The sequence below is a fragment of the Aeromonas sp. S12(2024) genome, from assembly GCF_041402305.1.
In the GTDB taxonomy this organism is placed as follows: domain Bacteria; phylum Pseudomonadota; class Gammaproteobacteria; order Enterobacterales; family Aeromonadaceae; genus Aeromonas; species Aeromonas veronii.
Genome location: NZ_JBGLRB010000010.1, coordinates 113,326 through 154,950, shown reverse-complemented (window position 1 = coordinate 154,950; position 41,625 = coordinate 113,326). Strand labels below are relative to the sequence as shown.

The window sequence follows — 41,625 nt, the reverse complement described above, 5'->3', positions numbered from 1 at the left end:
AACCACCACCCGGTTGCACGGTGGCGGTCAGGGTCTGCGGGTTGCCATTGGCATCGGTCACCACCAGGGTAACGGTACTGCCCGCCGGGGCATCCGTCGTACCGGTAATGGTCGGGGTGGTGTCGTTGGTGTTATCCGGCGCATCGACAGTGATGGTCGGGGCGGTCACATCCACACTGCCATCGTCGGTCGCGGTGCCGGTGTTGCCGGCCGGATCGGTGACGCTGGCCGTTACTTGATAGCTGCCTTCCGCCAGCGGGGTAGTGACATCCACGCTGTAACCACCACCCGGTTGCACGGTGGCGGTCAGGGTCTGCGGGTTGCCATTGGCATCGGTCACCACCAGGGTAACGGTACTGCCCGCCGGGGCATCCGTCGTACCGGTAATGGCCGGGGTGGTGTCGTTGGTGTTATCCGGCGCATCGACAGTGATGGTCGGGGCGGTCACATCCACACTGCCATCGTCGGTCGCGGTGCCGGAATTACCCGCAGGATCGGTCACTGTGGCAGTGACGGTATAAGAGCCTTCAGCCAAAGGGATCACCACATCCACGGTGAAGGTACCGCTGGGTGCGACGATAGCGGTCAGAGTTTGTTGATTACCGTTTGCATCGGTGACCAGCAGGGTGACGGTGCTGCCAGCAGGAGCATCCGTGGTCCCGGTCAGGGTCGGAGTAGTGTCATTGGTGTTATCTGGCGCAACCACGGAAATGGTGGGCGGCGTCAGGTCGAATACTTCATCTTCGCCAGCAGCACCCAGCGGTGGCTCGCCATTGGTGTTGTAGGTGGTATCGAAAGTGGCTTCAGCAATGGTTGCGGAACCGGTACGGTCGATGGTGACAAAACCGCCGTTGCCACTGGCACCGGCGACGCCCCCAATACCGCCACCACCGGCGGCTGGTGCACCGCCTGCTGCAGAGGCTTCAAAGGCCTGAGTCGGGTCAGCCCCACCCAAGATCGCCTGTTGCAAGGCATTGATATCATCAGGAGTGCCAGCGGCACCATTTTGTGCCAGCTGGGGAGCATCTCCCTCTTCGGCAGGCTCACTCTGCTCGCTGGCTGGTTGCACATTGAATGACTGTCCGCCGCCCATGAAACTGGCGCCATCCGGCGACACGATCACCGCCCCTTTAGGCAGCACATCACCTTCAGCCAACAGCTTCCGGCTGCCATCAGCGGCAACCAGATAAATTTGTCCTTTAAGTTGGGTTACGGTTACGCCCTGTTCCAAGGTAACGGCATTGGTGATCATGTTCTCTCCTGAATCCTGATTTGAATGCAATAAGCCACAGCCTACTTTGCAGACTGAGGGGAAAAATAACCAGCTCGAAAATTCGAAAGGATAGACCGATTTGAGGCTGAACTGTTCAGCCAGATAGAAGTGTGTAAAACGAGGTTGTGAGAATGGCAAAAACCAAAATTATCAATAGATTACAGAATGATGACAGGAGCATGACAAGGCATGCTCCCGTCAGGATGAACCCTAGGCTCCCGCCCAGAGGATGATAGCCAGCAGCTGTGGCGAGATGATCCGCAGAAACATCACCAGCGGGTAGACAGTGGCGTATGAGAGCGCACTGGCGCCACTGGTCGGGTGCATTGCGTTGGCAAAGGCCAGCGCGGGAGGATCTGTCATGGAGCCGGCCAGCAAGCCGCACAGGGTCAGATAATTCATCTTGCCGTAGAGGCGCGCCAGCAAACCGACTACCAGCAGCGGGATCAGGGTGATCGCCATACCGTAGAGCATCCAGGCCGGGCCATCGCCGTTGATCAGGGTATCGACGAAGCCGGCACCGGACTTGAATCCAACCACCGCCAGAAACAGCACGATCCCGATCTCCCGCAGCGCCAGGTTGGCGCTGGGTGGCATGAACCAGTAGAGCTTGCCGATGCTGCCGATCCGCGACAGGATCAGCGCCACCACCAGCGGCCCCCCCGCCAGACCCAGCTTGAGGGCGGCCGGGAAACCGGGCAGATAGAAGGGGATGGAGCCGAGCAATACGCCAAGGCCAATCCCGATAAATACCGGCAACATCTGCACCTGTTGCAGTTTTTGCTGCACGTTGCCGACCACATTGGTCACCGCTTCGATGGCGTCGAGACGGCCAACCAGGTTGAGGATGTCACCAAACTGCAGGCTGGTCTGACTGGTCGGCACCAGTTCGATACCGGCACGGTTGAGACGGGAGATCACCACGTCATAGCGCTGTTTGATGTCCAGATCGCGGATCTTCTTGCCAAGAACCTGCTCGTTGGTCACCACTACTCGCTCGACGCGCAGATCGGTGCCGCGGGTCGAGAGCGAGGTCTCCACCTCCTCCCCCAACACCAGCAACACCTTGTGCAGCGCGTGACGCTCACCGACTAGGTGCAGCAAGTCACCCAGTTGGATACGGGATTCCGGCCGTGGCACCATCAGCTCGTCGCCCCGCTTGAGCCGTGAACAGATGACATCCGACTCGTCGAGACTCGGGATCTCGCTCAGCATCAGGCCGTGCATATTGGGGTTGCGCACCGCGATGTTGATAGTCTGCAAGCTCTCTTTGGTTTTACCGGTTTGTAGCTCGAACTGGGCGGCTTCATCGTCGATCTTGATGCGAAAGAAGACCCTAACCAACCACATGGTGAGCAAAATACCGCAGATGCCGAATGGATAGGCCACTGCGTATCCCATCCCCATCAGGCCGGTAGAACCGGGCGCGGCGCCCAGCTCGGCCAGGATCTGCTGGCCCGCACCGAGGGATGGCGTATTGGTCACTGCACCGGAGAAGACCCCCAGAATGACCGGCAACGGCACATCGAAAAATTGATGCAAGCCAGCGGCCACCACGCAGCCAAGGATGACCAGCAAGGCGGCAAAGGCGTTGAGTTTGAGACCCGAACTGCGCAATGACGAGAAGAAACCCGGCCCGACCTGGATGCCGATGGTATAGACAAACAGGATCAGGCCAAATTCTTGAATAAAGTGAAGCGTTTGTGCATCCAGCGCGAGATCGGAGGCGCCTGCAAAGTGACCGACTATGATGCCGCCGAACAGCACCCCCCCTATTCCCAAGCCAACGCCATAGACTCGCCAGTTTCCCAGCCAGAGTCCTAGCACTGCCACCAGCGACAACATGCTGATGGAAAGCGCGATTTCACTCATTTCGTGCATCCTTTGCGAATTGAACTGGCCCTAGCTTGTCAGCAAACGCTGATGCCAACTGTGTGATACCGCACGAATTTATCCTTTTAGGCGCCAAAAATACCAATTAAGGGCTAGTTGCAAGACGTTAGGCGACGTAGCCGTAAATGGCCACAAAGTGACAAACGCTGCCACCCAGCACAAAGAGATGCCAGATGGCGTGGTTATAGGGGATCTGCTTGGCCACATAGAAGATGACCCCGAGGCTGTAGATAAGGCCACCAAGCCCGAGCAACAGCAGCCCCTCACCGGCCAGATGGATATAGAGCTGATAGATGACCACCAGCGACAGCCAGCCCAGCATCAGGTAGGTAAAGAGCGACAACTTCTTGAAGCGGTTGATAAACACCAGCTTGAACACCACACCAGCCAGCGCCAGGGCCCAAATCACCACCATCAAGCCCTTCGCCAGCGGCGTATCGAGCGCCACCAGCAGGAAGGGGGTATAGGTGCCGGCAATCAGCAGATAGATGGCGCAGTGATCAAACACCTTGCACCAGCGTCTGGCCCGCCCTTCCGCCATGCTGTGATAGAGGGTCGAGGCGAGATAGAGCAGCACCAGACTTCCACCATAAAGGCTGTAGCTCACCAGCGCCTGCGTACCCTGCCCCCATCCCTTGATGAGCAACAGCACCAGCCCGATAATCCCCAGCAACAATCCCGCACCATGACTCAGCCTGTTTGCCAGCTCCTCCCGGGGGGAGTAATCCATCACACCACTCATAACATCGACTCCACAATAACTGTGGCTCACTCTACCCAGCGCCATTTCGGAGTACAAGTGTTCGCTTAAAAAATGGAGTGGCTGTCACCTGCCAACCTTTGGTGTATGCTCTGCCGCCGATGCCCGAGACAAGCGGCATAGACACCTACCCCGGTGACCTGGTCTGGAGAACCTGATGAAGTTGACTGAGCTGTTTGCACAAGCGGATCCCGCCTTTGGCGAGGCGATGAACACCTTGCTGGAGAGCTTCCACCACTCCGACGACAGTCAGGCCCCCTATCAGCGCGACCTGTTCACCCACCAGCTCGATCAATCCCGCATGCCTGCAGTCGGCCAACCTATCGAGGAGTATCTGGCGCGGCTGGCTACTCTGGTGCCCGGTGCCTCGCATCTCACCTCGCCACGCTACATGGGCCACATGACGGCACCACTGCCGGCCTATACTGCCGAGCTGTCGCGCCTGCTGGTGATGCTGAACCAGAATCCGATGAAGATGGAGTCCTCCCGTCTGCTCAGCTTTCTCGAGCGGGAGGTGCTGGCCAAGCTGCACCGCCTCATCTATGGCAGGGATGATGCCTTCTACGGCGAGCAGATGCATGCCAAGGATGCCGCCCTCGGCGTCATGACCAGCGGCGGCACCATCGCCAACGTCACGGCACTGTGGTTGGCCCGCAACCGCGCCTGTGGCGACAACCTATTCGCCCTCTATGAACAGGGCTATCGGGGCGCCGTCATTCTGGGCTCCCGCCTGATGCACTACTCCTTCGACAAGGGGATGGATCTGGTGGGGCTGGGCGCCCGCAGCGTTTGGCGCCTTGAGACTGACGAACAAAACCGGCTCAGTCTGGCTGCGCTGGAGCAGGCACTGATCCAGTGCAAAGAACAGAAATTGAAGGTGCTGGCATTGGTCGGCGTGGCTGGCAGTACCGACTTTGGCTCCATCGACCCTCTGCCTGAGCTGGCGGTCATCGCCGAGCGCGAGCAGATCCACTTCCACGTGGATGCCGCCTGGGGTGGCCCGACCCTCTTCTCCCCCCGCTATCAAAACCTGCTGGCCGGGATCGAGCGCGCAGATACCGTCACCCTGGATGGCCACAAGCAACTGCTGGTGCCGCTCGGTACTGGCATGCTGCTCTGCCGCCAGCCCGACCTGATGATGGCGGTCAAGCGAGAGGCGCCCTACGCCATCCGTGCCACCTCGTTCGATCAGGGCCGCTTTACCCTGGAGGGCACCCGCCCGGCCAATGCCCTCTATCTGGATGCCGCCTTCCAGCTGTTTGGCCAGCAAGGCTATGCCGATCTCATCGAGGCCAACTACGACCGTGCCCGGCTGATGGCCGAGCTCATCACCAGCAATCCCGCCTTCGAGCTGATGTCGGCACCGGTGATGAATCTGCTCTCCTACCGCTGCATTCCGCCCCACCTGCAGGGCAAGGTGCTGGACGAAGCGGCCAACACGCTAATCAACGACTTCAACGTGGCACTGCAAAAAGCCCAGCGGGCCGAGGGGCACAGCTTTGTCTCCCGCACCCAACGAGCGGTGGTACGCTACGGTGCCCAACCGCTCACCCTGCTGCGGGCCGTGTTGCTCAACCCTCTGATTGAAGAGCGCCATATCCGCGACCTGCTGGCCGACCAGCAGCGACTGGGGATCTCCATTGCACGCCAACTGTTTGGCGACAGCGCGGAACCGGCGTAAACAATGAGCGGTCTTATTCATTTGCCGTTGTCTGCTGTACAGGTAGACTGGGCGAAATTTGCAGGCCATTTTTGAGGACTAGGCGCCAACAATGAAGCAATTTATTGAATTTATTCCACTTATCGTTTTCTTCGCGGTCTACAAGTTCTACGACATCTACATGGCTACCGGCGCACTGGTGGTGGTCACCGGTCTGCAGCTCGCCTATAGCTGGATCCGCTATCGCAAGGTCGAGAAGATGCAGCTCTTTACCTTCCTGCTGGTCGGCTTCTTCGGCGGCCTCACCGTCTTCTTCCACGATGACACCTTCATCAAGTGGAAAGTGACTGTCATCAACGTGCTGTTCGCACTGGGCCTGCTCATCAGCCGCTACGGCTTTGGCAAGAATCTGATCAAACAGATGCTGGCCAAGGAGCTGCAAGCACCCGATGCGGTCTGGGACAAGGTCAATCTCGGCTGGGTCGGCTTCTTTACCGTCTGCGGCCTGCTCAACCTCTACGTGGCGTTTAACCTGCCGCAGGAGATGTGGGTCAACTTCAAGGTGTTCGGTCTGCTGGGGATGACGCTGGTCTTTACCCTGCTGAGCGGCGTCTATCTCTACCGCCACATCCCTGCCGAGCAGTTGTCCCAGCAAAAAGACGAACCCAAAAAGTAACCCTCATCAGAAAAGGATTGTCTCATGTGGTATCTCATCTACTCCGAAGATGTCCCCGATAGCCTGCCACTGCGCAAGCAGGTTCGTCCTGCCCACTTGGCCCGGCTGCAAGCGCTGCAGGATGAAGGTCGCCTGCTGACCGCTGGCCCCAACCCGGCTATCGATGCTGAGGATCCGGCCGATGCGGGCTTTACCGGCAGCACCGTCATCGCCGAGTTTGCCTCGCAAGCTGACGCCAAATCCTGGGCTGATGCCGACCCTTATGTGACCGCCGGTGTTTACGCCAAGGTGACCATCAAGCCGTTCAAAAAGGTCTTCTGACCCGAAGCGAATAGCGAAATAAAAAAGGCCGGACTGGAAGTTCACTCCAGTCCGGCCTTTTTGCATCCCGATATCAGGCTTACGCCCTGGCGACAAACCAGGGATTGAGGATATCGGGCTTGTTGTAGGCAAGGGATGAGCCATCGAGCTGGGTGACGCTGCCCCCCGCCCCCTCCAGCACAGCCTGTGCAGCACCGGTATCCCACTCGCAGGTAGGTGCGAGGCGCGGATAGAGCTCGGCGCCCCCCTCGGCAATGATGCAGAACTTGAGGGAGCTACCCATGGAGACCAGCTCGATCTCGCCAAAAGGAGCCAAGAAATCGAGGGTCTCCTGCGACAGGTGGTTGCGACTGCCCACCACTCGCCACGCCTCGCCTTCACGATGAGGCCGGGTCTGGATGGACTCTCGCTTGCCATCGGCAATGCGCCAGGCCCCGAGCCCCTTGCCGCCATACCAGAGCTGGTCCAGCACCGGCGCATAGACCAGTCCCCAACGCGGTGCCCCCTCTTCAATCAGCGCGATATTGACGGTGAACTCGCCGTTGCGGGAGACAAACTCCTTGGTGCCATCGAGTGGGTCCACCAGCCAGTAGCGTGACCAGCCGTGACGGGCCGCCATCACCTCGGACCCTGACTCCTCCGACAGCACAGGGATATCAGGAGTCAGCCGTGCCAACGCCTGCACTATCACCTCATGAGCCCCCTTGTCGGCCGCCGTGAGCGGGCTCTCGTCGCTCTTGTACTCCACCGCGAAGGGCTGGCTATAGATGGCCATGATGGCCGCTCCCGCCGCGCGGGCGACAGGTTCAAGTTCGGTGATATCGGGGTGGTACAAGGGATGATCCATAACATTCTCGTCCAGCTCACAGGGTCAACCAGTGTAACCCTTTTGACATCAAATGCTTATAGCCGATTGTACTGGGTTATTACTGCGCGGGTGCCGCCAACTCATTAGCCCCGCATTAATTGACATAAAAACAACAAAGGACGCCGTGGCGTCCCTTGTTATTTTTGGCTGCCGGTCTCAGGCCGCCGGTCTGGTGAGTCAGATCCCCTGACGGGCTTCCTGCATCAGCAGGCGCATGTCGCTCACGGCTTTGGCCAGACCATCGAAGGCGGCGCGGCCGATGATGGCGTGGCCAATATTGAGCTCATAGAGCTCGGGGATGGCGGCGATGGCTTTGACGTTGTGGTAGTGCAAGCCGTGGCCAGCATTGACCTTCAAGCCCTTGCCAGCGGCATAGGAGGCGCCGGCGGCGATACGCTTGAACTCGGCGTTGCGCTCAGCATCGGTAGTTGCATCGGCGTAACGGCCGGTATGGATCTCGATAAAGGGGGCGCCACTCTCGGCAGCCGCATCGATCTGGATGGGATCGGCATCGATAAAGAGGGATACCTGGGCACCCACAGCAGAGAGGCGGGCAACGGCGTCAGTCACCTTGGCCAGCTGACCGGCCACGTCCAGACCGCCCTCGGTGGTCACTTCGGTGCGCTTCTCCGGCACCAGACAGACGAAGTGGGGCTTGATGCGGCAGGCGATGCCGATCATCTCTTCGGTCACTGCCATCTCCAGGTTCATTCTGGTCTGGATAGTCTGGCGCAGGATCTCCACATCGCGGTCGGTGATGTGGCGGCGATCTTCACGCAGATGCACGGTAATGCCATCGGCCCCGGCCTGTTCGGCCACGAACGCGGCCTGTACCGGATCCGGATACTGGGTGCCACGGGCGTTGCGCAGGGTGGCGATATGGTCGATGTTCACACCCAGATAGATTTCACTCATTGAGAACTCCTTGAAAGGCTTCATCTGTTGACTGCGCGGTCAGCGAATCACACCGCGCCAATATCCGTATGTCTGTAATCTGTGTCAGCCTTGCGTACTGGCTTTGCGTTTTAAAAACAGCTCCCGACTCTTTAGCTGACGCTTGCCCAGATAGGGTTGCAGTGCCAGTCGGCTGAAACGTTTGGCCGCCTGCAGCAAGGGAGGGGTATCGAAACGTCCCTCGGCAAAGGCGAGCAGGTGGGCACCGAGAAACAGGGTACGGGGATCCGGCGCCCGCTCGCAAGCAACAAAGCCCAATTCACGCTCGAAGCCATAGAGCAGGGTCGGCTCGATGGGCGACTCGTCGTCCGCCGTGTATTCGAAATCCACCGCATAGCCGAGCGCCTGCAACAGCAGGAACTCGAAGCGGCGCAGCGGCAGCTCCGGCGTCTCGCCATCGGCCAGCGCCATGATGGCACGGGCATAGGCATCGAATACTTCGGGGAACGGGGTGTGCGCTTCCAGCAGGTAGTAGACCAGCTCGTTGAGATAGAGGCCGTAGAAGAGGCGATCGCCACCAAGACGCAGGGAGTGGTCGGGGCATTCGACCTGGGTGAGGTTCTTGAGATCGCCCTTGCCGCGCCAGGCGATGGTGAGCAGGGTAAAGGGTTGCAGCAGCCCCTTGAGAGGGGAGCGTGGCCCGCGAGAACCGCGAGCCACCAGAGTAAATCGGCCACTATCCTGGGTGAAGACCTCGACCAGCTGGCTGGTCTCCCGATAGGGCCGACTGTGGATGACGAAAGCCGGGGTCAGCAATCAGTCGTCGCCATACCCGAGGCTGCGCAGGGCGCGCTCATCATCAGCCCAGCCCGACTTGACCTTGACCCACAGCTCCAGGTGCACCTTGTTCTGGAACAGACGTTCCATATCGAGGCGTGCTTCGGTGCCGATGGTCTTGATCTTCTCGCCCTTGTTGCCGATGACCATCTTCTTCTGGCCATCGCGCTCGACCAGGATCAGGCCGTGGATGTGGTAGAGGCCGTTCTCTTCCACCTTGAAGCGCTCGATCTCCACCGTCACCGAGTAGGGCAGCTCCTCACCGGTGAAGCGCATCAGCTTCTCGCGGATGATTTCGGAGGCCATAAAGCGGGAGGAGCGGTCAGTCACGTAATCTTCCGGGAAGAAGTGGACGTTTTCCGGCAGCAGATCCTTGGCCCACTCGCGGATCTTCTCCACGTTGGTGCCCTTTTCGGCACTGATGGGCAGAATATGGGCGAAGTTCATCTGTTGGCCCAGCCACTCGAGGTGGGGCAGCAGATCTTCTTTCTCTTTGACGTTGTCGATCTTGTTGACCGCCAGCACCACAGGGCACTTGAGATTGCGCAGCTTGCCCAGCACCATCTCGTCGTCTTTGGTCCAGTGGGTACCGTCGACCATGAACACCACCATGGCCACATCCCCCAGCGAACTGGTGGCGGCACGGTTCATCAGGCGGTTGATGGCCCGTTTCTCTTCAATGTGCAGACCCGGGGTATCCACATAGATGGTCTGGTAGTTATCCTCGGTATCGATCCCCAAAATCCGGTGACGGGTGGTCTGGGGCTTCTTCGAGGTGATGCTGACCTTCTGGCCAAGCAGCTTGTTGAGCAGGGTGGACTTGCCCACGTTGGGGCGGCCCACGATGGCGACAAAGCCGCAGTAGGTGGTATCTGTCATGACAGTTTTTCCAATGCTTGCTGCGCCGCGGCCTGTTCGGCCTTGCGACGGCTGGTGCCGACCCCGACGAGGGGACCATCCAGACCTTCCACGTCACACTGGACGGTGAACTCCTGGTTGTGGGCCTCGCCCTTGACGTTGGTCACGGTGTAGGTCGGCAGGGATTTGCGGCTTCCCTGCAAAATTTCTTGCAGACGGGTCTTGGGATCTTTCTGCTCGATGCCCGGCTTGATCTCTTCCAAGCGGCTGGCATACCAGCTCAGCAGCAGTGTCCGCACCGTCTCAAGATTGGTATCCAGATAGACGGCACCGATCACCGCCTCGACCGTGTCGGCCAGAATGGATTCGCGGCGAAAACCGCCGCTCTTGAGTTCGCCGGGGCCGAGGATCAGGTGATCCCCGAGATCAAACTCCCGGCCCAGTTCGGCCAGGGTCTTCTCGCGCACCAAGGTGGCGCGCATCCGGCTGAGATCCCCTTCCGCCGCTTGCGGGAAACGGTGGAACAGATCGTCGGCAATCACCAGACTCAAAATCGAGTCACCCAGAAATTCCAGTCGTTCATTGTGACGGGAACCGGCGCTGCGGTGAGTCAGCGCCCGGGTCAGCAGTTCCAGATCCGCAAAAACATGCCCGAGACGGGACTGCAGTCTGTTCATCTTGATATTCATTTACTTGATTCCGCCAATGCGGTTGAAGCGCACACCTGTCGGTACCCAACTTGGCAGCAGGGAGCCTTCTTCGCGCTCGAATTCAAAACTTATCCAGATAGCGACCGCCTTGCCGACCAGATTCTGTTCGGGCACAAAGCCCCAGAAGCGGCTGTCGGTGCTGTTGTCGCGGTTGTCGCCCATCACAAAATACTGGCCTTCCGGTACCACCCACTCGTCGGGGTAGGTGCCGGGCTGGCGATAGTAACGGCCAACCATATCGGGCATCAGCGGATTGCGCAGGGTCTCGTGGGAGACATCACCCAACTTCTCGGTATAGCGGTCAAGGGGGATCCCCATCTGGGTAAATTCGCCTCTTTGTTCAAACTTGACGTCGAGCTTCTTGAAGCCCGGGCACGTTTTCCCTTCCTGCTCCTCGCACTTGGGCCGGATCATCAGCTCCTTGTTGCGATAGATGACCCGATCACCCGGCATGCCGACCACCCGCTTGATGTAGTCAACGCGCGGTTCAAGGGGATACTTGAACACCACCACGTCGCCACGTTTGGGCTCGCCAGTCTCGAGGAACTTGGTGTTGGTCACCGGGTCCCGCAAACCATAGGCAAATTTTTCCACCAGGATGAAGTCGCCCACCAGCAGGGTGGGCATCATGGAACCTGACGGGATCTGGAACGGTTCAAAAATGAACGAACGCAGGATCAGCACAAAGGTGATGACCGGGAAGACCCCGGCGGTCTGTTCAATCCAGACCGGCACGGGGGCGACCTTGGCCAGGGTCTTCTCATCCAGGTGGGCACCGCCATGGGCACGAGCCACGGCAATCTTGGCGGCGCGCTGCTTGGACCAAATCATCTTGTCCAGACACCAGATAACACCGGTGATCGCGCAGACCACCACCAGGATCAGGGAAAACGTGCTTGCCATCTATTAATCCTTTCCGACGTGGAGAATCGCGAGGAAGGCTTCCTGCGGCACGTCGACACGGCCGAGGGACTTCATCCGCTTCTTACCTTCTTTCTGCTTGTTCAGCAGTTTCTTCTTACGACTCACGTCACCACCATAACACTTGGCGGTTACGTCTTTACGCAGAGCCTTGACGGTGCTGCGAGCGATGATCTGGTTGCCGATGGCCGCCTGAATGGCGATATCGAACATCTGGCGCGGGATCAGCTCGCGCATCTTCTCCACCACCTGACGACCGCGATACTGGGCGTTGTCCTTGTGGGTGATGATAGCCAGGGCATCGACGCGCTCACCGTTGATCATGATGTCCAGACGGACCATGTCGGAGGTTTCGAAACGCTTGAAGCCGTAGTCCAGCGAGGCGTAACCGCGACTGGTGGATTTCAGACGGTCGAAGAAGTCGAGCACCACTTCTGCCATCGGGATTTCATAGGTCAGCGCCACCTGCTTGCCGTGGTAGACCATGTTGGTCTGCACGCCACGCTTCTCGATACAGAGGGTGATCACGTTGCCCATGTACTCCTGCGGCAGCAGGATATGACACTCGGCGATCGGCTCGCGCATCTCCTTGATGCTGGTGATGGCGGGCATCTGGGCCGGGCTGTCGATATGGATGGTGGAGCCGTCGGTCAGCTCGATCTCGTAGACTACGGTCGGCGCCGTGGTGATCAGATCCAGATCGTATTCACGCTCCAGACGCTCCTGAATGATCTCCATGTGCAGCATGCCGAGGAAGCCGCAACGGAAGCCGAAGCCCAGCGCAGTGGAGCTCTCCGGTTCGAAGAACAGGGAGGCATCGTTCAGGGAGAGCTTGTCGAGGGCGTCACGGAACGACTCGTAGTCATCGCTGGAGATGGGGAACAGACCCGCATAAACCTGCGGCTTCACCTTCTTGAAGCCAGCCAGCGCCTTGTCGGCACCGTTCTTGGCCTGAGTCAGGGTATCGCCCACCGGCGCGCCGTGGATGTCCTTGATACCGCAGACAACCCAACCTACCTCGCCGCAACCCAGACCCTGGGTATCCACCTGCTTGGGTGTGAAGATACCGATACGATCGACCCCCCACACCTGACCGGTGCTCATCACCTTGATCTTGTCGTTCTTCTTCAGGGAACCGTTCTTGATCCGCACCAAAGAGACAACACCCAGATAGGAGTCGAACCAGGAGTCGATGATCAGCGCCTGCAGCGGGGCATCCGGGTCACCTTCCGGTGCCGGGATCTTGGCAACGATCTCTTCCAGCACCAGATCAACACCCAGACCGGTCTTGGCGGAGCAGCGCACCGCATCGACCGCATCGATACCGACGATGTCTTCGATCTCCTCGGCAACCCGCTCCGGCTCTGCAGCCGGCAGGTCAATCTTGTTCAGCACCGGCACCACTTCCAGATCCATTTCCATGGCGGTATAGCAGTTGGCCAGAGTCTGTGCCTCAACCCCCTGGCCGGCATCCACCACCAGCAGCGCCCCTTCACAGGCCGCCAAAGAGCGGGAGACCTCGTAGGAGAAATCCACGTGGCCCGGGGTGTCGATAAAGTTCAGCTGGTAGGTGTTACCGTCTTGTGCCTGGTAGTTCAGGGTCACACTCTGTGCTTTGATGGTAATGCCGCGCTCGCGCTCCAGATCCATGGAGTCAAGCACCTGAGCCTGCATCTCGCGGTCGGACAAGCCACCGCAAGTCTGGATCAGACGGTCCGACAAGGTCGATTTACCGTGGTCGATGTGCGCAATAATCGAAAAGTTACGAATGTGTTTCATCGAGCAAGAGTCACTCAAAATTAGTTAAGGTCAGTTATGGAGGCGCGATTTTACTGGATAACCCGGCTGACGGCCATTCTTTAGTCGCCAGCGCCAGTGAAATAGCGCCTGTTCAGTCAGGGGAGGATGCGGACAGGGACGACAACGCCGAGCATCTGCGGGCCGTAACGCCCCTGATCCAGGCGGTTGGAAAAGTAACGAACCAGTAAAAAGCCCAGCACGCCCCCCAGCAGGCAGCAGAGAATGGTAATCCCCTCCCCGCCCGAGAGCAGCGGTGCCAGCCAGAGCTGCCCCAGCAAGGCGCCGGCCAACAGGCAGAAAAGCGGCAGCACATAGACCAGCGCCGCCCCGCGCAGCAGACTCTCCTGCGGGATACCGAGCCTCACTTGCTGGCCAACCCGCACCTCGGCGGTCAGCCTGACCCGCAAGCGGGGAGCTTTCAGGGGAAATGCCTTGGCCACGGTGCCGGTACCGCAGTTGGACTGCTGCTGACAACCACTACAGGCGGAGCGACGCTCGCACTCCACCCAGGCATGGTCACCCTCAATGGCCACCACGGTCGCCAGCTCTTCACTCATCTCATTCACGGCAACACCTCGGGTTCACACAATCAGGGGATCTGACCACGACTCGCCACGCTCGGCAAGCGGGGAACAACCCCGCATCCCCCGTTACTGCACCGCTTCGTTGCGGGCCAGCGGCTGGACCGATTCGGCGATGCGCTTGGCGGTTTCGGCAGGCACCTCGCCGACCACGGTGATCTCGACCCCCACCTCGTTGACATAGCTCACCAGCGAGGTCGCCCCCTGGCGGATCAGCTGCTGGCGCACCGCCTGCTTGGGATCCACCCGGGAGACATAGACCGAGAGATCCACCAGCCCGTCGGAGAGCATCATGTAATCCACCGGCATACTGGTGGTCACCAGCTGGTGCCGGTCTTGCGACAGCACCTTGAAGCCATCGGGCAACCAGGTGATCTGCCAGTTCAACTGCTGTTGCGGCGCTGGATAGGCATCCTCCAGCGCCAGCGCCGGAGGCTGCTTGCTGTTGGCCAGCTTCACCAGCCAGGGGGCCGGTTTGCTCTGCAGATCCAGTTCGACACCAAGTACCTGCTCCACCAGATTGCCTTCCCGCTCGACCATGTCGATCCGCAACAGCAAGTGGCTCTGCTCGTCAATCCAGAGCACGAAACCATATTTATCGGCCTCTTTAGGCACCAGCCTCACCACCTGTGCCACCACACCGGCGACCCGGCTGCGGCCGGCCAGCACAGGATCATAGCTCTCCAGCACCTGCGCCAGCGGCATCTTCACCAGGGTCGACCAGATGCCGGGGAAGCGGGCATCCTTCAGGGTGTAGGGATCGTGGCTGTTTTCAAAGAAGGTGTATTCGTTCTGGCGCTGGAGATACTCGATCGCCTTGCCGTCGAGGTAACTGAGGTGGGCAACTTCCTTGCCGTTGATGACGGCATGGCTGATCCGGATCGGTTCAAGACGCCCCTGACGGGCCTTGACCATGGACAACTCGAAATTCTGTTGCTGCACGGCACTCTGCATCTGCTGCAACAAGGCCTCGGCCGACTTATCGTCGGCCGAGGCCTTGGCACTGATCAGCAGGAGAGAGGCCAGCAAAATACGGCTGGACTGGCGCACGTTTGTATCCCTGACAATTCGTTATTGTTGGATCTGTCTGTCTTGCAACAGGCGCTGCTGCAACTGGTGGTCACGCAGGAAGGCATTGATCCGCTCCCGCTGCTCCTGCATCTGCTGTTCGGTCAGCCCCTGCTGACGGGCGCGGGCACCATCCTGTTGCGGATAATGAACACTCACCGGTGCCGCACTGCCACCGATTGGAATGGTATTGAGCACCGGATTGGCCGGAACGCCATCATGTCCCTGATACTGCTGCACCCCGAAGATAACGGCAGCGGCCACGGATGCCGCAATGGCATATTGACCCAGTTGCTGACCGACCCGGCGGAACAACGGAACCACATTGGCATCTGTCTTGACCGGTGCAACGACAGGTTGCAGCACAGGCAGAACCTCAACCGGCTTGGGTGCCAGTATGGTGGGCTCATCCTCCAGCGCAGCCATGATGCTGTCACTGAGATCCAGTTGCAGATTGACCGGCAGGTCACCCCGCATGGCATCGCCGATCAGGTGGTAACGACCCCAGGTATCTTGCAAGTCGGAGTCCATCTCCAGCTCGTTCAGTACCTCTGCGTCACTCAGGTCACCATCCATCAGGGCAGAGATTTGCTCTTTATTTGCCATAAGTTAACCCGTCTTTCCCCAGTTAATTCTCGATCAGAGGTTGCAGCTTTTTATCGATTGCTTCCCTCGCCCGGAAGATACGGGATCTGACCGTACCCACTGGGCAATCCATGATTTCGGCAATCTCTTCGTAGCTCAGCCCTTCCAGTTCGCGAAGGGTGATAGCTGTCCTCAGGTCTTCCGGCAATGCCTCTATGGCTGAAAACACGGTGCGTTTGATCTCGTCAGTCAGCGCCAGGTTTTCGGGGGTTGAGACCTCTTGCAAGGCTTCACCACCACCATAAGACTCCGCTTCGTCAGCCTCCACATCACTGCTGGGCGGCCTGCGCCCTTGGGAGGTGAGATAATTCTTCGCCGTGTTCACGGCAATTCGGTACAACCAGGTGTAAAAAGCACTTTCGCCACGGAATGTCGGCAATGCACGGTAGGCTTTTATAAAGGCCTCTTGCGCCACATCGGGCACATCACCGGGATTGTTGACATACCTGGCAACCAGGTTGACCACCTTATGCTGGTATTTTTTTACCAACAGGTTGAAAGCTGCTTTATCGCCGCGCTGGACCCGTTCAACCAGCTGTTCGTCCAGTAGATTCTGGTCGCTCATCAGAGCCGTAAAACCCCCATCAGGTTATCGTTTTTCTTTTCCGGCCCTTCCTAAGCGCACAAGTTCAGACAGGGAGAATCAGAGAAAGTTCGCTTCAATTGAAAAAAATGTGATGCAGGCTGCATCCTCGCCCTCGCTTGGGCTACCATGGTGCCAGTTCTTAATCCAGGCCAATGATACTTATGAAAGCAAGTGTTGAATACCTTTGCGATGTACTGATCATTGGCAGCGGTGCCGCTGGTTTGTCCCTCGCGTTGCGATTGGCAGACCACGCCAAAGTCCTGGTTCTGAGCAAGGGGCCCATCAGTGAAGGGGCCACTTTCTATGCGCAAGGAGGCATCGCTGCCGTTTTCGACGAAACCGACAGCATTGAATCCCACGTGAGCGACACGCTCAACGCGGGCGCCGGGTTGTGTGACCCGGCAGTGGTCGAGTTCACCGCTCGCCACGCCCGCGAGTCCATCCAGTGGCTCATTCAGCAAGGGGTCCCCTTCGATCAGGAGGAGAACGCCGACGGTGAATCCCAGTACCACCTCACCCGCGAAGGGGGCCACAGCCATCGCCGCATCTTCCACGCGGCGGATGCCACCGGCAAGGCGGTGCAACTAACCCTGATCGATCAGGTGCGCGCCCACCCCAATATCCAGCTGATGGAGCGCTTCAACGCGGTCGATCTCATCACCACCCGCAAGCTCAACCTGCCGGGCAACAAGGTACTGGGCGCCTACGTCTGGAACCGCAACGCCGAGCAGGTCGAGGTGATCCGTGCCCGTTTCGTGGCACTGGCCACCGGCGGAGCCTCCAAGGTCTACCAGTACACCTCCAACCCGGATGTGAGCTCTGGCGATGGCATCGCCATGGCATGGCGGGCCGGTTGCCGGGTGGCGAACCTGGAGTTCAACCAGTTCCACCCCACCAGCCTGTTCCACCCGGACGACCCCAACTTCCTGCTGACCGAAGCGCTGCGTGGCGAGGGGGCCTATCTGCGCCGCCCGGACGGCAGCCGCTTTATGCCGGAGTTCGACGAGCGGGCCGAGCTGGCACCGCGCGATATTGTCGCCCGCGCCATCGACCACGAGATGAAGCGGCTCGGGGCGGATTGCATGTATCTGGACATCAGTCACAAACCGGCCGATTTCATCATCAAGCACTTCCCGACCATTTATGAGCGCTGCCTTGCGGTCGGTATCGACATCACCAAGGAGGCGATGCCCATCGTCCCTGCCGCCCACTACACCTGCGGCGGCGTGATGATCGACAACAACGGCCAGACCGATATTCCCGGCCTCTACGCCATCGGTGAAGTGACCTACACCGGTCTGCACGGCGCCAACCGCATGGCCTCCAACTCCCTGCTGGAATGCGTGGTTTATGCCCATCAGGCGGGGGCCGACATTCTGGCCAAGCTGCCGATGAGCGTGGAGCCGCCGCGCCTGCCGGTGTGGGACGAGAGCAAGGTGGAAGATTCCGACGAACTGGTGGTGATCCAGCACAACTGGCACGAGCTGCGGTTGATGATGTGGGACTACGTGGGGATAGTGCGTACCAACAAACGCCTGGCCCGCGCCAAGCGCCGCATCGACCTGCTCAAGCAGGAGGTGCAGGAGTACTACGCCAACTTCCGCGTCTCCAACAACCTGCTGGAGCTGCGCAACCTGCTGCAGGTGGCCGAACTTATCGTCAACTGCGCCCTGCAGCGCAAGGAGTCTCGCGGCTTGCACTACAACCTGGATTATCCGGATATGCTACCGGACTCCAAACCGACCGTGCTGACCCCGGAGCGGGATTAATCCCCCTTCCCGCAAAACGTTACAGCAATCAGTGACCCCGCCCCGGCGGGGTCACTTGTTTTCAACCGCTTTTCAGCCACAAAAAGAGTGTCGCCAGCCACATGGCAACAGCTTATCGCGATAAATCAGCGCATGGTCATCACGGAAAGCAGGCGTCAGCGCCGGGACGGCAGAAAGTGGATGGCTCGCGCCAGCAGGCGGTAATGTTCGGGGGGAAGGGCATCGGAGAAGAGCCACAGTTGCCGTGGCGACACGGCTCCACTCTCTTGCGGATCGGGACAAAGCGCCAGCCTGAGCACACCGGGCAGAATGCGGCTTTTCTTGTCTAGCTGATAGCGACGACCTTGCCACTGTAGCCACTGGCCATCCCAGACGAGCTCGAACGGGGGCGCGGCGAGCGCACGCCAGCTCAGCCAGAGCGACACCAACCAGACGGGCAGCAACAGTGCCCACTGCCAACCGGCAATCAGGCCAGCCACCGGCCAGAGCAGCAACAAAAAGAGGGCCACCAGCAAACATTGCTGATGGCGGGAGGGGTGAACCGTCATGATCACCCGCTCCACGGTATTACCCCTGGCGGTCGTGGCGCGCCTGATTGCGCTCCAGGATCATCGGGATCATGGCGGCAAATGCGGGATCGGCAGGGACACCATGACCCATGCACCATTTGAACAGATCCGGATCGTCGCTCGCCAGCAGGCGGATAAAGGTCTGCTGATCGGCTTCGCTCAGGGAGTCGAACTCGTGTTCGAAAAAGGGCATAAAGATCACATCCAGCTCGAGCATACCGCGACGGCAGGCCCACTTCAGGCGGGATTTTTCAACTGGGCTCAACATGGCACTCTCCTTACAAAGACCGGGGGATGGTACCAGCTGGATTTTCCGGCTGACAAACATTAGTTACGTCTTTACCATGCAGCTCACATACTTTCTCTCTGGAATACCATCGTGAGCCTGCAACCACCTGTTTTTCCTGCCGAGCCGACCCGCTTCTCCCTGACCAAGCTGGCCATCACCCGTATCAGCGGCCAGGATCGCGTCAAATATCTGCAAGGTCAGGTCACCTGTGATGTCAACGCCCTGCAACCGGGGCAACAGACCCCGGGCGGCCACTGTGATCCCAAGGGCAAGCTGTGGAGCAATTTCCGCCTGCTCTGCCTCGACGACAGCCTGCTGCTGCTGACCAGCCCTTCAGTGTTGGAACGTCAGCTGCCGGAGCTGAAGAAATTTGCCGTCTTCTCCAAGGTCGAGATCGCCGCAGACGAACGCCACGCCACCGGGATCGCCGGTACGGGCAGCGATGGCTGGATCACTGCCCAGTTCGGCCTTGAGCAGAGCGGTCTTATCGACGGCGGCATGGCGGTGAAGATTGAGCAGGATCGCTGGCTGCTGGTGAGCAATCAGCAAGCCGACGCCCTGCCGCAAGGTGACGAGTCACTCTGGTGGGGGCTCGAGATCAAGGCGGGCCTGCCACACATGGAAGCGGTGCATCAGGGGGAGTTCATCCCGCAGATGCTCAACCTGCAGGCACTGGACGGCATCAGCTTCAACAAGGGCTGCTACATGGGGCAGGAGACGGTAGCCCGCGCCAAGTATCGCGGCGCCAACAACCGCGCCCTGTTCCTGCTGGCGGGGACTACCGGCGAGCCGGTCGCCAGCGGCGATACCCTGGAGCTGCAACTGGGTGACAACTGGCGCCGCAGCGGCATGGTGCTCAACGCCTGGCAACAGGCCGGGCAGGTGTGGCTCACCGCCGTACTGCCGAAAGATACCGAGGCTGACGCCCTATTCCGCCTCAAGCAGGACGAATGCTCCCGCCTCACCCTGCAACCCCTGCCTTACGCCCTGACCGAGTAAGGTCGGCTAGCGAGGCACGCGCGCCAGCAGTGCCTCCTTCAGCCAGCGCCCCGCCTGCCCCAGCGGGCGGGCGCGATGCCACTGCAGTTCCAGCGCCAGCGCGTGGCTGGCGATAAAGTCCGGCTCCAACACAACAACTTCACCCCGCTTCAGCGGCTGATGCAGCAGAAATTCCGGAATGGCGGACCAGCCAAGGCCCCGCTTGACCAGCTCCAGCACCCCGAGATCCCCCTCGACCCACCACACCTGAGCCGAAATGCGAAACCGCTGACGCTCGCTCCCTTCCCGTCGGCCGGTGACCATCAGCTGACGTGCCCCCTGCAGATCGACCTCCCGCAGCGGCTGCTTGCGGGCCAGCGGATGATCCGGTGACACCACCAGCGGCATGGTCACCTCCCCCAGCGAACGGGCGACGATCTCCCGCTGGGGATGCACCTTCTGATAACTGATGCCAAGCTGGGCCCGCCCAGTCACCAGCATCTCGGTCACATCTTCCATCAGCGGGAAGAGCAGCTCCAGCTCCACGGTCGGGTAGCGAGTGGCGAACTCCTCCAGCAGGGTGCCGAGCCAGGGGAGGTGGGAGTCATCATCGATGGCCAGAGTGAGGCGCGTCTCCACCCCGGCCGCCAGCTCCCCTGCAATGGATTGCAATCGTTCACTCTGCGCCAGCAGGATCCCCGCCTCCTGCACCATGCGGGCCCCCGCCTCTGTCAGCTGCGGATAGCGGCCGCTGCGGTCAAACAGGGTGAGCGCCAGATCGATCTCCAGATTGGCGATAGCGCTGCTCACTACCGACTGCGCCTTGCCCAGCTTGCGGGCGGCAGCGGAAAACGAGCCGGTTTCGGCGGCCGCCAGCAAGATCCTCAGTTGTTCCAGTGATGGCGTCATCTTATGGCCCTCCGGCAAGCCCTCTCATCCATCTATTTTAGCGATGGATACCAACATTAATCTATCGCTAAAGATCTATAGATTAACCAGCAATTCGTGAATGAACCTGATTGAGAGAGTGACTTATGCGTACCCGTAACGATCGCCTGCGCCATGCCATTGGCTTTGAATTCATTGGCCTGCTGATTGCCGCCCCGCTGGCCAGCTGGGTTACCGGGGTCGGGCTCAACCATATGGGCCCGCTGGCACTGTTCTTCTCGGTGCTGGCCACCGTCTGGAACTACATCTACAACATCGGGGTCGACAAGCTGCTGCTGCGCTATCAGGGCCATACCCACAAGACCCTGTGGCAACGGGTGCTGCATACTTTCGGCTTTGAGGGCGGTCTGCTGATCGTCGCGCTGCCGGTCATGTCCTGGTGGCTGAGCGTCAGCCTGCTGGAGGCGCTGGTGCTGGATCTGGGCTTCGTCGTCTTCTATCTGATCTATGCCTTCGTCTACAACTGGGGCTATGACAAGGTGTTCCCCATCCCCCGCGAAGTGCCGCACGGCATGCCACAAGAGGCGCGCTAAGGCACGAATCAGTTGGATTGAAACCGAGAAGTGAAGGTCAACAAGGGAAGGCAGCAGAAGAAACGACACGGCCCCACCATGGCAGACATGATGGGGCCGCAAGAGGGATCAGCGCTGGCAGGCCGGCTGATTCAGAGGTAAGGATTCAGACCTGCCCGTCGCTCAAGCCTGGGCCTTGAGTTCTTCGCCGCTCTCGTCGGCAGCGGCAGCCTCTTCAGGCTGGGCCTGAGCTACCTGCAGCGCTTCCAGCTCGCTCTGATAATCGCTCAGGATCTGCTGGGCAACCGCCATATCTCCCTTGTGTTTGCGCTCGAACAGATGGTGCTGCACCACACCGTTGAGATACTCCACCGTGATGGGCTGCTCCAGGGTGGCCATCAGCTCCTCTTTCTCCAGCTCGGCATTGATTTCATCGGCGGTCGTGCGCAGCAGCCCGGCCAATTGAACCAACATGCGGCGCTCACCTTCGCGCAGCAGGCTCAACATGCGGTTTCTCTGCTGCTCATTCTGTTGGGTCATACATTTCCTTACGTCAATTGGGAACAAGCTCGCTCATTCTGCCCTGTCCCCATGACAGCGTCTATCTCATGCCCCCCACAAATTTTTGGCGCTAGCTCACAAATGGCTACAGATGCTATTTGAAGCGGCTCTGGGGTATAGTAGCCGCTGATTTTCAGGCGCTTTTTTCACCTTCATCCGCAGAAAGGGATGAGACGGCAAGGGCGCCTGCCCGGTTTACCCCAACGAGGTGAAGATCCGCTTTATGACCGACGCCATTGTGGTGCTCTGCACCTGCCCAGATCAAACCAGTGCCGACCTTCTCTGCGAGCAGCTGCTAAACCAGCGGCTGGCCGCCTGCATCAATCAACTACCGGGCATGACCTCCGTCTATCGTTGGCAAGGCAAGGTGGAGCGCGCCACCGAGATCCAGCTCATCATCAAATCCCGCCAGTCGCGCTTTGCCGAGCTGCAGGCGTGCATTCTGGCCCATCACCCCTATGAGGTGCCCGAGCTGCTGGCCCTGCCGGTGAGCGCCGGCCTGCCCGCCTACCTCGACTGGCTCAATGGGGAGACCTCATGACATTCAACCGCTTGCTCTCTCCCCTGCTGCTGCTCTGTGCCCTGTTGACGACAGCGGTGGGCAGCTCCCCAGCCCACGCCAGCGGCGCCGATCTGCTCAGCTCGCTGGGCATTGAGGCCAACGCCAAACCCAAATTTTTGCAGGTCGATGAGGCCTTTCAGATCGATAGCGAACAGCGTGGCGATCAGCTGCTGCTGACCCTCCATATAGCCGACGATTACTACCTCTATCGCCACAGCCTGCGCTTCAAGGGGAACAACCTCACCTTCAGCGAGCCGACCCTGCCAGAAGGCACCGAGCACGAGGATGACTTCTTCGGCAAGACCCGGGTCTACTACCAGCAGGTGAGCATCGCGGTGCCGCTAAAGGAGGTGGGGGAAAATGCCGCCCTGCGGGTGCGCTATCAGGGCTGTACCGACGGCCTCTGCTATCCACCGACCGACAAGCTGATCGATGTGGCCCCGCTGGTCACGGCAACCACAGCGTCCACTGCTGAAACGGCACAAAGCGTCGCACCGGTTAGCCAGCAGGACCAGCTGGCCGCCGCCCTCGGACATCAGGGGTTCTGGCTCAGCATCGTCGCCTTCTTCGCGCTGGGGCTGGGGCTCGCCTTCACCCCCTGCGTCTTCCCCATGTATCCCATTCTGACCGGCATCATCGCCGGTGCCGGCCATCGCCTCTCTACCGGTCGCGCCTTCCTGCTCTCTCTGGTCTATGTGCAGGGGATGGCGGTCACCTACACCCTGCTGGGGCTGGTAGTGGCCTCGGCAGGGCTGAAATTCCAGGCGGCGCTGCAACACCCCTATGTGCTGATCGGCCTCTCGGTGATGTTCGTGCTGCTGGCCCTCTCCATGTTCGGCCTCTACACCCTGCAACTGCCGAGCAGTTTGCAGACCCGGCTCTCCGGCCTCTCCAACCGCCAGCAGGGTGGTTCTGTGGTCGGGGTCGCCATCATGGGGATGATCTCCGGGCTGGTCTGCTCCCCCTGCACTACGGCGCCGCTCTCGGGGGCGCTGATCTACGTGGCCCAGAGCGGCGATCTCTGGCTCGGCGGGGCGGCACTCTATACGCTGTCACTGGGGATGGGGCTACCGCTGCTGCTGCTAGGCACCTCGGGTGGCAAGCTACTGCCCAAAGCGGGCGCCTGGATGGATGTGATCAAGCAGCTGTTTGGTTTTGCCCTGCTGGCAGTGCCGATCCTGCTGCTGTCACGGCTCTGGAGCGATCAGATTGCCACTCTCGCCTGGCTCGGCTGGGGGCTGCTGTTGTGCGGCTACCTCTATCACCACAACCAGCACCAACCCCACTCGGTGGCCAAAAGCGTGCGCGGCTTCGTGCTGTTGTTGGCGATGATCAGCGCCGTGGTAGTGGGCAAGGATCTGCTGCAACCGGCCCCCCCTGCTGCCGTCACGGCGGATGCCAGTCAAACGGCGCCGCAGTTTATCCGCATCAAGACGCTGGATGATCTCAAGATGCAGCTGGCCGCCGCCCGCGGCAAACCGGTGCTGCTCGACCTCTACGCCGACTGGTGCGTCGCCTGCAAGGAGTTCGAGCACAAGACCTTCAGCGATCCCGCGGTGCGGGAGCACTTCGGCCAGATGATGCTGCTGCAGGCGGATGTTACCGCCAACGACGATGCCGATATCGAGCTGCTCAACGGCCTCAATGTGCTGGGGCTGCCGACCCTCATCTTCTTCGACCGCGAGGGCAAGGAGCTGACAGGGCAGCGGGTCACCGGTTTTATGGGGCCTATCCCCTTTGCCAAACATCTCGAGATGGTAAGTGATGCACACTGAGTTGCGTCGGCTGCAGACAAGCGATGCACCTGCCTTGCAGAGGCTGTTCGAGCAGGCCCCCTCCTATCAGGCGGCGGTTAGCAATGATCCTCTCTCTGCACAGGCAGGAGAAGAGGAACTTGTCGCCTGCCCATCCGGCCTGCCTCTCTCCGACAAACATCTCATCGGCCGCTGGGAGCAGGGAGAACTCACCGCTGTCATTGATCTGCTGCGCGGCTACCCCAATCCAGACACCGCCTATCTGGGTCTGTTACTGGTGGGGGAACCCTGGCAAGGGAGTGGCCGTGGTCAGTCGCTCTATCTTCACGCCTGCACGCTGGCAAGCTCATGGGGGGCTACCCGGCTTCGCCTGTCAGTGATTGCCAGCAATGAGAGTGCTCTATCCTTCTGGCTGCGCAGAGGCTTCACCGAGTGCTATCGCCGCGAGCTGGCTGGTTATCGGGCCGAGGCCATCGTGCTGGAACGTTCACTGGAACCGTGAGCCGAGGTTTGCCGCCGCGCATTCGCGTGGCACAATCGCCCCTCTCGTTTTGCACTTGTCCGGAGTTTTGATGAAAAAGTGGTTCATCCCCCTGCTAGCCCTCTGGCTTTATGGCTGCAGTGCAGGGCCCGGTGAAGAGGATATCCGCCAGCAGGTCACCGCCAAGCTGCTGGCCGAGACAGACGCCAACCTGTTCGATATCAGCGACTTCACCATCCTCGGCAAGGAGGAGCGGATGGAGGGGGTCTATCTGGTCAAGGTGAGTTACCAGCTCCACTTCAAGCAGGGGCTCGATCAGTTGCAGGTGTTGCACGACGAGGACCTGGTCTACGACCGGGTTGGCCCCTTCCAGCAGGAGATGGGTCTGATGGATCTCGAGCGCAAATATGGCGAGTTCGAGGCGGGCCAGGTGCTGCCGCAAGAGGCAGAGGTGTGGATGATGAAGGACGAACAGGGGTGGCGGCTGGCTGAACCGGCCCAATAAAGGGCTTTCCGCCCCTTATGCTCTGCAACGACTCTCCTGCCGTTGCCAACCAGCTCAAACCTGGGTATCGACCCGATACCCTTTTCGCTCGGCAGGTTCGTTCGGCAGCTTGCTGGCCAATCCTGACAGCACCTCCTTGAGGGTGACCCCGCTCTCTGCCGCACCACTGCTCTCCAGCAGCTTGGTCAGCTGGCTCTGCAAGGGGTTCACCGCCTCAGCTTCGACTTCCTGCTCGCTCTCTTGTCCCTGCTTGCCCTGTTGATCCAGCGTCTCCAGCAGGCGATCCAGATCCCGCCTGAGCGGGTTCTCGCTGCTGTCGGCGATGGCGAGTTTGCGCTGTTCCTGCTCTTGTCGCTGTTGTTGCTGCAATGCCAACTGTTGCTCCTGCTGCTGTTGCAGGGAGCCCATCATGGTGTTGATGAACGCTTCCAGCGAGTCCCTGATTGAAACAGTGCCACCGCCACTGCTCTCCCCTTGCGGTGACAGCCCCAGCTCATCCAGCACTGCGCCAAGGTCGCGCACCAGGCTGTCACTGCCCGTTGATGGTGAAGTTGCAGCCCGCTCCTGTGCCTGCACAGCGGGAGAACCCTGCCGTTGCGCCAGCGGGCTGAGCCCGCCTGACGCGACCACATTTATCTCCATCTTGGCCCTCCTCCCCCCGTCTTCGGCTCTTTCTCGGCAACTATTCCGGCAATCTGACAAACCCTTGTCCCTTGGCAGATAACCGCTCTCACACCTAAAAGATAGCGCCAACCGGACGAAATTGGCGCGAACGCATCTTTTGGTCTATCAGGCGGAACGATAGTGCCAACCCGCTATAAACAAGGGCTGGCAAGGGGGCTTAGTTCAGCCATCACTGCACAGGCTGACAATGGGGGTCAGAAGATATCCTTCATCCGGTGCCACAGCATACCCAGTGCCAACAGCGGAGAGCGCAGCGCTGGGCCACCTGGGAAAGTGATGTGAGGCACACTGGCGAAGAGATCGAAACCCCTGCTCTCGCCGCGGATCGCCTCGGCCACCAGCTTGCCCGCCATATGGGTGGCATTGAGGCCGTGACCCGAATAGGCCTGGGCGTAGAGCACGTTGGGGTGTTCCTTGAGACGGCCAATCTGCGGCAGCCGGTTGGCGCCGATCCCGATCATGCCTCCCCACTGAAACTCGATGGCAGTGCCAGCGAGCTCGGGGAAGACCCGCAGCAGCTTAGGCAACATAAAGGCCTTGATATCGCGAGGATCCCGGCCGGAGTAGTTGCAGGCGCCGCCAAACAGCAGGCGGCCGTCGGCGGAAAGGCGGTAATAGTCGAGCGCCACATTCTGATCGCACACCGCCATGTTTTGCGGCAGCAATCGCTGGCGCAAACGGCGATCCAGCACTTCGGTGGCGAGGATGTAGGAGCCCGCGGGCAGCACCCGCCCGCCCAGCTCCGGATTGAGGTCGTTGAGATAGGCGTTGCAGCCGATCACAAGATAATCGGCAGTGACCCGGCCGTGGGCGGTGGTCACCTCCACCTGCTTGCCGTACTCGATATGGGTCACTCTGGAGTGTTCAAACAGGGAAACCCCGAGGCTGGCGGCGGCGCGCGCCTCGCCGAGCGCAAGATTGAGAGGATGCAGGTGGCCGGAGCCCATGTCGATGAGGCCGCCGATATAGCGATCCGATCCCACCACGCTATGGATATCTTCACGCGGGACCAACTTTAGCTCGTGCTCATAGCCGAGGCTCGCCAGATGGTCGAGCTCCTCCTCGAAGCCGATCAGATGGCGTTGACGGGTGGCCAGGTCACAGTAACCCCAGGTGAGATCGCAGTCGATATTGAAACGCTCGACCCGCTCGCGCACCAGCTGCACCGCCTCCAGCCCCATCAAATCGAGCTCGCGCACTCCTTGCTCGCCAATCCAGCGGGCAAACTGGCTGGTATCGTGGCCGATACCGCGAATAAGCTGACCGCCGTTGCGCCCGGAGGCGCCCCAGCCGATACGGTTGGCCTCCAGCAAGGCGACCTTGTAACCGGCATCAGCCAGATTGATAGCGGTATTGAGACCGGTAAAGCCGCCGCCGATGATGCAGACGTCAGCCTTGTGCTCCCCCTCCAGCTCGGGCCACTGTTCCGAGTCGTTGCGGGTGGCCGCGTAGTAGGAGGCGACGTGCTCCTGATATCCGTTGTGCTTTCCTGCCTGCATACTCAGCATCCTGCCTTGGTTGCAAATTGTTTAATAAAATAAGCAAAGTTGTTTCGATAATACCCAGTTCCTCCTCCACTCACCAACCGGTGCGGATCACAGAAATGCAAAAGGCGCCCCGAAGGGCGCCTTTTCATGCAATCAAGGTGCTGTAACGAATTACAGTACGTCGATGGCGTTCAGGTCGGAGAATGCTTTCTCCAGACGAGCGATCATGGAAGTCTGACCTTCACGCAGCCATACGCGCGGATCGTAGTACTTCTTGTTCGGCTTGTCGGCACCTTCCGGGTTGCCCAGCTGGCCTTGCAGGTAAGCTTCGTTCTTCTTGTAGAAGTTCAGCAGACCTTCCCAAGTTGCCCACTGGGTGTCGGTGTCGATGTTCATCTTCACTACGCCGTAGGAGATGGACTCGCGGATCTCTTCCAGAGTGGAACCTGAACCACCGTGGAATACGAAGTCCAGAGACTTGGCTGGAATACCGAACTTCTCGGAAACGTACTTCTGGGAAGCGTCCAGGATGGACGGGGTCAGCTTGACGTTACCCGGCTTGTATACACCGTGTACGTTGCCGAAGGAGGCAGCGATGGTGAAACGCGGGCTGATCTTGGACAGACGCTCGTAAGCGTAAGCAACATCTTCCGGCTGGGTGTACAGAGCGGACTGATCCATGTGGCTGTTGTCAACGCCGTCTTCTTCGCCACCGGTGCAACCCAGTTCCAGCTCCAGAGTCATGTTCATCTTGGCCATGCGGGTCAGGTACTCGCAGCAGATGTCGATGTTCTCTTCCAGAGACTCTTCAGACAGATCCAGCATGTGGGAGGAGAACAGCGGCTTGCCGGTTTCAGCAAAGTGCTTCTCGCCCGCTTCCAGCAGACCGTCGATCCACGGCAGCAGCTTCTTGGCAGCGTGGTCGGTGTGCAGGATTACCGGCACGCCGTAGGCTTCGGCAACAGCGTGAACGTGCTTGGCACCAGAGATGGCACCCAGGATGGCAGCTTTCTGACCTTCCAGCTTCAGACCCTTACCGGCGGTGAACACGGCACCACCGTTGGAGAACTGAACGATAACCGGCGCTTTAACCTTGGCGGCAGCTTCCAGTACGGCGTTAACGGAGTCGGTACCAACGCAGTTTACGGCCGGCAGAGCAAAGCCGTTCTCTTTAGCGATGGCGAACACTTTCTGAACGTCATCACCAGTGATCACGCCGGGTTTTACGAAGTCGAAAATTTTCTTAGACATGTTTAATCGTCCTGTCTCGTATGCCGTTAATAAAAAATGGGGGGTTCATCATGAACCGGCACAGCGGGCACATGATAAACGAAACGGGAGGCTTTTGCCCCCCGTTCCGGGTCAATTAGGCTTTGGCGCGCTGTTCCAGAATCGCAACAGCCGGCAGTACCTTGCCTTCTACGAACTCCAGGAAGGCGCCGCCGCCAGTGGAGATGTAGGAGACTTTGTCAGCGATGCCGAACTTGTCGATGGCTGCCAGGGTATCGCCACCGCCAGCGATGGAGAAGGCCGGAGAAGCAGCGATGGCTTCAGCGATAACCTTGGTGCCTTCGGCGAACTGGTCGAACTCGAACACACCGACCGGGCCGTTCCACAGGATGGTCTTGGCGTTCATGATGATGTCAGCCAGGGCCTTGGCAGAATCCGGGCCGATGTCGAAGATCATGTCGCCGTCGGTCACGTCAGATACGGACTTGATGGTCGCCGGAGTGGACTCGGAGAACTCGGCACCGACAACCACGTCGGTGGTCACAGGAATGTTGGTCTCGGCAGCCAGTTTCTTGGCGGTGTCGATCAGGTCGTGCTCGCACAGGGACTTGCCGACGTTGTGACCGGCAGCAGCGATGAAGGTGTTGGCGATGCCACCACCGACAACCAGCTGGTCAGCAATTTTGGAGAGGGATTCCAGAACGGTCAGCTTGGTGGAGACCTTGGAGCCGCCAACGATGGCAACCATCGGGCGCTCGGGCTTCAGCATGGCTTTGCCCAGCGCTTCCAGTTCACCAGCCAGCAGCGGGCCGGCACAAGCGACCGGAGCGAACTGGGCTACACCGTAGGTGGAGCCTTCGGCGCGGTGAGCAGTACCGAACGCATCCATTACAAAGACGTCACACAGGGCGGCGTATTTTTTGGCCAGCTCTTCGGTGTTCTTCTTCTCGCCTTTGTTGAAACGGCAGTTTTCCAGCACAACCAGCTCACCGGCAGCGACTTCTACGCCATCCAGGTAATCCTTGGCCAGGCGAACCGGGCAGGACAGAGCGTCTTTCAGATAGTTGACAACCGGAGCCAGGGAGAATTCTTCGTTGTATTCACCCTCGGTCGGACGACCCAGGTGGGAGGTGATCATCAGCTTGGCGCCCTTTTCCAGAGCCAGCTTGATGGTCGGCAGAGTCGCAACGATACGTGCATCGGAGGTGACCTTGCCGTCTTTTACCGGTACGTTCAGGTCAGCACGGATCAGAACGCGTTTACCCGCCAGATCCAGGTCAGTCATCTTGATAACAGACATATTCAGTCCTCTATATTTTCCAGGTAATGTTAAAAACAGTAACCTTTCGCCCGGGGCAGGCTCAGCCTGCGGCCATCATGGCCCGGGTGGTATCCAGCATCCGGTTTGCGAAGCCCCATTCGTTATCGCACCACATCAACATCTTGACGAGGTTGGCATCGCTCACCCGGGTCTGGGTACCATCAATGATGCAGGAGTGTGCATCATGATTGAAGTCTACGGAGACCAGCGGTTCTTCCGTGTAATCCAGAATACCGTGTAATGTACCTCTGGATGCCCGTTGCAGGGCTTGATTTACGTCAGTAACTGTCACTTTTTTACGAACAGTAATACTGAGATCCATCGCTGTTACATTGATGGTCGGCACCCGCACCGCGATCGCCTCGAACTTGCCGGCAAAGTGGGGCAGGATACGCTCCAGCCCCTTTGCCAGCTTGGTGTCCACCGGAATGATGGACTGACTGGCAGCGCGGGTTCGGCGCAAGTCACTGTGGTAGGCATCGATGACTTGCTGATCATGCATGGCCGAATGAATTGTCGTAATAGTACCACAATTTATCTCGAATTCTCGATGCAATGTTTCAATCACCGGCACCACGCAGTTGGTGGTACAGGAGGCGTTGGAGACAATCCGCTCCGCTCCGGTGAGGGTATGATGGTTGACCCCGTAGACCACGGTGGCATCCACATCCGCATCCGCCGGATGGGAGAAGAGCACCTTGCCCGCCCCCGCCGCCAGATGCAGCTCGGCATCGGCCCGCGAGCCAAATACCCCGGTGCAATCGAGCACCACGTCCACCCCCAGCGCCCGCCACGGCAGCTTTGACGGATCCCGCTCGGCAAACAGGGAGATGAGATCCTCCCCCACCAGCATGCTGTTGCCCGCCAGTTGCACCGGATGGTGGAAGCGACCGTGACTGGTATCGTAACGGGTCAGGTGCACCATGGCCTCGGGGGCCGCCAGCTCGTTGATGGCGACGATCTTGATGGTCTTGTCGCGCCCGCTTTCATAGAGGGCTCGCAACACGTTGCGACCGATCCGCCCGTAACCATTGATGGCAATCTTGATCATCGAGAATCCGTTTCCTTGAACCAGCAACAAGGCGGCGCACCGGCCGCCCGGGAGCCCCGGCTACGACAGCAGGGCCTCCTTGAATTCACCGCGGGCCAGCAGTGCCGCCCCGAATACCCCGGCACTGTCACCTAGGGCTGGAGCAATAATGGGGGCACTGAAACGGGGATTAAAGAGGAAGGGTAAAATTGTCTGTCGTCCGGCGCTGTAAAGGCTCTGCACATTGCCCACCCCGCCACCGATGACGATCACATCCGGGTCGAGAATATTGACCACATTGGCCAGCGCCTGACCAAACAGCAGGTGCAGCCGGTCGATGGTGAGCCTGGCCACATGATCGTGGGCGGTGGCCGCCGCGATTTGAGCGAGCGAGAGGCGACGCTTGGCCTTGGCCTCGTACCAGGCCTCCAGCGCCGGGCCGCTGATCAGGGTCTCGACGCAGCCACGCTTGCCGCAGTAGCACTCAGGGCCATCAGGGGAAAGCACGTTGTGGCCCCACTCACCGGCGATGCCGTGGTGACCGTTGAGGATCTGGCCGTTGATGACGATGCCGGAGCCGACCCCGGTGCCCATGATGATGCCGAACACCACTTTCGCATCGGGATGGTGCTGGCGCACTGCACCGAGATGGGTTTCTGCCAGCGCAAAGCAGTTGGCGTCGTTGGCGATCAGCACCGGCACGCCCAGCTTGCGCTCCAGATCCTCCTTGAACGGCTTGCCGTTGAGCTCGGTGGTATTGCAGTTCTTCATCAGGCCGGTCTGCGGATCCCGCGCCCCCGGCGTGCCCATGCCGATGACGGTCGGGCGCTGGCCAATCTTCTCGGCACACTCAGCTACCAGTTTGGCGATCTGGCCGATCATATGGTCATAACCGCCGGCCCGCTCGGTGGGGATGCGGTGGCGCAGCAGCACCTCGTCGCCATCCAGCACCACGCATTCACACTTGGTACCGCCAAGATCGATACCCCAATCCAGTGACTTGCTGCTCATCTTGCCTCCTGCACGGCCGCCACGCTCTCGTCATCGCGGCGCCATTTTTTAATGTAAAACGGGGCCTGACGGCCCCGGATTTCAAACAAACTCTTCTTCTCTCGCCCCGGCCTTAGCGACTGTGATACTGGGCAGAGAGCTCGTGCACCGCGTCGACGAACACACCGGCGTGCTCCGGGTTCACATCCTGATGGATGCCGTGGCCGAGGTTGAATACGTGGCCATTACCGTGACCGAAACCGGCCAGAATGGAGGCTACCTCTTCACGGATGCGAGCCGGAGTGGCGTAGAGCATGGAGGGATCCATGTTGCCCTGCAGCGCCACCTTGTCACCGACCCGGCGCTTGGCGTCGGCAATGTCGGTGGTCCAGTCCAGACCCAGCGCATCGCACCCGGTGGCGGCGATCTGCTCCAGCCACTGACCGCCGTTCTTGGTGAACAGGGTGACCGGCACACGGCGACCGTCGTGCTCGCGGATCAGGCCATCGACAATCTTGTGCATGTACTGCAGGGAGAAATCGCGGTAATCGCGCGGGGTGAGCACGCCGCCCCAGGTGTCGAACACCATGACCGCCTGGGCACCCGCCTTGATCTGGGCGTTGAGGTAAGCAATCACGCTGTCGGCCAGCTTGTCGAGCAACAGGTGCAGGGTTTGCGGCTCTGCGTACATCATCTGCTTGATCTTGGTGAACGCCTTGGAGCTGCCCCCCTCCACCATGTAGGTGGCCAGGGTCCAGGGGCTGCCGGAGAAGCCGATCAGCGGCACTTCGCCCTTCAGCTCACGGCGGATGGTGCGCACTGCGTTCATCACATAGCCCAGCTCATCTTCCGGATCCGGAATGGGCAGCGCCTGCACATCGGCCATGGAGGTGATCGGACGCTCGAATCGCGGGCCTTCACCCTGCTCGAAGTAGAGACCCAGCCCCATGGCATCGGGCACGGTGAGGATGTCGGAGAAGAGGATGGCGGCATCGAGCGGGTAGCGGCGCAGCGGCTGCAGGGTGACTTCACAGGCCAGCTCGGCATTGCGGCACAGAGACATGAAATCCCCCGCCTGGGCGCGAGTCGCCTTGTATTCCGGCAGATAGCGGCCAGCCTGGCGCATCATCCATACCGGGGTCATATCCACGTCCTGACGCAGCAGGGCGCGCAGGTATCGATCGTTCTTCAGCTCTTTCATCCCAGTTCCTGAGTTCGTATCACGCATAAAATGGCGGCCATAATACCACTTTGCCCACCGGATCGGACTGCCCAAAACGTGGCAAATGGGCGCACAGTTGCAAAGATGTGAAGGGGCGCAAACCTGACCGCCCCGCTTGTAACAAGAAGTGCAAAAAGATTGGCGAAAAGATAAGCGCCTCGTTACCCCTCGCCAGCCAGTGACAACTCAATCAGCCGCCGGGCGATGGTGCCGTGAGGTGGCAAACGCGGCAGCCGGTCGGCAGCAAAGAAATCGGCGGCGACCAGTTCGTCATCCTGCACCCGGATTTCGCCGCTCTCGTAGTCGGCGGTAAAGCCCATCATCAGGCTGTGGGGGAAGGGCCAGGGCTGGCTCGCCACATAGCTCACATTGCGCACCCGGATGCCGCTCTCCTCGAACACCTCCCGCGCCACGCACTGCTCGAGATTCTCCCCCGCCTCCACAAAGCCGGCCAACACGGTATACATGGGATCGTCCGCCTGATAGTGACGGCGATGGGCCGCCAGCAGGATCTCCGGCCCCTTGCGCACCGCCACGATAATGCAGGGAGAGATACGCGGATAGACGCTGTGCCCCTGCTGGCACACCTGCGCCCACTCCCCCGCCTTCGGGGTCATGGGGGCGCCGCACTCGCCGCAGAAACGGTGGGTGCGGCGGAAGGTAACGAGCTGCCAGGCACGCCCTGCGAGGCGAAAGCCCTCTTCGTCTCCCGCCACCATCAGCTGGCGCAGCGGGCTCATAGCGCTCGTGTCGGCCTCAGCCCCCAGATCGAGCAGATAGCAGGGCAGCCCCTGCCACTCATCAAAACGCTCGAAACGGGCACCGGCCAGCGCTGCGGGCAGGCACGCTTTACTTCCTTGTGGCACCTCTCCCTGCTGATCGAGCAGTACCAGATGATCGCCCCCCAGCACGAACCAGCGGGCTTGTTCGGTTAATGACATCAGATAAACACTCTCGTTAAAACAGAACCCTGACCACGGCTGGCCGAGCAAGGGGCAAACGCCGCGCGAATGGCTCCCATCTTACGACCAGCACGGGTCGCTGACGACCCCGCCGTGGCCGATTGTCCCATTCGTAAAAAACGGATGGTGCAAATAAAGAGGCCGCCCGAAGGCGGCCCGTTGTTATCCGGCATCCCGTATCCGGCCTCTATCGACGCGGATCAGGCATCACCCATCGCCAGCAGGGAGGCGTTGCCGCCCACCGCGGTGGTGTTGATGGTGCGGGTCTTTTCGGTGACGAAACGGCTCAGGTAGTGAGGGCCGCCCGCCTTGGGACCGGTGCCGGAGAGCCCCTGGCCGCCGAACGGCTGCACCCCGACCATGGCGCCGATCTGGTTGCGGTTGATGTAGACGTTACCGACATTGATGCGGCTTGCCAGCTCCTCGGCGTGGGATTCGTTGCGGCTGTGGATCCCGAGCGTCAGACCGTAGCCGGTGCCGTTGATGTCGCTGATCACCTTGTCCAGATCCCGGGTGGCGTAGCGCACCACGTGCAGGATGGGGCCGAACTGCTCCTTCACCAGCTCGCGGATGGAGCCAATCTCCAGCGCGGTCGGCTGGACGAAGTGTCCCTCCATGGTTGCGGCCGGCATCGGCGCCTGGGCAATCAGGCGAGCACGCGGGATCATGTAGGCGAGGTGAGCATCGAGACTGGTCTTGGCATCGGCATCGATCACCGGGCCGACGTCGGTGTTGTGCTCGGCCGGGTTGCCCACTTTGAGCTCCTGCATGGCGCCGGTGAGGATCTCCAGCACCCGCTCGGCGATCTCCTCCTGCAGGTAGAGCACCCGCAGGGCCGAGCAGCGCTGACCGGCGCTCTGGAAGGCGGCGCTCACCACGTCGCGCACCACCTGCTCCGGCAGGGCGGTGGAGTCGACGATCATGGCGTTCTGGCCGCCGGTCTCGGCGATGAGTGGCAGGATGGCGCCATCGCGCTGGGCCAAAGTCATGTTGATGAGCTTGGCGGTCTCGGTGGAGCCGGTGAAGCAGACGCCGCCAATGCGCGAGTCCGCAGTCAACTTGGCCCCCACGGTGGCGCCGTCACCGGGCAGCAGCTGCAGCACGTCGCCCGGAATACCGGCCTGATGGGCCAGAGTCACCGCCAGATGGGCGATAAGGCCGGTCTGCTCGGCAGGCTTGGCGATGACGGTGTTGCCGGTGGCCAGCGCCGCAGCGATTTGGCCGAGGAAGATCGCCAGCGGGAAGTTCCACGGGCTGATGCAGACAAACACCCCGCGCCCCTGCAGGAACAGCTCGTTCTGCTCGCCGGTGTAACCGGGCAGCAGGGTCGCCTGCCCCATCAGGCTGCGGGCCTGCACCGCGTAGTAGCGGCAGAAATCGACCGCTTCACGCACCTCGTCGATGCCATCTTGCAGCAGCTTGCCCGCCTCGCGAGTACAGAGGGAGACAAACTGCTCGCGGTTCGCTTCCAGCAGATCCGCCAGCTTCTCCAGCGCGGCAGCACGCTCGCTCAACGGGGTTTCACGCCAGCGCGGGAAGGCCGCGTGGGCCGATGCCAGCGCCTGCTCCACCGCCTGCTCATCGGCCCAGTGGATCTTGCCGACGATGAGGCTCACATCCTGCGGGCTCAGCACGGTACGTGCCTCGCTGCGCTTGAGGGTCTCGCCATCGACGATGGGGCCTGCCAGCCACTGCTTGCTCTCCAGCTCTTTCAAGCGGGCGAAGAAGGGGCGCTGGATGGAGAGGATATTCATGTTGACGCCGCTGGAGTTCTTGCGGTCGCTGAACAGGTTCACCGGCTGCGGAATCCGGTCGTTGGCAAAGCCGGAGTAGCGCTTGAGGGTGCGCAGCGGGTGCTCGGCCAGCGAGTCCACCGGGGTGTTGGGGTCCACCAGCTTGTGAACGAAGGAGGTGTTGGCCCCGTTTTCCAGCAGGCGGCGCACCAGATAGGGCAGCAGATCCTTGTGGGCGCCGACCGGCGCATAGATGCGACAGTGCAGGCCGGGATTGTCGTTTAGCACGGCGTTGTGCAGCTCCTCCCCCATGCCGTGCAGACGCTGGAATTCAAACTGGCGATCACCGGCCATCTCCAGAATGCTGACCACGGTATTGGCGTTGTGGGTGGCAAACTGGGGGGCGATAAAGCCGCGAGTCGGCTCGCTCAGCAGGTAGCGGGCGCAGGCGAGATAGGAGATATCGGTGCCCGCCTTGCGGGTAAAGAGCGGGTAGCCGGGCAGGCCCGCCTGCTGGGCATATTTCAGTTCGCTGTCCCAGTAGGCGCCTTTTACCAAGCGAACCGGAATGAGGTCACCCTGCTCGCGGGCCAGCGCGGTGAGCCAGCAGAGTACCGGCAGGGCGCGTTTGGAGTAAGCCTGCACCACCATGCCGAGCTTGCCCCAGCCACGGTTGGCGTCGGAGCGGTAGAGCTGCTCGAACAGATCGAGAGAGAGCTCGAGACGGTCCATCTCTTCGGCATCGATGCTGATGGCCACATCCTTGTCGCGGGCCAGCCGCACCAACCCCACCAGCCGCTCGCACATTTCGCCGAGCACCCGTTCGCGGTTCGCCACGTCATAGCGCGGATGGAGCGCCGAGAGCTTGATGGAGATGGAGGGGGCCTGGCCGCCGTCGCTGATGCGCTCGTTGCCCACCGCCTCGATGGCGTTACGATAATCGGTCAGATACTTGTCGGCATCCTGCATGGTCAGTGCCGATTCACCCAGCATGTCGTAGGTGTGGGTGTAGCCCAGCTCGCGGGATTTGCGGCTCGCCTTGAGCGCCTCTTTCATGTCGCGCCCCAGCACGAACTGCTTGCCCATGATCTTCATGGCGGCGTACATGGCGGAGCGCACCACCGGCTCCCCCAGCTTGTTGACCATCCGCCCCAGCAGGTTGGCCGGGTTGCCGTCGAGCTTCTTGTCCAGCTTGATGATCTTGCCGGTCAGCATCAGCCCCCAGGTGGAGGCGTTGACCAGGGTGGAATCACTCTTGCGAAAATGGGAGGACCAGTTGGCGCCGGAGAGCTTGTCCTTGATCAGGGCGTCGGCGGTCTCGGCATCGGGAATGCGCAGCAGCGCCTCGGCCAGACACATCAGGATGATCCCCTCCTGGGTATCCAGGCTGTACTCCTGCAGGAAGGCGTCGATACCGTCACCGGAGCCGCTCTCCTTGCGCACCTTGGTCACCAGAGTGCGGGCACGCTGGGTCACCTGCTCCAGCGAGGCGCCATCCCCCGGCAACATGGCCGACAGTTCGGCCAGATAGGCATTTTCATCCACCACGTAGTTATGGGTGATGGCTTCGCGCAGGGCGGCCAGATCGGAGGGGATATAGTCAGCGGCAAGCACTTGAGTAGCTTTGAACATATGGGGTCTTCCTGTACGCCCTAGGGCTGATATCGACAAAGGCGGACGCGCCGCCGAAACGCCGATAATGTATACAATGTTGCACCCTATATGAAATGAATTTGTTGCCAATCTTTAACAAAGATCGCTCATTCCCCCCATGAATTCCCTTTTGAAGCCAATACGCCAGCAAGCGTGAGGGTCATCTGACTTCATTTTGTATACGATCTACCGCTGCTCTATCGCAAAGCAGCCACGCATTCCGCCCAATGCGCCCCAAAAAAGAAGGGCCGCCACGGCGACCCTTCTCAGCAATTCATTCAGCCAGATGCTGTCAGTTCATCCAGCGATCGCCGCGGCTGCGACGACGGGGCAGCATCGGCAGCAGGATGCCAAGCAGAATACCGGCCCCCACCATGGCACCACCACGGATAAACCAGTCCATCTGCATGTCGTGCTCCTGGTTGTCGTAGCTCTGGGTCAGGGCATCATTCTGCTCTTTGAGATTGCTCATCTCCTCACCCTGACTGACCAGCTGGGCCTTGAGAGCAGCGATCTCCTTGCTCTGGGCAGCGATCTGGCCATCCTTCTCGGTGAAGCGTTTCTCGTTGTCACCGTTAAGGTTCTGCAAGCGATCTTTAAGCTCATCGCGCTCTTTTTCCACCTGGGGCAGACGCTCGCGCAGGCTGATCTGGCTCTGCAGTTCGCTGTTTTTGATCCACCCCTCGCGGCCACGACCGTCCACCACCTGGGTAAAACCGGCCTCGCTGTTCACCGCCTTTACCTCCAGCGGTTCACCAGCCTTGACGCTGCCAAGGATCCGGTACTGGGTACCCGGGCCATTGTGGATATAGGTAAAGATGTTGTCTGAAACATAACGGGTATCGGCCAGTGCCTGTTGGGCACACAAGCAGATCAAAATCCCGAGAAGGGCGCGCATGGTCGATCGGTTCTCTTTTTCAGGTTTGGACAAGAGGTTGAATGTTAAGCCGCCAGCAGGTTAAAGGACAAGCAAAGAAAAAGCACCTCCCCCCAGATAAAGAGCGCAGAGTTGCGAGTCACCTCGCAACTTGCCCGTCTGCGGTCTCACTTGTTTTTCAGCTCCTGCACCTCGCTGCGCAGGGCGCGGATCTCCCGCAGCAGCTCCTCTTGCTGGTTGTTGTAGTGATGACGCCACTTGTCGGTCTCGCCATCCCCCTTGTTGGGCTGCAAAAACAGGCTGGCCATAAAACCGCTGATGGCACCGAACAGACCGACCCCGAACAGGATCAGCAGGCTGGCGACAAACCGCCCCTCCTCGGTCTTGGGCACCAGATCGCCGTAACCGACTGTCGAGAGGGTCACCAGCGTCCACCAGAACGCGTCATAGGGTGTCTCAATCTGGCTGCCGGGCTGGCCTGACTCAATCCAGTACATGACGCCGGAGCCCACCCCCAGCAGCAGGAAGAACAGAAACAGGATGCCTGAGAGGGTGGTCTCGTTGCGCTCGCGACGGAACATGGCCCAGAGATCCGGGTGCTCCTTGAACAGCTGATAGACCCGCCACAGCTGGATCAACCGCGCCCAGCGCAGTTGCTCCGCCATCGGCAGGCTACCCGGCAGATAGATCCAGTTGGCCTTGAAATAGGCCTTGCGATCAGAGGCCCGGATCCAGCCATAAGCAAAGTGCGCGAGGAAGAAGTAGCAGATCAGACTGTCGAGGTCATAGAAGAGCTGCAGGGTCTGTGGTGTCAGGCTCTCATGGCCCCACCAGCGGGCCGTCACCAGCACAACCGAGATAATCGACAGAAATGCCATCAGCAGATCCATCGCCCGCAGATGAGTTAAGTGATGTCGCATACATTTTCCAACTTTAAGCACAGTGCAAATTAATAAAAGAGAAGATAATGCCGATAGTCCTGAGGGCAAAGGAAAAAACGGCTTTTAAAAGGAGAATGACAATGCAGCTGAACCTGCTGGAGAAAAGAATGAGCAACATCCGGTTGGTACCCAAAGTGGTGCTGCTGATGGTGTTCAGTACCCTCCTGCTACTGACAAAACTCTGGTTTGACGCCAACAATCTGGAAGCGACCCTGCTCAGCGAAGGGCTCGATCCCGCCAAGGCGGATGCGATCTCCAATCGCCTGCTCTGGACCGGCCTGATGGAGACCGCCATCATGGGGCTGCTGTTCGTGATCCTGCTGCTCACCGGTTCCCGCCTGATGGTCAAGCAGGTGCACTATCTGGTGGGCCTGCTGGAGCGCTTCGCCAAGCGGGACCTCAGCCACAAGGTACTGCTCAAGTCTCGTGACGAATTCGGTGACATCGCCAAGGCGGTCTCCCACTCGCAGGAGAACCTCAAAGAGGTGTTTGGCAACCAGCGCGCCGCCTGCAAGGAGCTCAACGACATCGCCTCCCAGGTGACCCTTTGCATGGAAGAGGCCAACGAAGCGATCAACGAAGAGTTCACCCAGATCGAACAGCTGGCCAGCGCCATGAGCCAGATGGTCGGCGCCATTCGCGAAGTGGCCGCCCATGCGGATCAGGCCTCTCACGCCACCGCCGAAACCAGCCAGCTGGCGGAAGAGGGGAGCCGCTGCGTCGCCGATACCGTCAGCACCATAGACACTCTCTCCGGCAACATCCAGCGCTCCGCTACCGTGGTCAACGAAGTAGAGCAGGGGGTCGAGCGCATTGGCTCTGTGGTCGACACTATTCGCGGCATCTCGGAACAGACCAACCTGCTGGCACTAAACGCCGCCATCGAGGCGGCCCGCGCCGGTGAAGCGGGCCGTGGCTTTGCCGTGGTGGCCTCCGAAGTGCGTGAACTGGCCAACCGGGCTCAGGCCGCCACCGTCGAGATCCAGAAGATGATCGAACAGCTGCAGGGCAATGCCCATCAGGCTGGCGAGCTGATGGCCCAAAGCGTACAGCAGGCCGACAAGGGGGTGGAACAGGTGACCCAGGCCGGTACCCAGCTCGCCACCATAGTGCAGCGGGTACAGGGTGTCGCCGACATGAACCGCCACATCGCCGCCGCCTCCGAGCAACAGAGCTCGGTCGCCGAAGAGATGCGCGGCAATCTGGAACAGGTCAAGCAGATCGCCGAAGGCTCCGTCGTGGTGCTGCGTGAACTGCAAGAGGCCTCCGAACTGGTCGAGCAGCACAGCAAGGCGCTCGACAGCCAGATCCACTCCTTCAAACTCGTCTGACAGCTTTCCTTGGTCGGGCATGACCGCCATTATGCCCCGCCACCGCTCTGGCCATAAAAAAATCCGAAACCAGTGGTTTCGGATTTTTTCTATCGGACAAAGGGCAGGCTCGGCTATCGCCTCGCCCACTCTTGCACAACTTACTCGGCAGCCATGCGGGCTTCGATGTAAGCCAGTGCACGGTCGATACGCGCCAGTACACGCTCTTTGCCCACCAGTGCCATTACGGCGTCGATGGCAGGGGATTGGCCTAGGCCGGTGACGGCCACACGCAGCGGCATACCAACCTTGCCCATGCCCTGACCCAGCTCGGCAGCGGTCGCTTCAATCAGCTCGTGCAGCGCTTCGGTGGTCCAGCTATCCAGTGCGGCCAGCTTGGTCTTGGCCAGAGCCAGCGGCTCGGCAGCTACGCCACGCAGGTGCTTCTTGGCAGCCGCTTCGTCGATCGCCTCGTACTCTTCGAACAGGTAGCGGCTCTGGGCGGCCATCTCAACCAGGGTGTTGCAACGCTCGGCCAGCAGAGTGACCACGTCGGCCAGAGCCGGGCCATTGCTGGTGTCGATCTTCTGGTTTTCCATGTGCCATGCCAGATGCTTGGCCACATAAGCCGGATCCAGGCTGCGCATGTAGTGGTTGTTCAGCCACAGCAGCTTGTCGGTGTTGAAGGCAGAGGCGGACTTGGAGATGGCATCCAGGCTGAACAGCTTGATCATCTCTTCCAGGGTGAAGATCTCCTGATCGCCGTGGGACCAGCCCAGACGTACCAGATAGTTCAGCAGCGCTTCCGGCAGGTAGCCGTCATCGCGGTACTGCATCACGGAAACGGCACCGTGGCGTTTGGAGAGCTTGGCGCCGTCGTCACCCAGGATCATGGAGACGTGGGCA

Annotated in this window: 41 protein-coding genes (1 of these 41 only partly in view); 11 read left to right on the top strand and 30 right to left on the bottom strand. The window is 60.2% G+C overall.

Features of this window, described 5'->3' with window-relative positions; all coding sequences use genetic code 11:
• From ACB035_RS11770 to ACB035_RS11760, 3 genes are all read right to left on the bottom strand, one after another.
• Positions 1 to 1,252 (bottom strand): retention module-containing protein (locus ACB035_RS11770; protein WP_371167342.1); only part of this gene is annotated, 1,252 nt, incomplete at its 3' end.
• A 231-nt stretch (positions 1,253 to 1,483) separates the two neighbouring features.
• Positions 1,484 to 3,145, bottom strand: a complete 1,662-nt coding sequence (locus tag ACB035_RS11765; RefSeq protein ID WP_368166787.1) for a putative transporter — start codon at positions 3,143 to 3,145, stop codon at positions 1,484 to 1,486.
• 127 nt (positions 3,146 to 3,272) lie between these two features.
• Positions 3,273 to 3,908, bottom strand: coding sequence for a hemolysin III family protein (locus ACB035_RS11760; protein WP_371167341.1), 636 nt, complete (start codon positions 3,906 to 3,908; stop codon positions 3,273 to 3,275).
• Positions 3,909 to 4,083: 175 nt separating this feature from the next.
• Here ACB035_RS11760 and ACB035_RS11755 point away from each other — a divergent pair, with 175 nt between their 5' ends.
• The 3 genes from ACB035_RS11755 to ACB035_RS11745 all read left to right on the top strand — a co-directional run bounded on the left by ACB035_RS11755 (position 4,084) and on the right by ACB035_RS11745 (position 6,583).
• Positions 4,084 to 5,607: an aminotransferase class V-fold PLP-dependent enzyme gene (locus tag ACB035_RS11755; RefSeq protein ID WP_371167340.1), complete on the top strand. Its 1,524-nt coding sequence runs from the start codon at positions 4,084 to 4,086 to the stop codon at positions 5,605 to 5,607.
• 91 nt (positions 5,608 to 5,698) lie between these two features.
• Entirely contained in the window at positions 5,699 to 6,262 is a 564-nt protein-coding gene (locus ACB035_RS11750) for a septation protein A (protein ID WP_005354349.1), read from the top strand.
• A gap of 24 nt (positions 6,263 to 6,286) precedes the next feature.
• The gene (locus ACB035_RS11745; protein ID WP_371167339.1) at positions 6,287 to 6,583 is read left to right on the top strand and encodes a YciI family protein; all 297 of its coding nucleotides are present in this window, start codon (positions 6,287 to 6,289) and stop codon (positions 6,581 to 6,583) included.
• A gap of 79 nt (positions 6,584 to 6,662) precedes the next feature.
• Here the strand turns inward: ACB035_RS11745 and cysQ are convergent, their stop codons facing one another.
• The 11 genes from cysQ to rpoE form a co-directional block, all read right to left on the bottom strand.
• A complete protein-coding gene (gene cysQ, locus ACB035_RS11740) occupies positions 6,663 to 7,430 on the bottom strand; it encodes a 3'(2'),5'-bisphosphate nucleotidase CysQ (RefSeq protein ID WP_371167338.1) in 768 nt (255 codons plus the stop codon).
• Between the two features lie 198 nt (positions 7,431 to 7,628).
• A complete protein-coding gene (gene pdxJ / locus ACB035_RS11735; RefSeq protein ID WP_005340919.1) occupies positions 7,629 to 8,366 on the bottom strand; it encodes a pyridoxine 5'-phosphate synthase in 738 nt (245 codons plus the stop codon).
• 84 nt (positions 8,367 to 8,450) lie between these two features.
• On the bottom strand, positions 8,451 to 9,161 hold the full coding sequence (gene recO, locus ACB035_RS11730) for a DNA repair protein RecO (RefSeq protein ID WP_371167337.1): 711 nt from the start codon (positions 9,159 to 9,161) through the stop codon (positions 8,451 to 8,453).
• Positions 9,162 to 10,061 carry a GTPase Era gene (gene era, locus ACB035_RS11725; RefSeq protein WP_005335393.1) on the bottom strand — a complete coding sequence of 300 codons (900 nt, stop codon included), beginning with the start codon at positions 10,059 to 10,061 and terminating at the stop codon, positions 9,162 to 9,164.
• Positions 10,058 to 10,729 carry a ribonuclease III gene (rnc, locus tag ACB035_RS11720; protein WP_005335394.1) on the bottom strand — a complete coding sequence of 224 codons (672 nt, stop codon included), beginning with the start codon at positions 10,727 to 10,729 and terminating at the stop codon, positions 10,058 to 10,060. Before rnc ends, era begins: the two co-directional genes overlap by 4 nt.
• Entirely contained in the window at positions 10,730 to 11,653 is a 924-nt protein-coding gene (gene lepB, locus ACB035_RS11715) for a signal peptidase I (protein ID WP_371167336.1), read from the bottom strand.
• A gap of 3 nt (positions 11,654 to 11,656) precedes the next feature.
• Complete coding sequence (gene lepA / locus ACB035_RS11710) at positions 11,657 to 13,450, bottom strand: translation elongation factor 4 (protein WP_005335396.1); 1,794 nt, start codon at positions 13,448 to 13,450, stop codon at positions 11,657 to 11,659.
• A gap of 116 nt (positions 13,451 to 13,566) precedes the next feature.
• Positions 13,567 to 14,028, bottom strand: a complete 462-nt coding sequence (locus ACB035_RS11705; RefSeq protein WP_040068038.1) for a SoxR reducing system RseC family protein — start codon at positions 14,026 to 14,028, stop codon at positions 13,567 to 13,569.
• Positions 14,029 to 14,121: 93 nt separating this feature from the next.
• On the bottom strand, positions 14,122 to 15,102 hold the full coding sequence (locus tag ACB035_RS11700) for a MucB/RseB C-terminal domain-containing protein (RefSeq protein WP_005335407.1): 981 nt from the start codon (positions 15,100 to 15,102) through the stop codon (positions 14,122 to 14,124).
• A gap of 21 nt (positions 15,103 to 15,123) precedes the next feature.
• Complete coding sequence (locus tag ACB035_RS11695) at positions 15,124 to 15,726, bottom strand: RseA family anti-sigma factor (RefSeq protein WP_129503376.1); 603 nt, start codon at positions 15,724 to 15,726, stop codon at positions 15,124 to 15,126.
• 22 nt (positions 15,727 to 15,748) lie between these two features.
• Positions 15,749 to 16,330 (bottom strand): RNA polymerase sigma factor RpoE, encoded by a 582-nt coding sequence (rpoE, locus tag ACB035_RS11690; protein WP_005335411.1) that lies wholly within the window; start codon positions 16,328 to 16,330, stop codon positions 15,749 to 15,751.
• Between the two features lie 182 nt (positions 16,331 to 16,512).
• Between rpoE and nadB the strand changes: the two genes are divergently transcribed.
• Positions 16,513 to 18,120, top strand: a complete 1,608-nt coding sequence (nadB, locus tag ACB035_RS11685; RefSeq protein WP_371167335.1) for an L-aspartate oxidase — start codon at positions 16,513 to 16,515, stop codon at positions 18,118 to 18,120.
• 155 nt (positions 18,121 to 18,275) lie between these two features.
• On the opposite strand, the gene ACB035_RS11680 is transcribed toward nadB, so the two are convergent.
• A complete protein-coding gene (locus tag ACB035_RS11680) occupies positions 18,276 to 18,668 on the bottom strand; it encodes a protein YgfX (protein ID WP_371167334.1) in 393 nt (130 codons plus the stop codon).
• 19 nt (positions 18,669 to 18,687) lie between these two features.
• The gene (locus tag ACB035_RS11675; protein ID WP_005335417.1) at positions 18,688 to 18,957 is read right to left on the bottom strand and encodes a succinate dehydrogenase assembly factor 2; all 270 of its coding nucleotides are present in this window, start codon (positions 18,955 to 18,957) and stop codon (positions 18,688 to 18,690) included.
• Positions 18,958 to 19,068: 111 nt separating this feature from the next.
• Here ACB035_RS11675 and ygfZ point away from each other — a divergent pair, with 111 nt between their 5' ends.
• Entirely contained in the window at positions 19,069 to 19,977 is a 909-nt protein-coding gene (gene ygfZ / locus ACB035_RS11670; protein ID WP_371167333.1) for a tRNA-modifying protein YgfZ, read from the top strand.
• A 6-nt stretch (positions 19,978 to 19,983) separates the two neighbouring features.
• On the opposite strand, the gene ACB035_RS11665 is transcribed toward ygfZ, so the two are convergent.
• Positions 19,984 to 20,865, bottom strand: a complete 882-nt coding sequence (locus tag ACB035_RS11665) for a LysR family transcriptional regulator (RefSeq protein ID WP_042080104.1) — start codon at positions 20,863 to 20,865, stop codon at positions 19,984 to 19,986.
• 125 nt (positions 20,866 to 20,990) lie between these two features.
• Between ACB035_RS11665 and ACB035_RS11660 the strand changes: the two genes are divergently transcribed.
• Positions 20,991 to 21,437 (top strand): PACE efflux transporter, encoded by a 447-nt coding sequence (locus tag ACB035_RS11660; RefSeq protein ID WP_160881322.1) that lies wholly within the window; start codon positions 20,991 to 20,993, stop codon positions 21,435 to 21,437.
• A 162-nt stretch (positions 21,438 to 21,599) separates the two neighbouring features.
• Here ACB035_RS11660 and ACB035_RS11655 read toward each other — a convergent pair whose 3' ends face one another.
• Complete coding sequence (locus ACB035_RS11655) at positions 21,600 to 21,956, bottom strand: hypothetical protein (RefSeq protein ID WP_069556186.1); 357 nt, start codon at positions 21,954 to 21,956, stop codon at positions 21,600 to 21,602.
• A gap of 244 nt (positions 21,957 to 22,200) precedes the next feature.
• Here ACB035_RS11655 and cutA point away from each other — a divergent pair, with 244 nt between their 5' ends.
• From cutA to ACB035_RS11635, 4 genes are all read left to right on the top strand, one after another.
• A complete protein-coding gene (gene cutA, locus ACB035_RS11650; RefSeq protein ID WP_279466050.1) occupies positions 22,201 to 22,518 on the top strand; it encodes a divalent-cation tolerance protein CutA in 318 nt (105 codons plus the stop codon).
• The gene (locus ACB035_RS11645) at positions 22,515 to 24,314 is read left to right on the top strand and encodes a protein-disulfide reductase DsbD (protein ID WP_371167332.1); all 1,800 of its coding nucleotides are present in this window, start codon (positions 22,515 to 22,517) and stop codon (positions 24,312 to 24,314) included. Before cutA ends, ACB035_RS11645 begins: the two co-directional genes overlap by 4 nt.
• Positions 24,304 to 24,795, top strand: coding sequence for an N-acetyltransferase (locus ACB035_RS11640; RefSeq protein WP_064335563.1), 492 nt, complete (start codon positions 24,304 to 24,306; stop codon positions 24,793 to 24,795). Before ACB035_RS11645 ends, ACB035_RS11640 begins: the two co-directional genes overlap by 11 nt.
• A gap of 70 nt (positions 24,796 to 24,865) precedes the next feature.
• Positions 24,866 to 25,279, top strand: a complete 414-nt coding sequence (locus ACB035_RS11635) for a hypothetical protein (protein ID WP_159144292.1) — start codon at positions 24,866 to 24,868, stop codon at positions 25,277 to 25,279.
• Between the two features lie 54 nt (positions 25,280 to 25,333).
• Here ACB035_RS11635 and ACB035_RS11630 read toward each other — a convergent pair whose 3' ends face one another.
• The 11 genes from ACB035_RS11630 to ACB035_RS11580 form a co-directional block, all read right to left on the bottom strand.
• The gene (locus ACB035_RS11630; protein ID WP_371167331.1) at positions 25,334 to 25,921 is read right to left on the bottom strand and encodes a hypothetical protein; all 588 of its coding nucleotides are present in this window, start codon (positions 25,919 to 25,921) and stop codon (positions 25,334 to 25,336) included.
• Between the two features lie 236 nt (positions 25,922 to 26,157).
• Positions 26,158 to 27,462, bottom strand: coding sequence for an NAD(P)/FAD-dependent oxidoreductase (locus tag ACB035_RS11625; protein ID WP_371167330.1), 1,305 nt, complete (start codon positions 27,460 to 27,462; stop codon positions 26,158 to 26,160).
• Between the two features lie 159 nt (positions 27,463 to 27,621).
• Positions 27,622 to 28,701: a class II fructose-bisphosphate aldolase gene (fbaA, locus tag ACB035_RS11620; RefSeq protein WP_005335434.1), complete on the bottom strand. Its 1,080-nt coding sequence runs from the start codon at positions 28,699 to 28,701 to the stop codon at positions 27,622 to 27,624.
• Between the two features lie 115 nt (positions 28,702 to 28,816).
• Positions 28,817 to 29,980, bottom strand: coding sequence for a phosphoglycerate kinase (locus ACB035_RS11615; protein WP_005335436.1), 1,164 nt, complete (start codon positions 29,978 to 29,980; stop codon positions 28,817 to 28,819).
• Positions 29,981 to 30,041: 61 nt separating this feature from the next.
• Positions 30,042 to 31,052 carry an erythrose-4-phosphate dehydrogenase gene (gene epd / locus ACB035_RS11610; protein ID WP_005335438.1) on the bottom strand — a complete coding sequence of 337 codons (1,011 nt, stop codon included), beginning with the start codon at positions 31,050 to 31,052 and terminating at the stop codon, positions 30,042 to 30,044.
• Positions 31,053 to 31,112: 60 nt separating this feature from the next.
• Positions 31,113 to 32,042 (bottom strand): ROK family protein, encoded by a 930-nt coding sequence (locus ACB035_RS11605; RefSeq protein WP_064341337.1) that lies wholly within the window; start codon positions 32,040 to 32,042, stop codon positions 31,113 to 31,115.
• 112 nt (positions 32,043 to 32,154) lie between these two features.
• The gene (gene hemE, locus ACB035_RS11600) at positions 32,155 to 33,222 is read right to left on the bottom strand and encodes a uroporphyrinogen decarboxylase (protein WP_201954532.1); all 1,068 of its coding nucleotides are present in this window, start codon (positions 33,220 to 33,222) and stop codon (positions 32,155 to 32,157) included.
• Positions 33,223 to 33,404: 182 nt separating this feature from the next.
• The gene (nudC, locus tag ACB035_RS11595; protein ID WP_371167329.1) at positions 33,405 to 34,184 is read right to left on the bottom strand and encodes an NAD(+) diphosphatase; all 780 of its coding nucleotides are present in this window, start codon (positions 34,182 to 34,184) and stop codon (positions 33,405 to 33,407) included.
• A 221-nt stretch (positions 34,185 to 34,405) separates the two neighbouring features.
• Positions 34,406 to 37,570 carry a bifunctional proline dehydrogenase/L-glutamate gamma-semialdehyde dehydrogenase PutA gene (gene putA / locus ACB035_RS11590; RefSeq protein ID WP_371167328.1) on the bottom strand — a complete coding sequence of 1,055 codons (3,165 nt, stop codon included), beginning with the start codon at positions 37,568 to 37,570 and terminating at the stop codon, positions 34,406 to 34,408.
• 313 nt (positions 37,571 to 37,883) lie between these two features.
• Positions 37,884 to 38,489 carry a TIGR04211 family SH3 domain-containing protein gene (locus ACB035_RS11585; RefSeq protein WP_005335443.1) on the bottom strand — a complete coding sequence of 202 codons (606 nt, stop codon included), beginning with the start codon at positions 38,487 to 38,489 and terminating at the stop codon, positions 37,884 to 37,886.
• A 146-nt stretch (positions 38,490 to 38,635) separates the two neighbouring features.
• Entirely contained in the window at positions 38,636 to 39,388 is a 753-nt protein-coding gene (locus ACB035_RS11580) for a potassium channel family protein (RefSeq protein ID WP_005354446.1), read from the bottom strand.
• Between the two features lie 101 nt (positions 39,389 to 39,489).
• Between ACB035_RS11580 and ACB035_RS11575 the strand changes: the two genes are divergently transcribed.
• Positions 39,490 to 40,740 carry a methyl-accepting chemotaxis protein gene (locus ACB035_RS11575; protein ID WP_371167327.1) on the top strand — a complete coding sequence of 417 codons (1,251 nt, stop codon included), beginning with the start codon at positions 39,490 to 39,492 and terminating at the stop codon, positions 40,738 to 40,740.
• Between the two features lie 140 nt (positions 40,741 to 40,880).
• Here the strand turns inward: ACB035_RS11575 and gltX are convergent, their stop codons facing one another.
• Positions 40,881 to 41,625 carry the 3' portion of a glutamate--tRNA ligase gene (gltX, locus tag ACB035_RS11570; protein WP_257696650.1) on the bottom strand. 671 nt of this gene lie beyond the right edge of the window, so 745 of the gene's 1,416 nt are visible here — the last part of the coding sequence; the start codon falls outside the window, past its right edge — the gene reads right to left on this strand; it ends in the stop codon at positions 40,881 to 40,883.

Coding starts and splice junctions, on each gene's coding strand:
- ACB035_RS11680 (WP_371167334.1), bottom strand. CDS start 18,668: ATGACGGTTCACCCCTCCCGCCATCAGCAATGTTTGCTGGTGGCCCTC.
- ACB035_RS11625 (WP_371167330.1), bottom strand. CDS start 27,462: ATGCAGGCAGGAAAGCACAACGGATATCAGGAGCACGTCGCCTCCTAC.
- ACB035_RS11635 (WP_159144292.1), top strand. CDS start 24,866: ATGAAAAAGTGGTTCATCCCCCTGCTAGCCCTCTGGCTTTATGGCTGC.
- ACB035_RS11765 (WP_368166787.1), bottom strand. CDS start 3,145: ATGAGTGAAATCGCGCTTTCCATCAGCATGTTGTCGCTGGTGGCAGTG.
- nadB (WP_371167335.1), top strand. CDS start 16,513: ATGAAAGCAAGTGTTGAATACCTTTGCGATGTACTGATCATTGGCAGC.
- ACB035_RS11585 (WP_005335443.1), bottom strand. CDS start 38,489: ATGCGCGCCCTTCTCGGGATTTTGATCTGCTTGTGTGCCCAACAGGCA.
- ACB035_RS11605 (WP_064341337.1), bottom strand. CDS start 32,042: ATGAGCAGCAAGTCACTGGATTGGGGTATCGATCTTGGCGGTACCAAG.
- pdxJ (WP_005340919.1), bottom strand. CDS start 8,366: ATGAGTGAAATCTATCTGGGTGTGAACATCGACCATATCGCCACCCTG.
- nudC (WP_371167329.1), bottom strand. CDS start 34,184: ATGTCATTAACCGAACAAGCCCGCTGGTTCGTGCTGGGGGGCGATCAT.
- putA (WP_371167328.1), bottom strand. CDS start 37,570: ATGTTCAAAGCTACTCAAGTGCTTGCCGCTGACTATATCCCCTCCGAT.
- ACB035_RS11645 (WP_371167332.1), top strand. CDS start 22,515: ATGACATTCAACCGCTTGCTCTCTCCCCTGCTGCTGCTCTGTGCCCTG.
- ACB035_RS11660 (WP_160881322.1), top strand. CDS start 20,991: ATGCGTACCCGTAACGATCGCCTGCGCCATGCCATTGGCTTTGAATTC.
- rnc (WP_005335394.1), bottom strand. CDS start 10,729: ATGAATATCAAGATGAACAGACTGCAGTCCCGTCTCGGGCATGTTTTT.
- cutA (WP_279466050.1), top strand. CDS start 22,201: ATGACCGACGCCATTGTGGTGCTCTGCACCTGCCCAGATCAAACCAGT.
- era (WP_005335393.1), bottom strand. CDS start 10,061: ATGACAGATACCACCTACTGCGGCTTTGTCGCCATCGTGGGCCGCCCC.
- epd (WP_005335438.1), bottom strand. CDS start 31,052: ATGATCAAGATTGCCATCAATGGTTACGGGCGGATCGGTCGCAACGTG.
- ACB035_RS11675 (WP_005335417.1), bottom strand. CDS start 18,957: ATGTTGAGCCCAGTTGAAAAATCCCGCCTGAAGTGGGCCTGCCGTCGC.
- ACB035_RS11760 (WP_371167341.1), bottom strand. CDS start 3,908: ATGAGTGGTGTGATGGATTACTCCCCCCGGGAGGAGCTGGCAAACAGG.
- lepB (WP_371167336.1), bottom strand. CDS start 11,653: ATGGCAAGCACGTTTTCCCTGATCCTGGTGGTGGTCTGCGCGATCACC.
- ACB035_RS11755 (WP_371167340.1), top strand. CDS start 4,084: ATGAAGTTGACTGAGCTGTTTGCACAAGCGGATCCCGCCTTTGGCGAG.
- ACB035_RS11745 (WP_371167339.1), top strand. CDS start 6,287: ATGTGGTATCTCATCTACTCCGAAGATGTCCCCGATAGCCTGCCACTG.
- ACB035_RS11580 (WP_005354446.1), bottom strand. CDS start 39,388: ATGCGACATCACTTAACTCATCTGCGGGCGATGGATCTGCTGATGGCA.
- ACB035_RS11655 (WP_069556186.1), bottom strand. CDS start 21,956: ATGACCCAACAGAATGAGCAGCAGAGAAACCGCATGTTGAGCCTGCTG.
- lepA (WP_005335396.1), bottom strand. CDS start 13,450: ATGAAACACATTCGTAACTTTTCGATTATTGCGCACATCGACCACGGT.
- rpoE (WP_005335411.1), bottom strand. CDS start 16,330: ATGAGCGACCAGAATCTACTGGACGAACAGCTGGTTGAACGGGTCCAG.
- ACB035_RS11695 (WP_129503376.1), bottom strand. CDS start 15,726: ATGGCAAATAAAGAGCAAATCTCTGCCCTGATGGATGGTGACCTGAGT.
- ACB035_RS11615 (WP_005335436.1), bottom strand. CDS start 29,980: ATGTCTGTTATCAAGATGACTGACCTGGATCTGGCGGGTAAACGCGTT.
- ACB035_RS11575 (WP_371167327.1), top strand. CDS start 39,490: ATGCAGCTGAACCTGCTGGAGAAAAGAATGAGCAACATCCGGTTGGTA.
- fbaA (WP_005335434.1), bottom strand. CDS start 28,701: ATGTCTAAGAAAATTTTCGACTTCGTAAAACCCGGCGTGATCACTGGT.
- hemE (WP_201954532.1), bottom strand. CDS start 33,222: ATGAAAGAGCTGAAGAACGATCGATACCTGCGCGCCCTGCTGCGTCAG.
- ACB035_RS11705 (WP_040068038.1), bottom strand. CDS start 14,028: ATGAGTGAAGAGCTGGCGACCGTGGTGGCCATTGAGGGTGACCATGCC.
- cysQ (WP_371167338.1), bottom strand. CDS start 7,430: ATGGATCATCCCTTGTACCACCCCGATATCACCGAACTTGAACCTGTC.
- ACB035_RS11750 (WP_005354349.1), top strand. CDS start 5,699: ATGAAGCAATTTATTGAATTTATTCCACTTATCGTTTTCTTCGCGGTC.
- ACB035_RS11630 (WP_371167331.1), bottom strand. CDS start 25,921: ATGGAGATAAATGTGGTCGCGTCAGGCGGGCTCAGCCCGCTGGCGCAA.
- ACB035_RS11640 (WP_064335563.1), top strand. CDS start 24,304: ATGCACACTGAGTTGCGTCGGCTGCAGACAAGCGATGCACCTGCCTTG.
- ACB035_RS11665 (WP_042080104.1), bottom strand. CDS start 20,865: ATGACGCCATCACTGGAACAACTGAGGATCTTGCTGGCGGCCGCCGAA.